Here is a 55,386-nt window from a genome sequence, read left to right on the forward strand (position 1 = left end):
TTGCAGCGAGAGATGTGGCAGAAGTCGGTCAAGCGACGGTGCTCGCATGACCGGCGACAGGCTTATTCGCCGTGGATACGTCCACTTTCGCCTGCGCGGTACAACGTGCCTGCAGGATCGACGGCAGCGCGATCCTGTTGCTGGGTCTTGGCCCTCATGGCGGAGAGTGCGTCCGCCACGCGCGGCATCAGCCGGGTCACAGCGATGTTTGCATTGGCCATCGCGCCCACCTTGACGTCGCGGCCGCCGTGTTCGGCCGCATGCAGGATGGCGTTGGCAACGCGCATCGGTTCGATCAGCGGCGGCGGCAATTGCGGTTCTGCTTGCATGTAGTTGCGCGCATGCTGCGGATAAGGCGTGTCCACCGCGGTGGGTTGAATCAGCACCACCGACACCGGCTGTTTGGCCAGGCCTTCGATCTCGATGCGCAGGCTGTCGGTGAAGCCTTTTACCGCATGCTTGGATGCCGAATACATGCCTTGCCAGGGGACCACGGCCTCCGAGGCTTCGCTGCCGATGTTGATCAATGCGCCGCCGCTTGTTGCCAGGTGCGGGAGCGCGATGCGCGACCCATAGACCACGCCCCAGAAATTGATATCGAACATGCGCCGGCTGTCGTCATCGTCTACGTCCTGTAACAGGCCGAAGATCGCCACGCCGGCATTGTTGACCCAGGTGTCGATGCGGCCGAAGCGCGCGATTGCCGTGTCTGCGGCGTGTTGCAGCTGCGCCGGTTCGGTGACGTCGGCGACCACGGCGATGGCCTGGTGTCCCTGCGTGGTGAGCAGGTCGGCCACTTCCTGCAGCACACCAGCACTGCGCGCAACCAGGACGACACTGGCGCCTGCTTCGGCGGCGGTCAGCGCGGTACACAGGCCGATGCCGCTGGAGGCACCGGTGATGACAATGACCTGCTGGTCGAGAGGGCGATGCTTGGCCATGGCGTAGCTCCGTGGAAAGTTCTAGACGCTAGGCACGCGTTGCTCACTAACCGGTGAAGCCAGTCTCGAGCATCTTCACGTGCGTGCCGCGAAAGCGGCAGGTGTGAAGTCTGCGCATGCGCCGGGGGCGCATGTGGAGTGCGATTCACGTGTTGCTGCGTGCACCGAGCTCAGCGTGCCAGGCATCACCGCAACAAGAGCAGACAGGCAATGACGATGCACTCGTCGACCACCGACCATGTTGGGCACGCAGCGCAGCGTCTACGCGATGACGTTGCAGACGCGACAGCGGAGACCGAAGGGCGGATTGCACAGGCACCGCAGCGCGATGTGCTCCCGGCCTTGCTGCGAGACGGCTATGCCTTTGTGTCCAGACACTGCGAGGCGCTGGGCAGCGATGCGTTTCAGGCACGTCTGGCGCTGCAACAGGTGGTGTTCGCGCGCGGGCCGGATGCACTCGCCACCTTCTATCACCCGGGCCGCTTCACCCGCGTTGGCGCGATGCCGCCGACCACGCTGCGCTTGTTGCAGGGACGCGGCAGCGTGCAGCAGCTCGATGGCGATGCGCACCTACAGCGCAAGCGCCTGTTCCTGTCGGTGCTGACACCTGGCGAAACCTCGCGGCTGGTGGCGTGCTTCGAGGAGGAGTGGAGCCGGCAGGCAGACACCTGGGCGCGTAGCGCACACATCATCTTGCAGCAGGAAGCCGAACACGTGCTCTGCCGCGCCGCGTGCCGATGGGCGGGGATGCCTCTGCGCGCGCAACAGAGCAGGCCACTTGCACGGGACCTGGCTGCGATGATCGATGGCGCGGGGGCGTTCGGGCCGCGTTGGGTGCGCGGATGGCGTGGCCGTCGCCGCGTGGAGCGTTGGGTGGCGCGTGCGGTTCGCAATGTGCGGCGTGCCGGGACAGCGCCCGAGGCCAGCATCGCAGCCACAGTCGCCTGGCATCGCGATGCGGACGGCGTGCTGTTGAGCGTGCCCACTGCGGTAACCGAACTGATCAACCTGTTGCGCCCGATCGTGGCCATGGCGCGCTGGATCAGCTTCTGCGCGCTCGCCCTGCATGAGCATCCGCCGCTGCGCTCGCGCCTGCGCGCCGGTGAGCCAGGTCTGTTGCAGAACACTGTGCAGGAAGTGCGCCGCTTCTATCCTTTTTTCCCGCTGATTGGCGGGCGGGTGCGCATGCCGTTCGTCTGGCGAGACCGGCATTTCAAGCAGGGCGACTGGATGATGGTGGATCTGTATGGCACCAATCATCATCCTGCGGTCTGGCGCGATCCCGAGCGCTTCGATCCCTCGCGCTTCGAGCAGTGGACAGGCAGCCGCTACGACTTCGTGGCGCAGGGCGGCGGCAGTGTCGAACGCGACCATCGCTGCCCCGGGGAAAATCCGAGCATCGCACTGCTGATGTCTGCGCTCAGCCTGCTTGCATCCAGCGATTACACGTTACCGCCGCAGGATCTGCGCTACCCATTGAATCGTTTTCCAACGCTGCCGCGCAGCGGCGTGGTGCTACGCGATTTCATTCCGCCGGTGTCGGTAGGCGGCGTTGTCCAGAGTGCGTGAGGGGGTGTTGCGCCGCAACAGCCTTTCTTCGCCATGTCTCGACATGCGCTCGACGAGCGAGTCACGCCGCGCGGGCCAGCATCCTTGCACCACATCCCTTTGGAGAACTGCCATGAAAACTGTATCCCCACTCCTGGTCGGCCTGGCATTGTCGCTTGGACTTGCGATGAGCGCGCAGGCGCAAACCGCAACCCAGCCCGGCAGTAACACGGCACCTAAAAGCGCAGCCAGCGCCGCGCCCAGCGAAGACGAGCAGGAAGCACTAGGGATGCTCAGCGCGATCAATACCAGTGAGATCAACGCGGCCAACCTTGCGCTGCAGAAGCAGGCCACCGGCGGGGTGCGTGATTACGCCGCGCGCATGATCAAGGAGCACACCGAGAACAACCAGAAGATCGCCAAGTGGTCGCCGGATACCTCCGCGATGAGTGCCAAGCTGCAGATGACCAAGGGCAAGGCGGAGCTGAGCAAACTGCAAAAGCTCGAGGGCGACCAATTCCAGGCCGCCTACATCAAGGCGATGGTCAAGGACCACACCGACGCACTGGAAGCACTGGATAAGAAACTGATCCCGGCAGCGCAAAACCCGCAGGTGGCCGAGCACCTGAAGACCACGCGTCATCACGTGGCCGACCATCTCGCCGCCGCCAAGGCCCTGCAGACCACCACCAAGAATGCCGGGGTGCAGTAAGCCATGAGCCTGACCCCGACCAACCCGGTGGCCGCCGATGCGCAGGGCACACACATCGTGCGGAGCATGACCATCCGCGCTGAGTCGCATCAGATCCTGGATGCGTGGTGCGATGCCACGGTGCAGCAGCGCTTGCTCGAGGGTGCCGCCGTGTTGGTCGGTGGGGACGGCCACGCGTCCGAATGGGAATTACGCGCGCCGCTGCAGCAACAGTTGCGCGTGCAGCTGCGCCGCGCCGAGGCGCGGTTGGGGGAATCGGTGCGCTACATCGCCGAGGGCGAGCATGGCCTACAAGTCGACGTCCTGCTGCAGGTGCGGCCCGCACGTGGGCGTGATGCCAGCGAGGTCACCGCCACGCTGCATTACGCGGTGGAGGGCGTGATCGCGCAGCTGTTTACCAAGCTGGTGAACCCAGCGCCCTACGTGCTGCTGGGCAAGACATTGCGGCGGCTGCGCGCATGGCTGGAAGCCGGGGAGATTCCGACCCTGGCGCACACGCCCGCGGCACGTGGCGACAAACATTCCCAGGCAACAGGAGAACAGGTGTGAGAGCACTGTGCTGGAACGGCGTCAACGACCTGCGTGTGGAAACGGTGCCCGACCCGGTGCTGGTCAATCCACGCGATGTCATCCTGAAAGTGGGCTTGAGCACTACCTGCGGTTCGGATCTGCATTTCATCGACGGCTATCTGCCCACCATGCGCGAGGGCGATGTCATCGGCCATGAGTTCATGGGCACGGTGGTGGAAGTGGGGCCGGCAGTGAAGAACGTGCGGGTGGGGCAACGCGTGGTAGTGCCCTCGTTTATTTCGTGCGGCGGCTGCTGGCATTGCGAGCGCAAGGAATATTCCCTGTGCGACAACACCAACCCGCACTGGGAAATGCAGGAGCCGCTGCTGGGTCACCCCACCGCCGGTATTTACGGCTATACGCACGCCTTCGGCGGCTACGCCGGTTCGCATGCCACCTATATCCGGGTGCCGCATGCCGACGTTGGTTGCTTCGAAGTGCCGGACGAGGTGTCCGATGAGGACGCCTTATTCCTGTCCGATGCCGGGCCCACCGGCTTCATGGGTGCAGACTTCTGCAACATCCAGCCGGGCGATACGGTGGCGGTGTGGGGCTGTGGCGGCGTCGGCCTGATGGCGCAGCAGAGTGCACGCATTCTCGGCGCAGAGCGGGTGATTGCGATCGATCGGCTGCCCGAGCGCCTGGCCATGGCGCGCGATGTGCTAGGTGTGGAGGTCATCGACTATTCGGCTGTCGACAGCGTGGTGGATGTGCTGCGCGAAATGACCGGCGGGCGCGGGCCAGACGCCTGCATCGATGCAGTGGGCATGGAGGCGCATGGCACCGGCATGGGGCATGCCTATGACCGCGTGAAGCAGGCGCTGCATCTGCATACCGACCGCGGCCAGGCGTTGCGCGAGGCGATCCTGGCCTGCCGCAAGGGCGGCATCCTGTCCGTGCTTGGCGTGTATGGGCTGATGGATAAATTCCCGCTCGGCGCGGTCATGAACAAGGGGCTGACCGTGCGCACCGCACAACAGCATGGGCAGTTGTATGTGCCCAGATTGCTCGACCTGGCCCGCGCAGGCCGGCTCAAATCGAGCTTCCTGATGACCCACAAGATGCCGCTGGAAGAGGCCGCACGCGGCTATGAGATGTTCAAGCACAAGCACGAAGGCTGCGTGCGCGCGGCGTTTGTTCCGTAAGTTGGTCAGTGATTGATGGCACTCCGTTGCCCCGCTGCAGATGCAGCGGGGCACTCGTGTTTACTGCGCAGTTGCCTCGGCATCCACCACGCCCGGGATCGGCGTCGCTTCCGGGAAGTGGCGGTGCAAGGCGTCCACGCCGTGCTGCGGTTTCGCCAGCTCGGTAAGGTCCCTGCGATCGGCGCGGCGCTCGGCCGTGGAAATGGTCGCCGCCTTGTCGCGTTCCTCGATCAACGGCTGCTGGATCTCGCCATCGCGACTGAACGACCACGCCAGCATCGGCTCGCCCAGCGGCAGCGTGTCGCCCGGTGCGGTGCCCTTGCGCGAATGCCAGGTGTGCCAGGTCTTGCCGTAGCTGTTCATCTTGCTGCGCATCAGTTCCTTTTCGGCAACCAGCGGCAGATTGGGTGCAGAGAGCTGGCCGGACAGGATCTCGCCATTGTGCGGATGCCAGAACGCGCGTTCCTGCGCGGGCAGTTGCGCAAACAGGCTTTCGGAGATGATGTACTCGATGCCGGTGAGATTGGCCTCGGCCGTATTGCCATCGTAGAGCGCACACTGCGCCAGATCCTGGTTGACCTGGTGGCAGTAGTGATGCGCTTCCATCTGTTGCTCCGGCGCATCCTTCATTGGATGAAAGCCAACCAGGTAGATATCGAGTTTTGCCCACCGGTTCATTGGATTGCAGCACCTTGGCGCCGGCTTCGAGGACATTGGTCTTGGTGGTTTCTTCCGCGCCCGGCGGTGTGACCGGCGGTGGAATGCGCGAGCACGCGGCGCAAAACGCCAGCGGCAGCAACAAGAGGGACGGTCGCATGCGGTCTCCTTCGATACAGGGGTTGCCAAGGCTAAGGATGCGAGGGGTTCGCTGCGCGTGAGTGCGCACCGATGCACACGCGCAGCTTCACCTCGCTTGAGCATCGGGTTAATGCGTTAGACGCGATGCTCTTGATCCACGCCAGCGGCCGCTCGCCCATGCCCACCACTCAACGTACGATTGCGACCTACAACGTCAATGGCATCGCCAGCCGCCTGCCGCACCTGCTGCAATGGCTGCAACGCGAGCAGCCGGATATCGTGGGGCTGCAGGAATTGAAATCCACGCAGGAGGCATTTCCGGAGCAGGCGATCCGCGATGCGGGCTACGGGGTGATCTGGCAGGGCCAGCGGTCGTGGAACGGCGTGGCACTGCTGGCGCGCGGCGCCGAGCCGGTAGAGATCCGGCGCGGCCTGCCGTGGGGTCCGGCGGACACGCAGAGCCGTTATCTGGAGGCCGCCATCCACGGGGTGATCGTGGGTTGCCTGTATCTACCGAATGGCAACCCGCAACCCGGGCCGAAGTTCGACTACAAATTGAAGTGGTTCCAGCGCCTACTTCGGCATGCGGCCACGCTGGTGGCGCTGCCACATCCGGTTGCGTTGATCGGCGACTTCAATGTGGTGCCCACCGATGCGCACATCTATGACCCCAAGGGCTGGCGCAAGGACGCATTGCTGCAGCCGGAGAGCCGCGCCGCGTACGCGCAGTTGCTGGCGCAGGGCTGGACCGACAGCCTGCAGGCCATCCACGGCGATGCACCGGTCTACACGTTCTGGGATTACTTTCGTCAGCACTTCGCGCGTGACCGCGGGCTGCGCATCGATCATCTCTTGCTCAATCGCACGTTGGCGGCGGGGCTACGCGATGCCGGGGTCGACAAGTGGGTGCGTGCGCTGGAGAAGGCCAGCGATCATGCGCCGACCTGGATCACCGTGGATGTGCCAGATACCGATGCAGTGCCAGCAGCTGCGGCCGGGCCTGCACGCAAGCGCAGCAAAGTGAAGGAGGCTGCGGCAAATGCGGGCGAGAAGAAGCCGTCTGCGACGAAGAAGGCAGTAAAGAACGCAGCCAAGACCACTGCGGTCACCAAAACAGCGGCAAGGAAGTCTGCCACCAAGAAACCAGTAGCCAAAAAGGCATCGGCAAACACCGCGTCAGCCGCACCTACAGGCAGGAAGGCAACACCCACGACGACGCGCAAGGCCAGCAAAAGCACCACGTCTTAAGCGCGATCACCCAGCCGCTTCAACTTGATCCGCTGCAACATATAGCCGGTGATGCCGGTCGCCAGAATCAATGCATTGCTCACGATAAACACCGCATTGCCAACCAGCGCGCTGTAGAGAATAAACAGCAGCGAGGCGGTGATCTGCCCGATGAAGAGCCAGCGCGATACGCCCTGGATCTGGTCCGACCGCCATTGTTTGTAGATCTGGCGGATGAGGGTGGCAATGAGGACAGCGCTGGCGAGCCAGCCGACGAGATCGACAAATTGCATGCGAGAAGCGAGTGAGGGGACGCGGCAACTGTGCCGGCGCGGATGTGGGCGGGGCGTTCGAGCAGGGTCAAGCACACATGGCATTGCGCGGCCCCCCATGGCCACGCGGTACCCGGCATGCGAGCGGCCGGGTATCCTAGCCAGGTCATCCATCGATCGGCCCTTCCTGCTCATGATCAGCTACGCCGAGGCCCTTGCGATTGTGCAGCAGCAGGTGGCACCGCTTGCGGGCGAATGGGTGAGCAGTACAGACGCCGAAGGCCGCATCCTGGCGCAGCACGTGTCGAGCCCGGATGCGTTGCCGCCATTCGACAACAGCGCGATGGACGGCGTGGCGCTGGCCACTGCCGGCAAGGGTGCGCGCGCCGGCAGCGACTATGTGATTGCCGGGACAGTCGCTGCCGGTGAAGTGTCTGCGACCGCTGACGGTGCTGCGTGGGAAATCATGACCGGCGCCGCGTTGCCGGCGGGCGCCGATGCCGTGGTGCCGATCGAGCAACTCGAGATCCTGGCACAACATGCCGATCGCCCCAGCCTGATCCGCCTGCGTGCCGACGTGCGTGCGGGGCAGCACATCCGGCGCCGTGGCGAGGACGTGGCGGTCCACGACCGCGTGATCGAAGCCGGCACGCTGTTGCGTGGCGCGCATGCGATGGTGCTGGCCGCGCTGGGCTGCGCGCGCGTGCCAGTGATGCGCCAGCCGCGCGTGGCGCTGATCGCCACCGGACGCGAGCTGGTGACCAACCCGGAGCAGCCCTTGTTGCCCGGGCAGATTCGCGATGGCACCAGCCACTATCTGCTCAGCCAGTTGCGTGCGGCCGGTGCGCGGGTGGTGTGGCAGGCCCAGGTGGGCGACGACGCGGTGGCCTTCGATGCGGCGCTGGCACAGGCGCGCCAGGCGGGCGCGGATGTGATCCTGAGCACCGGCGCGGTGTCGCGTGGGCGCTACGACTTTGTTCCCGATGCGCTAGCCCGGCACAACGCACAACGTCTGTTCCACAAGGTCGCGGTGCGGCCGGGCAAGCCGGTGCTGCTGGCACGCCTGCCGGATGGCGTGCTGTATGTGGGCCTGCCCGGTAACCCAATGGCGAGCGCGGCAGGACTACGCTTTTTTGTCGAGCCCGCATTGCGAGGCTTGCTTGGCATGCCGCACGAACACGGCCTGCCAGTTGCCTTGCACGCACCGCTGCCGGCGCGGCCGGTATGGCGCCAGCATCTGCGTGCGCAGCTGACTTGCTCGACCGCGGGCGTGCTCAGCGTGCACGTGTTGCCGCAGCAGGAATCCTTTCGCGTGGCGCCGTTGCTGCAGGCCAATGTCTGGGCAGTGGTGGAGCCGCAGCCGGACGGTGCTGCACCCAGCACGGTGGCGCAGGTGTACGGCCTGGGCCATCTGCAACCGGCTGCGCCGGTATTGGTGCCATGAAGGTCTTTGAGCAATCTGCGCAATGGCCTGCAACAGGCACGCCTGCATGACAACGACACCCGCAGTCATCGCATGGACCGGTGTGGTGCTGGCGGGCGGGCGTTCCTCGCGCATGGGCCAGGACAAGGCGCTGTTGCCGTGGCATGGCCGCCCCTTGCTTGCGCAGATGCAGGCGTTGCTGCTGCAAGCCGGCGCGCAGCAGGTGCTGGTCAGCGGCAACTACCCGCAGTTTGCCGGCATTGCCGATGCCCGGGCCGACCTCGGGCCGCTGGGCGGCCTGGCCAGCGTGATCGACCGCGTTGCCGATGGCACCACCTTGCTGGTGGTGCCGGTCGACATGCCGTTGCTGTCTAGTGCACTGCTGGCACGCCTGTTGGCACCGCCGGATGCACGCTGCGCCACCTTCGAAGACGAGATGCTGCCGATGCGCGTGCAGGTGGACGCACAGCTCCGCGCTGTCCTGGCGCAGTTGCTGGAGGCGCCGGCAGCGTCACGTTCGCTGCGCGCCCTGCAGCAATCACTGCAGTGCCATCGCGTGGCCGTCACCGCCACAGAACGTGCCGCGTTCGTCAATTGCAATACGCCCGCGCAGTGGACTCAGCTCATCCATGAAAATCCAGATTGAAGGTCAGCACCTGCGGTTCCGTATCGACGAGGCCGAACTGGCCGCGTTGCTGGATGGGCGCAGCATCGACAACCTGAGCCGGCTGCCAAGCGGGCAGGGCGCGCGATTGGTGCGCCATAGCGTCAGCCTCACCGGCGGGCACGCCAGCTGCAATTGCGCCACCGACCACTGGCAGCTGTCGCTCCCGCGCGATGCGCTGGAAGAGCATGCGCGGCGCTTGCCCAGCCGCGATGGGCTGACCTTCACCTTCGATGCGGGCGCCGGGCATGCCGAACACATGACCTTGCAGGTGACCTTCGATGTGGACGTGCGCGACAGTGCGCGCAAGCGCTTGCCCAAGAGCTGACGCGGTAACACCGCTGCCGCGCAGTCAGTCTCCGCTTGGCGGCTCCGCAGCCACGCCCGGCACCTGATCGCAGGCCAGCCCCTGCACCTGCAGCGCCGCGGCGATGCGCTGCGCCTGCGCCGCCTCGAAGCCCGCACCGCCGCGCAGCGCAACTACATGCAGGCCTTCGCCAGCCAGCTGGAGCAACAGGGCTTGCTGCTCGGCTACGTCGGCTGGCAATACGCGGCGTGATGCATCGCGCCGTGCCAGTTCCACCACCGCCTCCGGTACCTCGTGCGCCACCAGCAATACATCGGCCAGGTTCATCGCGCGAAGCGCCTTGAGCGTGAGCAGGCCGGGATCGCCCGGGCCGGTGCCGACCAATTGCACGCTGCCACGTGCAGGAACCGCGTCGGCATCCTCCAGCGCCTGGCGAAAGGCCGCATCGGCGGCGGCGGTGTCGCCGCCTTGCAGGAGCAGTGGCACCGGCCCATCGATCACGCGATCGAACCAGCGGCGGCGGCGATTCATGTCCGGGAATTGGCTGCGAATGCGCTCGCGGTAGTGCGCGAACAGGCCGGCAAAAGTGCCCACGGAGGCATCGAGCTCACGTTCCAGCCGCTCACGCAGCCGTCGTGCCAGCATCGGTGCGGCGCCTGCGGAGGAGATCGCAATCACCAACGGGTCGCGGTCGACGATGGCGGGCACTTGATACGTGGACAGCTCCGCATCGTCGACCACGTTGACCAGCCGCTGGCGCGCACCGGCGGCGGCGGCCACTTGCTGGTTCAACGCAGTGTCGTCGGTGGCGGCCACCACCAGCCACACGTCATCGATCCACGCCGCATCGAAGCTGCCGCGCAGCTGTTCAAAACGCCCGGCCTGCATCAACACCTCCAGTTCCGGCGACAGCGCGTGCGCGTACAGCCGGATATGGGCGCCGGCCTTGAGCAGGGCCAGCACCTTGCGGGTGGCGACCTCGCCACCGCCGATCACCAGCACTGCGCGTGCCTGCAGGTTTGCGAACAACGGGAACAACGGCATCAGGCTGGCTCCGGGAAAAGATGGCTCGCACCGGCAGCATGTTGCATGGCACCATCAGGCCACGTCCACGCCTCGCCGCCGCCAATGCGTGTTTTGCTGGTCAACGATACCGAAAAGCCCATTGGCGAACTGCGCCAGGCCTTGTCGCGCGCCGGGTATACGGTGCTCGACGATGTGGCATCGGTCAGCGCCTTGCTGCACGCGGTGCAGAGCCAGCAGCCGGATGTGGTGGTGATCGATGTGGATTCGCCCTCGCGCGACACGCTGGAACAGTTGTCGATGCTGCATGCGCATGCACCGCGGCCGGTGGTGATGTTTTCTGGCGATGGTGACGATGCCTTGATCCATGCCGCCGTCGGCGCGGGTGTTACCGCGTACGTGGTGGATGGGCTGGCGCCGGCGCGGCTGGCGCCGATCGTGCAGGTGGCGCTGGCCCGGTTCGCGCACGAAAACAGCATGCGCAAACGTCTGGACGAAGTGCAGCAAGCCTTGCAGGACCGCAAGCAGATCGACCGCGCCAAGGGCTTGCTGATGGAAAAACGCGGACTGAGCGAAGCCGATGCGTACGCCGCGCTGCGCCAGCAGGCGATGAAGCAGGGCGTCAAGCTGGCGGAGGTGGCGCGCCGCATCGTCGCCATGGCCGATCTGTTGGGATGACTACATGAGCCAAGCCGAACTTCCCGTGCTGCGTGTGGCCTATATGCCGCTGATCGACTGCGCGCCGCTGGTGGCGGCCAGCCGGCTGGGGTTGGACCACGCGTACGGCCTGCAGCTGCAGTTGCAGCGGCAGGCCTCGTGGGCCGGCGTGCGCGACCGCCTGCTGGCCGGCGAAGTGGACGCTGCCCACACGCTGGCCAGCCTGGTGTATGCAATCGACCTGGGCGTTGGTGGGCCGCAATGCCCGATGGCACTGTTGATGACGCTCAACCACAACGGCCAGGCGATCACCCTGGCCCCGGCGCTGGCACAGGCCGTGGCGGCGGGGCAACCGTTGCCGCAGGTGTTGGCTGAAGTGGGCCGCCGGGTGGTGTTCGCGCAGACCTTTCCCACCGGCACGCACGCGTTGTGGCTGTACTACTGGTTGGCTGCCTGCGGTGTGGACCCGATGCGCGATGTGGATGTAGTGAGCATCCCGCCACCGCAGATGCCCGAGGCGCTGGCCAGCGGGTTGGTGGACGGATACTGCTCCGGCGAGCCGTGGGCCGCCGTGGCCGAAGCGCAGGGCAGCGGGCAGCGGGTGATCCGCAGCGGCGAGCTCTGGCCCGAGCATCCAGAAAAAGTGCTGGCGTGCCGCCGCGAGTTCGCCGCGCTGCAGCCGGAACTGAGCGAACGCCTGACCGCCTGCATGCTGGAAGCGTGCCGCTGGCTGGATGCCGCGCCCGCCAATCGTGCGCAGTGCGCACAGTGGCTGGCCGCCCCTGACTACATCGGCGTGCCGGCCGCACATCTGGCCGCATGCCTGGATGCCGACGCGGCCACGGTGTCGGTGGACCCCAGTGCGCTGGCCTTCCATCGCGGTGGCGCGGTGAACATGCCGTGGCTGTCGGATGGCGAGTGGTTCCTGGAGCAATTCCGGCGTTGGGGCTGGCACACGCTGCAAGCGGCCGACCTCGCGCGCCTGCACGACATCCATCGCCTGGACAACTACCGCCGCGCTGCACAGCGTGCCGGCGTCACCGCGCCCGACGCGGACAGGCGCATCAACCGCCTGTTCGATACGCCGGCCGCCTGAGCGCGCAGCGGGACCGCGACGCACACAGTTGGTGCATCGCCGCACGAAAGCCGGGCATTGGCTCCGCTGTGGCTCGTGGTCGCGCTGGCATGGCCGTACTGCGTGGCCGCTGAAATACCTACTTTTCAAGTACTTGCACGCGGTGATCGCGAAGTGAAAAAGTTGGCACGTTGATTGCGTAGCACCACGTGTGGGTGCAACGGCGCACTCGCCACAACACGAACACGATGCAGCGGGTCAACGGCGATCCGCGCGCATCCAGGACAACGGCGTCCTTCCGGTTTACCGGAGGGGCGCCGTTTTTTTTTGGCCATCGCATTCGGAGATGCCTCTATGCAGCGTTCGTTCTGGCGATCTGGGCACACGCCCACCTTGTTCGCGTCCTTCCTGTATTTCGACCTGAGTTTCATGGTGTGGTACCTGCTCGGTCCGCTGCAGGTGCCGATCGCGCAGGCGCTGGGATTGGACACGCAACAGCGCGCCTTGATGGTGGCGGTGCCCATCCTGTGCGGCGCGGTGTTGCGCCTGGTGTTGGGCATGCTGGCCGACCGTATCGGCGCCAAGCGCGCTGGCGTGGTGGCGCAGTTGGCGGTGATCGCCTCGTTGTTTGGTGCCTGGCAACTCGGCGTGCACAGCATGGGCCAGGTGCTGCTGCTGGGCGTGCTGCTCGGCATTGCCGGCGCCTCGTTTGCTGTGGCGCTGCCGCTGGCATCGCGCTGGTACCCGCCGGAACACCAGGGCACCGCGATGGGCATTGCCGGCGCCGGCAACTCCGGCACGGTGCTGGCGGCCTTGTTCGCACCGATGCTGGCGTTGGCATTCGGCTACCAGAACGTGTTCGGGCTGGCGTGCATTCCGCTGGTGCTGACGCTGCTCGTGTTTGTGTTGATTGCCCGCGAAGCGCCCACACCGGTTGCGCGCAAGCGCTGGGCCGACTACGGCCGCGTGCTGGTTGGCAATCGCGACGCATGGCGCTTCATGTTCTTTTATTCGGTGACCTTTGGCGGCTTCTCCGGATTTGCCAGCGCGTTGCCGGGTTACTTCCACGACCAGTTCGGTTTCGATGCGCGCACCGCGGGCTGGGCCACGGCCGCCTGCGTGCTGGCCGGCTCGGTGATGCGTCCGCTCGGCGGTGTCATCGCCGACCGCGTTGGCGGCACGCGCGCCTTGCTGGCGGTGTATCTGCTGGTCGCCACGTTAGTGGGCATTGCCGGTTTTGGCGCAGGTGGCGCCACGATCACCTTGGGGCTGTTCGTGCTGACGCTGCTGTGCCTGGGGGCCGGCAATGGCGCGGTGTTCCAGCTGGTGCCGCAGCGCTTCGGCCAGGACATCGGGGTGATGACCGGCCTGATCGGCATGGCCGGCGGCATCGGCGGTTTTGCATTGGCCGCGGGGCTGGGCGTGCTCAAGCAGCACACCGGCAGCTATGCCATCGGCATGTGGTTGTTCGCAGCGTTCGCCCTGGGTGGCTGGGCGCTGCTGGCCGGCGTCAAGACCCAATGGCGCAGTGAATGGTCCACCGCCGGCGCGGCGCGCGTCTGACATGTCGACAGGAATCCAGGCAATGAAGCAACCCAGACTCGTCGTCATCGGCAACGGCATGGCCGGCATCCGCACCGTGGAGGAACTGCTCAAGCTGATGCCGGGCATGTACCACATCACCGTGTTCGGGGCCGAGCCGCATCCCAACTACAACCGCATCCTGCTCTCGCCGGTGCTGGCCGGCGAACAGGAGTTCGACGACATCGTGCTCAACCCGCTGCAGTGGTACCGCGACAACGGCATCCATTTGCACTTGAACAAGGAAGTCACCCGCATCGACCGCGTGCGTCGCCGCGTGATTGCGGCCGACGGCACCGAGGCCGAGTACGACCGCCTGCTGATCGCCACCGGCTCGGTGCCGTTCGTGCTGCCGATTCCCGGCAACGACCTGAAAGGGGTCATCGGCTACCGCGATATCCAGGACACGCGCACCATGATCGACACCGCGCGCACCCGCCAACACGCGGTGGTGATCGGTGGCGGCCTGCTGGGCCTGGAAGCGGCCAACGGGCTCAAAGTGCGCGGCATGGAGGTCACCGTGGTGCACCTGGCCGGCTGGTTGCTGGAACGCCAGCTCGACCCGGTGGCCGGCAACCTGCTGCAGCAGGCCTTGCGCGCACGCGGGCTGGAGTTCCGCTTGAACACCGCCACCAGCGCGCTGCTCGGCAACGCGCAGGGCGAGGTGATCGGGGTGCGGTTTGCCGATGGCAGCGAGATCCCGGCCGACCTGGTGGTGATGGCGGCCGGCATCCGCCCGAACACGCGGCTGGCCGAAGAAGCCGGCATCCATTGTTCGCGTGGCATCGTGGTCAACGACAGCCTGCAAAGCTTCGACCCGCGCGTGTATGCGGTGGGCGAGTGCGCCAACCATCGCGGCATTGCGTACGGCCTGGTGGCGCCGTTGTTCGAGCAGGCCAAGGTGTGCGCGAACCATCTGGCGCAGTTCGGCATCGGCATCTATCGTGGATCGGTGGCATCGACCAAGCTCAAGGTCACCGGCATCGACCTGTTTTCTGCGGGCGATTTCATGGGCGGCGATGGCTGCGAGGAAATCGTGCTGTCGGATCCGGCCGGTGGCGTCTACAAGAAATTGGTCATCCGCGACGACGTGCTGGTGGGGGCGTGCCTGTATGGCGACACCAGCGATGGTGGCTGGTACTTCAAGTTGCTCAAGGACGGGGCACCGATCCAGGCGCAGCGCGACCAGTTGATCTTCGGTGAAAGCGCACTGGGCGATGCGGGCACCGGTGGCCAGGACCGCGCCAGCGCAATGTCCGATAGCGACGAAGTCTGCGGTTGCAATGGCGTGTGCAAGGGCACCATCGTCAAGGCGATCAGCGAGCAGGGCCTGTTCACCGTGGACGAGGTGAAGAAGCACACCAAGGCGGCGAGTTCGTGTGGCTCGTGCACCGGGCTGGTGGAGCAGATCCTGATGAACTGCCTGGGCTCCAACTTCCAGGAAACCCCGAAAACCAAGGCGGTTTGCGCCTGCACCGATCTGAGCCATGGCGATGTGCGGCGCGCCATTGCCGAACACAAGCTGCTGACCCACGCGCAGGCCTATGCCTTCATGGAATGGCGCACGCCCAACGGCTGCGCCACCTGCCGGCCGGCGATCAACTACTACATGTTGTCGACCTGGCCGCATGAAGCCATCGACGACCCGCAGTCGCGTTTCATCAACGAACGTGCGCACGCCAACATCCAGAAAGACGGCACGTTCTCGGTGATCCCGCAGATGAAGGGCGGGGTGACCAATGCCAGCGAACTGCGCAGGATCGCCGATGTCGCCGACAAATACGCGGTGCCTATGGTCAAGGTGACCGGCGGCCAGCGCATCGATCTACTCGGGGTCAAGAAGGAAGACCTGGTGGATGTATGGCGCGACCTGGGCATGCAGTCCGGGCATGCGTACGGCAAGTCGATCCGCACCGTGAAGACCTGCGTGGGCAGCGAGTTCTGCCGCTTCGGCACGCAGAACAGCACGCAGATGGGCATCGATCTGGAAACCATGCTCGCCAACATGTGGAGCCCGCACAAGGTGAAGCTGGCGGTGTCTGGCTGCCCGCGTAATTGCGCCGAATCCGGCATCAAGGACGTGGGCATCATCGCGGTGGATTCGGGCTGGGAACTGCATGTTGGCGGTAACGGCGGCATCAAGACCGAGGTGGCGCGCTTCCTGGTCAAGGTCACCACTGCCGAAGAGGTGCGCGAATACACCGGCGCGTTCCTGCAGCTCTACCGCGAACAGGCCTATTACCTGGATCGCACCGTGCACTACATTGCGCGCGTGGGGCTGGACTACATCCGCGCGCAGGTGGTGGACGATGCCGCCAACCGGCGCGCGCTCTACGAGCGCCTGCTGTATTCGCTCGAAGGCCTGGTCGACCCGTGGAAGGCCCGCATCGCCGGCGAACGCCGCCAGGAATACCAACCGCTGCGCATTGCCGCGCCAGCCGCCACGGTGGAGGAATGAGCATGGCCGAGAACGCCTGGGTGCGTGTGTGTGCGCTGCAGGAGTTGCCCGAACTGGGTGCGCGCGTGCTCGACGTGGAGGGGCTGCCGCCGATTGCGATCTTCCGCACCGCCAGTGATCAGGTGTTCGCCTTGCGCGACCGCTGCCCGCACAAGGGCGGGCCGTTGTCGCAGGGCATCGTTGCCGGAGAGACCGTGACGTGCCCGCTGCATGGTTGGGCGATTGCCTTGCAGAGCGGCCAGGCCTGCGCACCGGATGTGGGTTGCGCACCGCGCTATCCGGTGAAGGTGGAGGCCGGTGCGGTGTGGATCGTGCTGCAGCCGGTGCTGCAAGCCGACGCCGTTGCCGAGCCGGCCGCATGAGCGATGGCCTGCTGACGGCGCTTGGCGGTGAGGCGCAGCCGCTTGCGTCCTCGCCGATGCATCGCACCACGCGCTCCACCTGCTGTTACTGCGGGGTTGGCTGTGGCGTGTTGATCCACAGCACGCACGATGACGCCGGCGAGCGCATCGTCGGCATCGAAGGCGACCCGCTGCATCCGGCCAATCACGGGCGCCTGTGCAGCAAGGGCCTGGCGTTGCCGCAGACCGCGGCCAGCCAGCAGGGCCGCGTGCTGGCGCCGGAGTTGCGACGCCACCGCGACGCACCGCGCACGGCGGTGAGCTGGGACCAGGCCTTGACTCACGTCACCGGCAAGCTGGCTGCAATCGTCGACCAGCACGGCCCGGATGCGGTGGCGTTCTATGTCTCCGGGCAGTTGCTCACCGAGGACTATTACGTCTTCAACAAGCTCGCCAAGGGGCTGTTGGGCACCAACAACATCGACACCAACTCGCGCCTGTGCATGTCCAGCGCGGTCACCGGCTACAAGCTCGCCCTCGGTGCCGATGGCCCGCCCACCTGCTACGAGGATCTGGAGCTGGCGCAGACCGTGCTGTTTGCCGGCAGCAACATGGCCTACGCGCATCCGGTGCTGTTCCGCCGGCTGGAAGACGCGCGCGCGCGCAACCCCGAGATTCGCTGGATCGTGATCGATCCCCGTCGTACCGACACCGCGGCCATGGCCGACCTGCACCTGGCCATCGAACCCGGCACTGACGTCGCATTGTTCAACGGCATGCTGCATCACCTGATCTGGGAGGGCCTGGTGGATGCGCGTTTCGTTGCGGCGCAGACCGAAGACTTCGATGCCCTCAAGCACATGCTGCGCGAATACACACCGCGCATGAGCGCCGAGATCTGCGGAATCTCGCACGAGGACCTGGTGCAGGCGGCCGAGTGGTTCGGGCGCAGCCCGGCTGCGTTGTCGCTGTATTGCATGGGCTTGAACCAGTCGGCGCATGGCACCGACAAGAACCTGGCGCTGATCAACCTGCACCTGGCCACCGGCCAGATCGGCAAGCCGGGCGCCGGGCCGTTTTCGTTGACCGGTCAGCCCAATGCGATGGGCGGGCGCGAAGTGGGCGGCATGGCAACGATGCTGGCCGCGCACCGCGAGATCGGCAATGCGCAGGAGCGCGCGGAAGTGGAGCGCGCCTGGGGCGTGCCGGCCGGACGCATCAGCGCCACACCGGGCGCACCGGCGGTGCAACTGTTCGAGCGCCTGCGCGCGGGCACGCTCAAGGCGGTGTGGATCGTGTGCACCAACCCCGTGCATTCGATGCCCGATATCGAGGGCGTGCGCGCGGCGCTGGAGCAGGCCCAACTGGTGATCGTGCAGGACGCGTTCTCGGGCACCGACACCGTGCCTTACGCCGACGTGCTGCTGCCGGCCGCCAGCTGGGGCGAGAAGGACGGCACCGTGACCAACTCCGAGCGCCGCATCACCCGCGTGCGCAAGGCAGTGGAACCGCCCGGCCAGGCGCGCGCGGACTGGTGGATCGCGCGCGAAGTGGCACGCCGGCTGGAAGCGCGCCTGGCCCCGCAGAAGGGCGCCGGCCTGTTCGCGTTCGACACGCCGGCGCAGATCTTCGATGAGCACCGCGCGTTGACGGTAGGGCGCGACCTGGATATCGGCGGCCTGGACCATGCCGCACTGGATGCACGCGGGCCGCAGCAGTGGCCATTCCCGGCGGGTGCCACGCAAGGCCAAGCGCGACGCTACACCGATGGCGTGTTTGCAACCCCCAACGGACGTGCGCGCTTCCATGCCACGCCGTACCGCAAGGTTGCCGAGCCCACCTCGGCACGCTTTCCGATGCGCTTGCTGACCGGCCGCTTGCGCGATCAGTGGCATGGCATGTCACGCAGTGGTCGCGTGCCCGGTGCGTTTGCGCATAGCCCCGAACCGGCATTGCGCATGCATCCGGACGATGCCGTGCGCCGTGGCCTGCAAGCGGGCGAACTGGTGCGTGTGGCCAGCAAGCGCGGCGCGCTGGTGCTGCCGTTGGAACTGTCCGACGAGCTGCGCTCGGGTACGGTGTTTGCGGCCATGCACTGGAGCGCGCAGACGCTGGCCAGCGGCGGCATCAACGAAGTCAGCACGCCGGCCGTGGACACACGCTCGCAGCAGCCCGAGCTCAAGCACGCGGCCGTGCGCGTGGAAAAGGCCGCATTCGGCTGGCATCTGCTGGCGGCACGCCGCGGCGATGCGCTGGCCCTGCAGCAAGCCTTGCAGCAGTTGCTGCGCGATTGCGGCTATGCCGGCCTGCGCCTGCATGCCGAGCCGGGCGGCGATGCCGGCGGGCAGTGGGCGGTGTTGCATGCGGCCTGCGAGCGCGCGCCGTCAGCAGAGTGGATCGACCGGTTGGTGGCCGCGTTGCAGTTACCGGCCGGTGCCGACATGCTCGAATACCGCGACCTGCGCCGCGGGCTGATGCGCCGTGTGGGCTGGCGGCTGCAGGACGGGCACAGCCATATCGATGGCGTGCTGCTCACTGCGGCGCAACCCAGCGCGGCCAATCAGTCGCTGCTGGACACGGCCTTGCGCGGGCAGCCGTGGCGCGGCGCGCGCCTGGCCGTGTTTGCGCAGACCCAGGGTGCGCCGGCCGATCCGATTGTGTGCACCTGCATGCACGTGTCCAGCGCCGCGATTCATGCCGCCATCGACGACGGCGCCGACCTTGCGCAGCTCAAGCAACGGCTGGGCTGCGGCACGGTGTGTGGCTCCTGCGTTCCACAACTCACCCGGCTGTGCCGGCCGTCCCAGCGTGCCTGAGCGCGCGTTCCCCTCCTGCCTTGCGAGACCGCTGCCATGATCAACTCATCCTCCCGCCGTCGTGATGTGGTGTTGCTCTCCGCTGGCCCCGGCGACCTGGAACTGCTCACCATCAAGGCGGTGAAGGCATTGGCCACTGCGCAGGTATTGCTGCTCGACGATCTGGCCAATCCGCAGATCGTGGAGCTGGCACCGCAGGCGCGCGTGATCCGGGTGGGCAAGCGCGGTGGCTGCCGCTCCACGCCGCAGGACTTCATCTGCCGGCTGATGCGCCGTTACGCACTGCAAGGCGTGCAGGTGGTGCGCGTCAAGGGCGGCGATGCCTTGTTGTTCGGGCGTGCCGGCGAAGAGATCGCCTTTCTGCGCGCCGCCGGTGTCGGCGTGCAGGTGATCAACGGGGTCAGCGCGGCGTTCGCAGCCGCGGCGGCGCTGGAGGTATCGCTGACCCATCGCGCGCATTGCCACGGCATCACCTTCGTCACCGCGCATACGCACGACCACGGCGGGCCGAACTGGGGCGCGCTGGCGGCCAGCGGCACCACGCTCGGCATCTACATGGGGCTGCGCCGGGCCGACGCAGTGGCCAGTGCCTTGCTGGCGCATCTGCCGGCCAGTACACCGGCGGCCATCGTGCAGGCGGCCACGCGCGCCGAGCAGCAGCGCCGGCTCACCACGCTGGGCGAGCTGGGCCGCACTGCTGCCACGCTGCCGCCGGACCTGCCCACCCTATTGCTGGTAGGTGGTGCGATGGCCGAAGCCAATGCTGCGTGCGATGACTCGCTTGGCCTGCTGCAGCAGCAGGCGGTGGGTTGAGGCAGTGCGCCGTGTTGGGCTGCTGCACTGCTGTTAGCGGCGTGACAGCAACCGCCGTGCGTGGCGCAACGCGGGGCGTTCGTAGTACAGGTGATACGCGACGCCGAGCGCAATCGCTGCAGCTGCACTGAGCAGCAGGTTCACTTGCCAGGTCGCGGCGGGCCCAAGCCGCCGCGTGGCACGTGCCACCAACGACATCAGCGGCATGTGCACCAGATAGATCGCATAGGACGCATTGCCGAGCAGCACCAGCGCCGGCCCAATCTGGATCCAGCCGCGCCATTCGGCACGCACCAGCCCCACCAGCGCTGCGGCAATCGCCAGCCCGAGCAGCGGCGAATGTGCACGCTGCAGGCCGCCCAGCACGAAGCACAGCAAGGCCAGTGGCGCCAGCAGCGCACACACCAGCAGCGGCCAGCGCGCTGTGCTCAACACTGCGCGTGCGGCCAGCATGCCGAACACGAATTCCAGCGTTATCGGGTGGAGCAGCAGCGCACGCCAGGAGAGATCGACGGGTTGTTCGAACGGGGCGGCCCATGCGCCAGCGCCGCGCGCGTCGACTGGCTGCAGTGCGGCGGCGTGCAGGAATGCGTTGTAGAGCAGGGTGAGCGCAGCCCAGGCCAGTGCGCAGCGCAATGGGTAGCCGCTGCGAAAGAACACCCACGCCAGCGCGTAGAACAGCAACTCGTAACTGAGCGTCCAGGCCACGCCGAGTGCTGACTGCCCGCCTACCGGCAGCAGCGTGAGCGTGGTGACCCATGACCAGTCCAGACCACCATCGTCCAGCGCCGGCAGCAGTGTGTAGATCAGCGCCAAAGCAATACCCAACGGCCAGTACGGCAGATAGATGCGGCTGAGCCGGCTGGTGGCGTAGTCATGGCTCCAGCCGGGCAGCGCCGCGCTGGCATGGTTGACGTAGTAGATGATGAAACCGGACAGCACAAAGAAGAAATCCACGCCCAGATAGCCGTGCGCCATGGCTGCGGCCAGCCACGCCGGCACGGGTTCCACCAAGTGCGTAGTGGGCAACAGCATGTGGCTGCCCACCACCATCAACGCGGCGAGCGCGCGCCCGGCCTGCAGCACGCGGATGGTGGAACGGGCGGGTACCGAGACCATGCGGGTGGCACTGCCACGCGCTCTGCGTGGCGGTGCTGCGGCTCAGCCAGCCGCGCTCATGCGGCCAGCCCCGCCGGTGCGAACACTGCGGCCTGCTCGGCGCGCAGTTGATCGATCAGGCGGTGTTGCGGCAGCTGGACGTCGTCGTAGGTGAGTACCTGGTCCTTGGTCACCGCATGCCGCAACACGCAGCCTTCGGCCACGCCCATCGGCAGCAAGCGCTCGCGCGCGGTGACATCGGCGCGCTCGCATTGGCCGTAGCTCATGTAGCCACCCAGGCCATCGATGGTTTCGCCCGCGGCCAGATCGCGCTTGGCAGTGGCGATCACCTCCACCAGCGGCGCGCCCAGCGGTTGCAGCACGGCATCGCCCAGCAGCACCACACGCGCCACCGACAGCGGCACTTCGAAATGGCACAGGTGATACGGCGTGTAGAAGCTGTACAGCGGGCCTTCGCCGAGTTTGTAGAGGTTGAGGTAATGCCGCTGCTTGGGGTCTTCGTGCGTGGCCAGCACAAACACGCCGGGCGAGGGCAGGGCGCCCACCACGTAATCCACCGCACCGCCCACCGCGCTCAGTGCATCGATGTCGTAGCGCTGGGTCAGCTGATCGACGTGGCCGTGGTGTTCGTAACCGGTCATGCCACGCTGCAGGAGCGACATGCCGGTGCCATTAGCCACGATCGCCTGCTCGAAGCTGATCTTGGTGCCATCGGCAAAGCTGGTGACCATGTGCGGGTCCTGGCCCCACTTGGCCGCAAATCCGGCCTGGGTGGTGGGCGTGCGGTAGGGATCCTGCAGGCCCTTGATATTTCCGCAAAGCAGCGGTGTGAGCCCGATCGAGCGCACGAAGCGGTACAGATTCATCTGCACGCCGGGCTGATCGCCATCGCAGGCGCTGAAGATCACGCCCGCTGCATCGGCCTTGCGTTTGAGCAGCGGGCCCACGGTGCCATCGAGCTCGGCATTCATGGTGACCATGTGGCGGCCGTTGGCGATGGCGCCCAGGCTGATCCGCGCGCCGTAGTCGATGGCGCCGGTGGCATCGATCAGGCAATCCAGCGCATCGCAGCCATACAGCAGCGCGGGGTCGTCGGTGACGGCCGGTGCGCCGGCGGCGATCTGTCGCGACAATGCGGCCGCATCGTCTACGCGGGTAGCCTGCTGGCCGGCCTGACGGTAGGCCTCGATCGCCTTATCGACACTGCGGTTGCAGATCACCGCCAGGCGCATGCCGGGCACGGCATGGGCGATCTGGTTGACGATGCCGCGCGCCATGAATCCTGCACCGTAAAGCCCAACGCGCAGCGGGCGGCCTTCGGCAGCACGCGCCTGCAACAATCGATCGACGCTCATGCGCGCTCCTGTTGAGTCAGCCCGGTCAGTTGGGTCACGCCATGCACCTGCTCATTGAACTCCGGCCAGGCGGCGTCCTTGTCGGACAGCAATGCGGGCGTGCACGGCCAGCGGATGCCAATGCGCGCATCGTCCCAGCGCAGGCCGCGTTCGGCAGCCGGCGTATACATCGCACTGGCGAAATACAGCGCTTCTGTCTGCGCCTGCAGCGTGATGAAGCCATGCGCAAACCCGCGCGGCACATACAGTGCCAGGCGGTTGTCGGCACTGAGTTCGACCCCGTACCACTGCAGGTAGGTGGGCGAATCCGGGCGCAGGTCGACGATGGCATCCCACAGCGCGCCGCGGATGCAGCGCACGATCTTGACCTCCGGCGCGGGCGGCAGCTGATAGTGCATGCCGCGCAAGGTGCCGGCCTCTGCGTTGAAGGAGTTGTTGACCTGTACGAACTGGTCTACCAGCCCGGCCTGCGCCATTTCCTGGATACAAAACACCCGCGCAAACCATCCACGCGCATCGCCACGCGGTTCGGGCTCAATGATGAAGGCGCCAGACAACGGCGTGGGGCGGAAGATCATGCCGCCGCCCTCAGATCGGCCGCGAGTGCGCCGCTGTCCACCAGCTGCTGCAGGATGCGCAGGCGGATGAAATCCGAGCTCTGGCGGAAGTTGCCATCGGCAAAGCCGGCGCGCAGCAGGTCATCACGCAATTCGGTAATGGTGGACTGCAGTGTCTGCTGCGGCTGGTGCTGTGGCGCCAGGCGCTGGAACAGCGAAAAATCCACGCGATACGAGCGGTTGTCAGCCGGTGCGGTGGTAGAGATGGACACCGTGGCCGATGGCATCGCCGCGCCCACTGCCTGCGCCAGATCGCGGATCTGCACATTCCACTGCTCGGCGCCGGCGTTGACGGCCAGAAAGCGCCCGCCCGCCAATGGGGTACGGCCCAGCGCCCAGTCGATCGCACGCGCCATGTCGCGCACATGGATCAACGGCCGCCAGGGCGAACCATCCGACAACACCTCCACCGTGCCATTGGCCACTGCGCTGGCAACAAAATCGTTGAGCACCAGATCCAGCCGCAAGCGTGGCGATGCACCACAGGCGGTGGCAAACCGCAGGCAGGTGATCACCATGTCGGTCTCCAGCTGGGCCAGGGCGCGCTCGGTATCGATCTTGGAATGCGCGTACGCGGTAAGCGGCGCCACCGCGCTGCTTTCCGAACGCGGTGTGCCGTCTGCGGCTGCGCCATACACGCTGCAGCTGGAGGCGAACACGAAGTGTTTGACGCCAGCCTGCGCGGCGGCCTGTGCTACTGCGACACTGGCGCGGCAATTGATGGCGTCGGTGACCTGCTCGAAGCGCTTGCCCATGGCGTCGTTGGAGATCGCCGCCAGATGCACCACGCCATCGAAGCCGCTCAGTTGCTGCGCGGTGAGATCACGCACGTCGCCGAACCACTGTTGATCGAGCACCACCTCGGGCAGCTGACGCGGGTCGGACAGGCAATGCGCAAACCAGCCGCGATCCAGGCCCACCAGCCACGCGTCCGGGTACTGCTGCCGCAGGTGTCGTGCTACCACCGGGCCGATATAGCCCATGTTGCCGGTGATCAAGATGCGCATGTGTTTACTCCCAGACGCGCCAGGGCGCCCGATTGGATGACCAGAGGGTTTCGAGATAATTGCGGTCGCGCAGGGTGTCCATCGGCTGCCAGAAACCCTCGTGCCGGTATACGCTCAGTTCGCCGCGGTCGACCAGGGTTTCCAGCGGGCTGTTCTCCCACACCGTGGCATCACCTTCGATCACGTCGATGACGCGCGGGTCGAGCACAAAGAAACCGCCGTTGATCAGGCCGTCGCCATCGAGCGGCTTTTCGCGGAAGCCGGTGACCTGTTCGCCTTCCACGCGCAGCGCACCGAACCGGCCCGGCGGTTGCACCGCGCTCACCGTCGCCAAACGGCCTTCGCGCCGATGCAGCGCAATGGCGGCGCCAATATCGATGTCGGCCACGCCATCGCCGTAGGTCATGCAAAAGGCGTCATCGCCGTGCAGGTGCTCGCGTACACGGCGCAGGCGGCCGCCGGTCATGGTCTGCGCACCGGTGTCCACCAGCGTCACCCGCCACGGTTCGGCGCGGGTGTTGTGCAAGGTGGTGGTGTTGCTGCCCAGATCGCAGGTCACATCCGATTCGCGCATGTGGTAATTCATGAAGAAATCCTTGATCACCTCACCGCGATACCCCAGGCACACCACGAACTCGTTGATGCCGTTATGCGCATAGATTTTCATGATGTGCCAGAGGATCGGCTTGCCGCCGATCTCCACCATGGGCTTGGGGCGAATGGCGGTCTCCTCGGAGATGCGCGTCCCCAGGCCGCCAGCCAGAATCACTGCCTTCATCTGCCTTTCCTTTGGGCTGTCGCGCCGGTGGTGCTGGCGCTGTAGTGGTGACTGTCAGGCGCTGACGCTGTGGGCGATGTACGGAGACACGGCGGTCTGCTCGGCCATGGTGGCCAGCGTGTCGAGCATCGCCATGCGCTCTGCCATCAATGTGGGCCGCGGCAGGTCCAGGGTCTGCAGGATCTGCGCCCAGCGGTGCGCCCAATCGTGCCGGCGCAGGCTGTGCACGGTGTTGTGCAGGCGCGCGCGTGCCAGCCGCTCCGGCTGCTGTTCGAGCGCGCGCAGGAACCCACCAATATCGTCCAGGTCTGCCGGCAGTTCGATCACCGCATCGTCCCAGTCAAAGCACTGTGCGAACTCGGGGCAACGCTGCGCGGAGCCAACAATGACCGCACCACCGGCGGCGCCTTCGAAATAGCGGGTGGCCAGGGCTTGCTTCTTGACGCCCTTGAAGAAGCCCTTGTTGTCCACCACGAAGTCGTGGGCCATGAAGAACTTGGCACGCTTGATCATCGCCGCCGACTGCAGGCGGTGGGCAGGCCAGTGCGTTACGGCACCGCCACGCACCACATCGTGCAGGTAGAAGAATTCCGGGTGCGCCTGCGCATGCGCCAACAACTTGTCGTGCACATCTGGCTTGCGGCGGCCGATGCTCACCACATCGATGCAGCGCTGTTGCGGATGCGGCATCGGTGTGGCCAGCAACACATCGCAGGCGCTGGGCAAAAACGACACCGGCGTGCGCGTGTACGCGCGCAACGGCTCCACGCAACTGGCATTGAGTACGAACACGTGATCGAACCCATCCAGCAGGCGCAACTCGGACCTTTGCGATTCCAGTTGCTCGGGCCAGGTTTCCAGCAGATACGCCACGCGCGTGCGGCAGCGTTCTTGCCAGTGCCCAATGCGGCTGAGTGTGCTCAACTCTCGGGGGAACTGGCACACGTAGAAAAACAGATCGTAGTCGCGCTCAACCTCGCGCCGTTGCGCATTGGATGCGGCCGGTTGGCCACGTAAGCGGCGCAGCGCGGAAATGCCGCGATAGCTGAGCTCGTTGAGCAGATAGGACACGCTCGGGTTGACGCCGCGCCCGCTGGCATACGCAGCCGCAGGCGGACACACTACGTCGGCATGTTCCAGGCTGCGGACCACATTGAGAAACGCATAGGCCTGCCCATTAAACGCTTCGGGCCATGCCTCATAGTTCGAGGACAGCAGGACTGACCGGGCCGCAGGCATTGCAACTCCTTGACGCCAACGCTTCTCCGGACCGATCCGCAGCGAACGCTACGGCCGGGTGGGGTGGAGCAACGCGCGTCGACAAAAGTTAGATAAAGGTTTGTTGGCCCTAGACAACCGTGAATCAATGGCTAACGGAGCCTAAATATAGAAATGTTCCGTAAGCAAACAGTGATACCGGTCGCGACAATGCGTGACGATCTAGTGTGCGTTTACACTTGCGCCGTCTCGAACTGGACGAACGCATGCACGACGTGGATTGCATCGTGGTGGGCGCCGGCGTTGTAGGCCTGGCCATTGCACGACAGCTTGCGATGCAGGGAAACGAGGTGTTGATACTCGAAGCCGCATCGGCCATTGGCACCGGCACCAGTGCGCGCAACAGCGAAGTCATACACGCCGGGTTGTATTACCCGCCCGGATCGTTGAAGGCGCAGCTGTGCGTTCGCGGCAACGCATTGCTGTATGCATATTGCCGCCAACGCAATGTGCCGCATCAACGCTGCGGCAAGTTGATCATTGCCTGCGATCAGGCGCAGACCGCGCAGCTGGAGGCGTTGCAACGCAATGCAACCGACAGCGCCGCACCGGGCGTGGTGCCATTGAGCAGCGCACAGGTGCAGGCGCGCGCACCTGCGCTGCGCTGCGCGGCTGCGCTGGAATCCACCACCACCGGCATCATCGATAGCCACGCATTGATGCTGGCCTTGCAGGGCGACGCCGAGCGACATGGCGCCACGCTGGCGTTGCGCGCGCCGGTGCAATCGATCGAGCCGCTGGTTGCCGGCTTCCGCGTCTGCACGGCGGGCGGCGACGCGATGGGGTTGACGTGCCGCTGGTTGATCAACGCTGCCGGTCACGGTGCGCCGGCGTTGGCCGCACGCACCGAAGGCCTGCCAGCCACTGCGCGCGTGCGCGCGCACTATGCGAAGGGCAGTTACTTCACTTTGGCCGGGCGGTCGCCGTTTCATCAATTGGTGTATCCGTTACCCGAGCCAGGTGGCCTGGGTGTGCACCTGACGCTCGATCTGCAAGGGCGTGCACGCTTCGGCCCCGATGTGGAGTGGGTGGCGCAGCCCGACTATCACTGCGAGCCGGCGCGCGCCGAGCATTTCTATGCGGCAATCCGCCGTTACTGGCCAGCGCTGCCCGATGGCGCACTGCAACCGGGCTACTGCGGAGTGCGCCCGAAGATCGGTGGCCCCGGCGAGCCGGCCGCCGACTTCCGGATCGATGGGCCCGCGCTGCACGGCATGGCGGGGCTGGTGAACCTGTTCGGCATCGAGTCGCCTGGCCTGACTGCCTGCCTGAGCATTGCCGAGCATGTGGCAGCGCTGCTGGGTGATGAGGTGCGGGCCGCCGCCCATGCAGGGGCTTCCAGTCAAGGTGGTTCTGCGCAGGGAAGTGCCGCATGTTCCTGATCCAGGTACTGCTGCCGCTCGCCGACAACAATGGCGTGCGGTTTGAGCAGGCAATGTTCGACGAGGTCCATCAGCACCTGGCCATGCGGTTTGGTGGCATCACTGCCTACACCCGGGCACCGGTGCATGGCGCCTGGCAAGAGCAGGGCGCGCAGCTGGTACACGACGACCTGGTGATCTACGAAGTCATGGCCGATGACCTGGATCGCGGCTGGTGGCGCAGCTACCGCGCGGAGTTGGAGCAGCGCTTCCGCCAGGAACAGCTGATCGTGCGCGCGCAGGAGATCACCCTGCTCTGAGCGGTGCGGATCGGCGCGTGCGTGGTAGCGCTATCCCTTTGGGGTCGGGCCGCGTGAAAGCGGGTGTGCAACTTTTGCACAGCGAGCGCAGCCGTTTTTGCCTGCATTGGTCGTCGCCACACCGAAATGCGTGGGTTTGAGGGTTGGCACGATAGTTGCGGTACCTCTTATACCCAGTGACGTAGTCATCGACGCATCGAGAGGAGGCACAGTGGAGGACGGACAGAACGCAACTCGCAGCCGGCGCGGTTTTGCCGCATTGGATCCGGAGAAGCGCCGTTTGTTGGCGAGCAGTGGTGGCAAGGCGGCGCATGCCAGTGGCAATGCGCACGAATTTACTAGCGACGAAGCGCGCGAAGCAGGCCGAAAGGGTGGCCAGGCCGTGAGTCGTGATCGTGACCATATGTCGCGTATCGGCAGCAAGGGCGGTCGTTCCAAGCAGGCCAAGCCCCAGGAAGAATCCGCATAAGTCACCCGGCACGCAGCAATGCGTGCCGGTTCTTGTGTCAGCAATGGAAACCGGCCCCGGTGCGCTTCGGACACGGGGCCGTTAGCGTTTGAAAAGACGCGTTTTGCCCGCACTTTCGCATTGCTGGTAGCTGCAATCGATTGCAGCGTCTGGATGAAGGCAAGGCCATGATGCGTGATGCAGTACGCTTGCGCTCGCCAACCTATTGATGCGCAAGGCATCCATGTCAGGTCGGCAAATTTTGCACACCGTCTCTTGCTGAGAGATCGATTGCAGGCGAATTTGTCGTAATCACTCAGGCCTCCGCAACCGACTGTGCAAAGCATGCACGCACCGCCGAACGCCTCGCATGTGCGCGTTTGTTACGCGCGACGAGCCCAGTGCGACGCATTACCCACGAAGGCAGTTGCGCTGGGGCGGATCGTTGTGACGCCATTGCCCGTAAGGGCGGAATAGGCCCGGGGGTGCTCCTGCGAATGCAGCGCAAGGCGCTTGGAGACGATCGCTTGCGTGGGAAGTACTGCGCCGGGCCGCCTTGTGCGCCTGTGTCGTCAGCGAAAAGCCAGTGAAGCGCGCCATCAAACGGGCATGTAGGCACGCACGATCTCGCACCGCACTTGCCGCGGGCGCGCATCGACGCCTGTGCATGTAAAGCCATTGTCGACGACGCACATGCCGTTCACTCGATGCAGCCGCGCCTTTCATCGCAGCGCGGGCAGCCTGGACCCATCGTAGACAACAGGAGACCCCGCATGGCCGAACCCCGTGAAAACCTGATGGACTGGTTGCGCGATGCGCATGCAATGGAGCAGCAGGCCGAGCAGATGCTCAAGGCCCAGGCCGCGCGGATCGAGCATTACCCAAAGCTCAAGGCGCGTATCGAGCAGCATCTGGAAGAAACGCTGGGGCAGCAGCGATTGGTTGAGGCAAGCATCGAGCGCCTGGGCGGCTCGCCATCGGTGGTGAAGGACGCGATGGGCAAGATGGCGGCCTTTGGCCAAGCCATGGGCGGCATGACCACCTCGGACGAAATCGTCAAAGGCGCGATGGCCAGTTACGTGTTCGAAAATCTGGAAATTGCTACCTACACCGCGCTGTTGGGTGCTGCAAAAACGGTGGGGGACGTCGAAACACAGCGCATGTGCGAGCAGATCCTTCCGCAGGAAGAAGCCATGGCCAAGTGGCTGCTGGAACACCTGTCTGAGCTGACCGAAGAATTCCTGGTGCGTGATGCAACGCCCGGAGTCACCGCGAAGAAGTAACTGCATCGCATGGGGCACCAACGTGTTGGTGCTGGGTGGGAGACAGGGCCCTGCATAGCGGGGCCCTGTGCGTTTTGGCCAACAACTTACGCATGCAGGGTCACGCGGCCAGAGGCAATGTGCGCGCAATACGCCTTCCAAAAACTTCGATTGCCAGCGCTACGAATCTCGATCCTTGTCGCGGAGACAGCGCAGTGCACCACACGCATGACGCCGTACACGCCACATCGCAAGACGGCAGCGTCATTGGTCATCAGCAGCAGTTCGCCATCCTCGCCGCACCGTAGACCCGAATCGATACACACCTAACTCGTGTCTGCTTCCACACCTTCTAGAAGAGAGCTCGGCAATAGTGATGTGCGACAGCATGGGAGTGACCAGTGACGATTGAAAACAACCGCAACATCGTGGCGATCGGCGGGTCGGCAGGCGCCAGCCAGGCGCTGCGCACGCTGCTGGCAAACCTGCCGCGCGATCTTCCCGCCGCGGTGCTGGTGGTGCTGCATCTGTCGCCGCAAGGCACGGGCATCGTGGAGATGGTGCGCAGCGCAGTGCGCGGCTTGCCGGTGCACGTGGCCAGTGATGGCATGCCCTTGATGCCGGGTGCGGTGTATGTGGCCGTGCCGGACTCCCACCTGATGGTCGATGGCATGCACGTCGTGCTGGGGCGCGGGCCACGCGAGAACATGTCGCGGCCGTCGATCGATGCGTTGTTCCGCTCCGTTGCGGTCTCACACGGCGCACGGGCGTTGGGGGTGCTGCTGTCGGGCATGCTCAACGATGGCTGCGCCGGCTTGGAAGCCATCCAGGCCTGCGGTGGTGCGGTGGCGGTGCAAGACCCGGACGATGCAATCGCCGACGACATGCCGCGTAATGCGCTGCGTGCGCTCACCCCGGACGTGGTGGCACCCAGCGCGGCCCTGGGGGCGGTCATCACCGATCTGGTGCGCGAACCGGCAGCCTGGCCGACTGCGCCGTCGGATGCGCTCAAGCTGGAGGTCGCGATCGCGCGCGGGCAGCCGTCCACCACCGAGGTGATGACGCAGCTGGGGGAGCCGGTGGCGCTCAGCTGCCCGGCGTGTGGCGGCGTGCTGACCAAGCTGCATACACCGGGGACGCTGCGTTTTCGTTGCCAGGTCGGTCATGGCTACACCGCGCCCGCACTGATGTCCGCGAAGGAAGGCTCGGTGGATGAGGCGTTGCGCGTGGCCTTGCGCGTGATCGAAGAACGCGCCGAATTGGTGAGCCGGATGGCCGGGGACGACCGCGCTCACCAGCCATCGGTTGCCTCGCTGTATGCCGCGCGTGCCAAGGAATACCGCGGATACGCGGATGTATTGCGCAGCGCCTTATTGACCTCACTGCAGCGCCCGGTCGAACACGGCGCGCTCGTCGAAGAGGGCGCGGTGCTGACGCAGGACGATCAGCATTAAGAGCAGCTATCAAAACTACTGCGCAGCCGCCAGACGGGCGCGGCCGGTGCTCGGAATCGGCATGTACCCACGTACACTCCGGTTCCTCCGCGCCGTCCGCACTCACCTGACGACTGCTCGCTACGTTTTGTTAGCCGCTCTAAGCAACGCGAGTATTTGCAAAGCGGCCAGCGGTCACCGTGGCCTCCGCCTCATTATTGGTCTACCCGCGCCGCGTGGGTTCCGCAGAGACATGCGAGCGCTTACGCTTGTCGGTCTTCCTGCACTGGATCCGGCAATGACAGCGCAAACGCAGTATCCCATCGGCAGCCCCGGCCAGGCCTGGGGCGAGACAGAACGTGCGCAATGGCGTGCGCGGCAAGTCCGCCGCCGCGTCTATGCAGAGGACGTGCTGCAGCCGGTCGCCGCACTCACCGGTGCATTCGAGTGCACGCAGTACGGCGTTATCGGGCAGGGCGCGGACACGTATCCGCTGATGGCGCTGCGCACCCCGCACTGGGATGCCACCTTGCCATGGGCGCTGGTCACCGGTGGCGTGCATGGCTATGAAACCAGCGGCGTACTTGGCGCACTGCAATTCCTGCAGGAGCGCGCAGCAGCGTACGCAGGGCGCATCAATCTGCTGGTCGCTCCCTGCGTCAACCCGTGGGGCTATGAGCGCATCCAGCGCTGGAATGCCGAGGCGATCGATCCCAATCGCGCCTTCCGCCGGATGAGGCTGCCCCTGGCACCGCATCCAGCCCCGATTGCAGCGCCATCCTTTCTTGACCGGACCCCGCCAATGACCGACACGCCCCTGTTCCAGCCGTACACCCTCGGCACCCTGACGCTCGCCAACCGGGTGGTGATGGCGCCGCTGACGCGCAACCGCGCGGTCGCCGGCGGTGTGCCCAGCCCGTTTGCGGCCAGCTATTACGCGCAGCGTGCTTCCGCCGGCCTGCTGATCTCCGAAGGCAGCCAGATCTCGCAGCAGGGGCAGGGCTACCAGGACACGCCTGGCATCTATTCGCAGGCACAGATCAATGGCTGGCGCGTGGTGACCGACGCCGTGCACGCCAAGGGCGGGCGCATCTTCCTGCAGCTCTGGCACGTGGGCCGGGTGTCGCACGTGGATTTGCAGCAGGACGGTGCCCCGCCGGTTGCGCCGTCGGCGCTACCGGCGCAGACCAAGGTGTTTGTCAATAACGGCTTCGCCGATACCTCGGTGCCGCGCGCACTCGCGCTCGACGAACTGCCCGGCATCACAGACAGCTTCCGCCAGGGCGCGGCAAATGCCATCGCGGCCGGCTTCGATGGCGTGGAGATTCATGCCGCCAACGGCTATCTGCTGGACCAGTTCCTGAAAGACGGCGCCAACGTGCGCACCGATGCGTACGGCGGCTCGGTCGAGAACCGGGCGCGTTTCGTGCTGGAGGTGACCCGGGCCGTGGTCGAGGAGATCGGCGCAGCACGCACCGGCATCCGCATTTCGCCGGTGTCGCCTGCCAGCGGCATTTCCGGCACTGACCCGCAGCCGCAGTTCGATTATCTCGTCGAGCAGCTCGACGCGCTCGGCATCGTCTATCTGCACGTCGTGGAAGGCGCCACCGGTGGCCCGCGCGATGTGGCGCCGTTCGACTACAGCGCCTTGCGCCGCCGTTTCAAAAACACCTACCTCGCCAACAACGGCTACGACCTGGAGTTTGCGAGCGCGCGCCTTGCCAGCCACGAGGCCGACCTGATCGCCTTCGGCCGCCCCTTCATCGGCAACCCGGACCTCGTGCAGCGCCTGCGCACCGGCGCGCCACTGGCCGCGTTCGACCCGGCCACCCTGTACGGCGGCGGCGCTGCCGGCTACAGCGATTACCCCACCCTGGACGGCAGCACCGCGTCCTGACCCGCAGGTGCTGCGTGCGCGTGCACGCGGTACACGCTCTCCGCACTCCACTTCTCCGAGACCCACATGACCACACTTTCGACTGTCCTCATCACCGGCGCATCGACCGGCATTGGCGCGACCTATGCCGAGCGTTTTGCGCAGCGCGGCCACAACCTGGTGCTGGTGGCACGCGACAAGACGCGTCTGCAAGCCCTTGCCGAGCGCCTGCAGCAGGCGCATGGCGTCAACGTCGACGTGCTGCCTGCAGACCTCACCGAGCGCGCCGATCTGGCCGCCGTGGAAGCGCGCCTGCGTACGGATACCAGCATCGGCATCCTCATCAACAATGCCGGCATCGCGCAGAGCGGTGGCTTCGTTGACCAGGACGTCGACACCATCGAGCGGCTGATCACCCTCAATATCACTGCACTGACCCGCCTGGCACACGCCATCGCGCCGCGGCTGGCGCAGGCAGGCGAGGGCGCCATCGTCAATATCGGTTCGGTCGTCGGTCTGGCACCGGAATTCAGCATGTCCGTGTATGGCGCGAGCAAGGCCTTCGTACTGTTCCTGTCGCAAGGCTTGCATGTGGAACTCGGCGCCAAGGGCGTGTACGTGCAGGCGGTGCTGCCGGCGACCACGCGTACCGAAATCTGGGAACGGATCGGCGTCAATGTCGACAGCCTGCCCGAAGTGATGGAAGTGGGCGAGCTGGTGGACGCGGCATTGGTCGGCTACGACCGCCGTGAACTGGTGACCATTCCGCCGCTGCATGTGGCCGCACGCTGGGATGCGCTGGACGGCGCGCGCCAGGGCCTGCTCTCGGATCTGCGCCAGGCACACGCTGCCGAGCGTTACCGCACCGCGTCCTGACGCGCATACCCGCCACTGCCATCGGAGCCGCCACCCATGACGTTCAACGCACTGCTGGCCACGCAGACCAGTGATCGCATCGCCACCGACGTCGTGCAACTGGAGGAAGGCCAGCTGATGGCAGGCAATGTCACCGTCGCCGTCGAGTACTCGACGGTGAATGAAAAGGATGCGCTCGCGGTCACTGGCCGCGGGCCGATCATCCGCCAGTTCCCGCTGATTCCGGGCATCGATTTTTCCGGCGTGGTGGTGGCGTCGTCGCATCCACGTTTTCATATCCGCACCGTCGTGGACGTCAACGCATGAACATTGCAGCCCACCGTGCCCAGCCCGGCGAACCCTCGGCAGCGCCGAGCCTGCGCTACCGCGACACACCCAACCGCGCGATCGTGGTCGACGGCACCGTCTTTGCCTATCGCGACCTCGGCCCCTGCGGCGGCGTGCCGGTGCTGGTGCTCAACTACTGGGGCGGCACGCTCGATGACATGGATCCTTCCATCGTCGATGGCCTGGCGCAGAGCCGCCGCGTCATCGTCGCCGACTACCGCGGCATCGGCGGCTCGGGCGGCACCGCGCCGCTGACGATCGCCGCCAGGGCGCACGACATGATCGCGCTGATCGGCAGCCTGGGCATCGCACAGGTGGATCTGCTCGGCATATCGTTCGGCGGTTTCGTGGCGCAGGACATCGTGCGGCAGGCGCCGCAGTGCGTGCGCAAGCTCATCCTGGCCAGCAGCGGCCCGGCCGGCGGCACGGGGATCGACAAGGTGGGCGCAATCAGTCTGCCGCAGATTCTCAAGGGTGCGTTGACGCGCCGCGACCCGAAGTACTTCCTGTTTTTCACCGCCAGCCAGCGCGGGCGGCACGCCGCAACTGCATTCCTGGGTCGCCTCGCCGAGCGCACCCAGCACCGCGACAAACCGCTCAGCCCCCGCGCGTTCTGGCGGCAACTGCAGGCGATCAAGGCATGGGCGCGGCAACCCGCGCAAGACCTCACCAGCTTCACCATGCCGGTGCTCATCACCGCCGGCGATCACGACCGCCTGGTGCCGCCCGTGCACAGCGATGCGCTGGCCAGGCGCATTCCCCACGCGCAGCTGATCGTCTACCAGGACGCCGGCCACGGCGCGGCATTCCAGTACCACGCCGCGTTCGTCGCGAGCGTGCTGGCGTTTTTGGATCGGTGATCGGCGCGCTGCGGTGGCTCGGCGCGGTCGCCACTGCAATCGCGCACGCGTTGACTGCGCGCCACGACAGGTAAAGCCGAACGGAAGGCCTTGGGCGTGCAGGTACCGATCAAGCAGCGGCACGGCGATCGCCCATCATGCGCAACACTGATGCAAGCACGATGGGCGCTGCCACCACCGCAGCGCATGCAACGCATGCAACGCACCAACTTGCGATTACTCCTGCGCAGTTGGCACGTACACCAAGCCAGGGGCGTCCTTGACGAAGCTGTCCAGCACGCCGTCTGCCACCTTTACCGGGCCGGCGAAACGGGTGGCGCCAGGGATGGACTGGATGGCGGCCGCCTGTTCGGCAAGTTGCTTGGCCGCATCGAACTGCTGGGTGGCTGCTTGAGGGTTGGCAGCGAGCGCGGCTGAGACGCCGTCGACACTGCGGCGCAATGACTGGCCCCACAACTGCGCTGCGGTGAGCCACGGGTCGGCCTCGCGGACGAAGGCCTGAGTGGTGCTGCCGGCGCGAATCTGCGCCGGCGCGGCCGCCAGTGCATCGGCGGCGCTGGCGAGTGCGTGCAGTGCCGGGGTGATCGCCGCCTGGTCGCCGCTGGCCAGCGCATCACGTGCGTCATCGACCAGTGCCTTGAGGCGCGGCGCCTGCGGTTGCCAGGGCAGGTGGCCGAAGGTCGGGGCGACGTGCTGGGTGTCGAAGAAGGTCAGCAAGGCCTGGGTCACCACCGGGTCGTTGCCGGCCAGATCGCGCGCCGCATAACGCCAGGTGCGCTGTGCGTCATAACCAACATCGTTCCAGGCGAAGGCCAGCAAGCCGGCCACCGCCGGCCGGCTGGCCACTTCTTGATTCATCGGGTTGGAGACGATGCCGCTCAGCTCCGCCGACAAGCCGGCCTGGCGGCGGTCGTACGGGGCCAGTAGCAGGCGCCCGGTGGTTTCGGCGAAATCGTTGACCGGGTAGTTGTCCCACAGCAGCGTTTTGCGGCCGAAGGCCTTGGTCGCGTTGCGCGCGTCGGTCACCGAGATGGAGGCGGGCACCACGTCGGTGCCGGTCCATTGAATCACCACGCGCGGATCCAGCGCCTTGTGCAGCGTGGTCTTGTACGGCGACACGGTGGCGTTGAAGTATTCGGTGGGCACCATGATCAGCGAGCCGTGGCCGGCCGCGGCGATATCTGCCTGCACGGCGTTGAGCAACGTGGCTTGCGCGGTGGCCGCGGCCTGTTCGCCAGACGGGCCGAAGGCGGCTTCGTCGGCCTTGCAGTTCCACTTGGTGTATTCGATATCGTCGAAGGCGACATAGAAACTGCGCACGCCGCGCTTGCGCAATGCGCTGAACTTGCGGCGGATGGCGTCCAGCTCGGCCGGATCGCTGTAGCAGACCGACGGGCCCGGCGAGAGCGCGTAGACGAAGTTGATGTGCTCGCGGTTAGCAACCTCCACCACCTTGCCCAGCGCCTTGAGCGTGGCCGCAGGGTAGGGCTCGCGCCAGCGCTCACGGGCGAACACGTCGTCCTTGGGGCTGTAGATATAGGTGTTGGCCTTGAAGCGGGCGAGGAAGGCGAGGTGGTCCTCACGCTCGGCCATGCTCCAGGGCTTGCCGTAGAAGCCTTCGATCGACCCGCGCACCGGCATGGCCGGCGCATCGGCGATGGCCACCGACGGTATCTGCCCGGCGGTCACCAATTGCCGAAAAGTCTGCGTCGCGTGGTACAGGCCATCGCTGTCCTTGCCGGCCAGCACGATGGTGACGCCGGTGCCGCTGGCGCGGCTGCCCAGTGCATAGGCTTCGTCACGCTCGGGCAGTGCCGCGCCGGTCTGTTCCAGCGCGCTGCGCACGCTGGCGGTATCGCTCAGGCCCAGCACCACCTGGACGGTGTTCGGCTCGCTGGCCGGTGTGGTGGCGACACGGATCTTGCGCACGCCGGCGGCGGTGAGCACCTTGCGTACCAAGGCTTCGGAGGCCGCGTCGGTGCCTTTGGGGCGCACCAGCACCACCGATGTGCCCAAGCTCAGCTCCGGCCCCAGCAAGCGCAGCGATGTAGGTGCCGGGAACACCGCCGGCGCAGTCGCCGGCGTGGCGGACTCGGCAGCAGCGGCGCCGGGGAGCACGGCAGCGGCCAGCGCTGCGGCGGTCAGCACGGCTTCAATACGAAACGATCGGCGGTGTCGCATCAAAGATCTCCATGCCAAATTGGTATTTGATTTATCTTGGATGGTATCTACCAATGCAGGGCAAGTCGAGGCATGGCTGTAGTGGGGCGGCAACGGTCGCCGGGGCGGCCGAATGGTCGTGGTAGAGGATGAGCGGAATGGGTGGGGTTGCCACTGCGCGGGCGTGGCTGCACCGCCGCGGCTAGGGCTCGCGCACTGCACGATCGCTGACCTCGCCGTGCTCGTAGGCGGCCAGCGCGACGATTGCGCCGGCTGCATCGGCTTCGAAGTCAAAGCGCAGGTCGCGTTCCATCGCGAAGAAGCGGGTGGTCGATTCCGGATACAAGGTGGCGACAAAACTGCCCGCGGTGAGCCGCAGATGGTCCCCATCGGCCACGACCACGATGCTGCCGATGCGTGCAGAACGATACTGGCCGGCGTAGCGCGCCAGCGTCGCAGCGGGCACGGTGAGGGTGCGTGCTGGCGGCGTGTACGGTGCCGGGCCATGTGCGTAGCTGAGCACGCGATGCATGCGCCATTGCGCGCCATCGGCGATCCACACGGTAGTGAAGGATGCCTGGCCATCCAGCGACTCTGGCGCGCCGGCCCGCTGCACGTAAAAGCGATGCTGGCCGGATAACAGTGCATAGCCGCCGCTGAGCGGGTGGAACGCCAAGCTGGTGTCGATCGCTTCGCGGCGCAACCGCATGTTGGAATCGGCGCAGGGGCCTTTGCGCAACGATTCGATCAACCCGTCGCGTGTCCGGGTCAGCCCGGTTTTGTCGTGATAGAACTCCACGTCCGCGCTCAACAGCTTGCCGGCGGCAGGCAGGTCGCACGCGTTATAGGCCTTCCAGAAAGCGGCATCGGCGGCGCGTACGGCCACCTCTTCATCCTGGGTGACGGCGGTGGTGACAGGTGCCAGGGCGACCAGCACGAAGGCCGCGAGTGTGGTCCGGACCGATATCAGCGGCATGCGTCACTCCTGATGCGGCTGCATCGGTCAGCGAGGCTAGGCCATGGCGCCTGCGCAACGCGTCGCCCGGAAGTCACCGTGCCGATCGGCGTGGGCGTGGGCGATGACGTTGCGCGTGTCGGTACAACGCAAGTGTTAGCCCTGCATCGCCCGCGGGCGTGCGTCGTCGCGGGCCATCGCGTCTTCGTCGCCGGCATGCATGCTGTGCTGCGGCTGCGCCGGTGCGACCGGCATCTCGAAGGTAAAGGTGGTGCCGGCCAACAGGTCCGAGCTCACCGACAAGCGGCCCGCGTGCGCCTTGGCGATTTCCGCCGCGATATACAGCCCAAGCCCCAGCCCTGGTTGCGGCGCGTCGTCGTCGTCGCGCGAGAACGGGCTGAACAACTTGGCGCGTTTTTCCGGCGCAATCACGCCGCCGTTGTGCACGCTCAGGTGCAGTATGCCGGCAGCCTGCCAGGCGCGCAGGGTGACCGGAATGCTGGGCGTGCCGTGCACGGCTGCATTGCTGAGCAGGTTGGCGAACAACTGTGACAATCGCGGCGCATCGCAGACGATCTCGCCGCCAATGTGGATGTCGGCATGCAGGTCGGTGCGGCCGGTGGCGGAGCGGACTTCCTGCACCACCTCCAGCACACGACGCTCCAGCGCGTCTTCCACCCGCAAGGTGACCGGAATGCCGCCACCCAGGCGGCCGCGCGCGAAGTCGAGCACGTCATTCACCAGGCCGCCGATGCGGGTGAGGCTGGTGCGGATATGCCCCAGCAACGACGCACCACGTGGCGATTGCGGCTCCAGCTGCAGCATTTCGGTGGCCATGCTGATCGACTGCAGCGGGCTGCGCAGATCGTGGCCCAGCACGGCGATGAACTGGTCGCGTAGCTCGCCTGCATCGTTGGCCGCAGACAGCTCGGTTGCCGCCTGATGCAGTTTTTCTTCGGTCTCCAGCGAGTTGCCGATGAGCAGGGCGAACAACTCCAGCGACTTCAGGATATGCGCCTCGTCGAAGTTGGCCGGTGCGGAATCGATCGCGCACAGCGTGCCAAAGAAGCCGCCATCGCGCCGGAAAATCGGCACCGACACATAGCTCTCCAGCCCGTACAACTTGGGCGTGTGGTGGTGCGCGTATACCGGATGCTGGCTGGCATGGCTGAAGATGACCGGCTTGGGCGACAGCCGGATCTCGTGGCAGATGGTCGATTCCAGCTCCAGCTGGCCGCCGGGCTTCAGGCCGAATCCGAGCGTGTCGTAGGTGGCGCAGGCCACCCAGCTGGTGTCGGTGACGCGGGCCACGGCGGTGAACCGCGAGCCGGTGATGTGGGCAACGGTTTCCAGGATCTGCGGCACGGCGGAGATTCTTTCGATCTCGGCGATGGCATTCAGCGCGGATGGAGCGGAGGAAGGGCGCATGGTGCGTCTCGCGGGCCGGAAGGGCGCACAAGCGGGCTGATCAGTCCGCGCGGCGCAAAGTGGCGCCAGTCTAGTGCCAATTGCCTGCAAGCTGAGCAGTGGCAGGCAAACGAACAGAGCTGCCAGATGGACGGAGCAGGCGGCAGGGCCCTGCGGCAGGGGCGTTGTGATGGCCTGGACTGCATTGATCGCATCAAGAGGACAGAGCGATCCAGACAGTGGGGTGCTGGATCACGATGCCCGGCATCGGCGGACCGCATTCGTCGCTGAGATGGGGAATCGGGAATCGGGAATCGAGAGTGGGGAATCGGTAAAGGCAAGAGCACAGCAGGCGACTTCGATCATCAAGTCGGTTCGGCAGCCCAGTCTGTTCAACAACGCATGGTGGTTGCGTGCGCTTGGTGCTTTCAGATGATGCCGATGCCGATGACGAACATGTCGAGCGCCGTCTTGTGCATCGGTGGCGTCGTTGTTCCTGTGGGCATGCACCAAGGACTATTGCCTGGCGCGTCGCGTGCGCGCACCGGCAACGCGCGTACATACATGACCAACCGCCTGACGCGTGCGATCACGCGACGATGCGCGCCCGTGCATCCGCAAACATCACAAGCCTTAGCACACCGCAGTGGCAGCATCGGCGCATTCCAAACACCGTTATAGAGGAGCCCGCCATGCAGTCGATTGCTGTCCCGCCACGAACATGGGCCATCCACCCGTTTCATGCAGCCGTGCTGGGGGGCGTGTTGCCGCTGTTCCTGGGCGCGTTGTTGAGCGACTACGCGTACTGGAGCAGCTACCAGATCCAGTGGAGCAACTTCGCCTCCTGGCTGCTGGTCGGCGCGATGGTGTTCACCAGCATCGCCTTGCTCTGCGGCATCGTCGGGCTCGTGCGCGGTAGCCGGCATGTGCTGTATGTCGCTGCGTTGGTGGCCACCTGGGTGATCGGTTTCTGGAACGCGTTGCATCATGCGCGCGACGCCTGGGCGATCATGCCGATGGCGCTGGTGTTGTCGGTCATCGTCACGCTACTGGCGCTGCTGGCCACCTGGGCGGGCTTCGCCAGTCTGCGTATGGGAGGTGCACGATGAGCCGCCGTCCATTTGCTGTGTTGGCCGTGTCCGCGCTGGCCGCTGCATTGGCCGCCTGCGGCCAGGCACCGGATGCCAAACAGCACGGCGCTGCGCCGGAGTTGCCGGCACCGCACCGTGGCTTGATGCCCGACATGTTGATTGCCAAACCCGCCGCATGGAACGACCGCCGCCCCACCGTACCGGCTGGCTACAGCGTGTCCGCGATTGCGACCGGCCTGGGCATTCCGCGCCAGACCCTGGTGCTGCCCAATGGCGACATCCTGGTAGCCGAAGGACGCGGCGGCGGTGCGCCCAATCTCAAGCCCAAGGACGTGATTGCCGGCAAGATCAAGGCCAAAGGCACCAGTTCGGTAAAGAGCGGCAACCGGCTGACGTTGTTGCGCGACGCCGACGGCGACGGCACCTACGAACTCAAAACCGTGTTTGCCGACAAGCTCAATGCGCCCTACGGGTTGGCGCTGATCGGCAACGCCTTGTACGTGGCAAACCAGGACGCGCTGGTGCGCTTCGATTACAGCGAAGGCCAGACCAAGGCCAGCGGCGCGCCAACGGTGGTGACCGAGCTGCCGTCTGCCATCAACCATCACTGGACCAAGGCGCTCACCGCCAGCGCCGACGGGCGCTATCTGTATGTCGCCATCGGCTCCAACAGCAACATCACCGAACGCGGCATGCCCGCCGAAGTCGATCGCGCACGCATCTGGCAGGTGGATGCCGCCACCGGAGCACATAAGGCCTATGCCACCGGCCTGCGCAACCCCACCGCGCTGGCGATCCAGCCGGGGAGCGGCGCGCTGTGGGCCGTGGTCAACGAGCGCGACGAGATCGGCCCGAATCTGGTGCCCGATTATCTGACCTCCGTGCGCGAAGGCGGCTTCTATGGCTGGCCTTACAGCTACTGGGGAAAGAACGTGGATACGCGTGTGATGCCGCAGGATCCGCAAAAAGTGGCCTCCGCCATTGCACCGGATTACGCACTGGGCTCGCATGTGGCTGCACTCGGCGTTGCGTTCTCGTCCGCGGCCATGGGCGAAAAATTCGCAGACGGTGTCTTCGTTGGCGAGCACGGCAGCTGGAACCGCGATCCGCCGGCGGGCTACAAGGTGGTGTTCGTGCCGTTCCGCGACGGCCGCCCGGCAGGCGACCCGATCGACTTCGTCTCCGGTTTCTACGGCGACGACGGGCTGACCCGTGGCCGCCCGGTCGGCGTCACCGTGGATCCGCGTGGCGCGCTGATCGTGGCCGACGATCTGGCCAACACCATCTGGCGTGTGACGCCAGCTGCGAAGCCGGCTGCTCCCTGATCGGCGTTCAACAGCGCTGAGTCGGTGTGCCCGCTTCGAAGGAGGCGGGCACACGGCCGATGCGCGTTGGCATGGTCGGTGTGTGAGTAGGCGTGCTGTTCGAAAAACGCGCTGGCATGGCGCGAGGTGTCGTGGCCAACGTTCGAACGAGGCACACGCACGATGATGGAACGGCGCTTTGTTACCATCGCGCCAGTCATAGAAAGGGCCATGCATGCCGTCGCTGACATTTCCCGAACCCGCGCTATTTGTTCCCAACCAGGGCGAGCCATCGCTGCGCTGGGGCATTCTGGGCCCCGGCGTCATCGCCACAGCTTTCGTCAAGGCCATGCGCGGCCATACCCGGCAACAGCCGTTAGCGGTGGCCTCGCGCTCGCGGGCACGTGCGGAGGCGTTTGCACAGGCCTGGTCCATCCCGCGAGCGTACGACAGTTACCAGGCACTGGTGGACGACCCGCAGGTCGACATCGTCTACATCGCGACGCCGCACAGTGAGCATCTGGCGCAGGGCTTGCTCGCGTTGCGCGCCGGCAAGCATGTGCTGATCGAAAAACCCATCGCTACCTGTGCGGCAGACGCACGCGTGCTGGTGCAGGAAGCCCGCGCACGTGGGTTGTTTCTGATGGAGGCGATGTGGAGCCGTTACCTGCCGCATGCGCTGGTGCTCAGGGCCCTGGCCGAGAACGGTGTGCTTGGCAGCGTGCGTCATGTCTTTGCGGACCTGAGTCAGTTGGGGCCCAGCGATCCTGCGCATCGGCAGCGCAATCCGGCGCTGGGTGGCGGCGCCTTGCTCGACCTGGGTGTGTACACCGTGCAGCTGTCGTCGATGCTGCTCGGCACACCGACTGCCATCACCGCAACCGGCGTACTCACTGACACCGGCGTGGATGCATTCTCCACACTGGTGCTCTCGCACGGCCAACACGCGCAGTCCACCTTGATCAGCTCGATCGTCGGGCGCAGCACGTCCACGGCTTACGTGAGCGGAACCGAGGCGCGCGTCGACCTGGGCGCCTCGTTCCACAATCCCACCACGCTGCAGCTGGCAGGCAACAGCGACGCCACCGCCGCAGCGCTGTGGCAGGACCCGACCGGCATCCGCGGCTATGACGGGCTCTGCTGGCAAGCGACCGCTGCCGCGCGCTTCATCGGCGAAGGGCGCACCGAATCGCCACTGCATCCACTCGACGAAGTGGTGCAGATCATGACCACGCTGGACACCGCACGCGCGCAGCTGGGCATGCGCAGTTAGGGGCGCAGCAGCGATGTGCGTGCACAGTGCCCGCGTTGCCGCCGGGTTGGGCGCGCCATTTAGAGCGGCTAACAAAACGTAGCGAGCAGTCGTCAGGTGGGTGCGGATGGCGCGGAGGAACCGGAATGTACGTGGGTACATGCCGATTCCGAGCACCGGCCGCGCCCGCCTGGCGGCTGCGCAGTAGTTTTGATAGCTGCTCTTAACACCGAACTGCCAATCCCTGCCCGTAACCGCTAAAGTGCCTGCCCCAAAGCAGGGCAGACGGTGGTGTCTGCCCTGGTGTCGAGCCCGATGGATTGCTCGACGTCACACGCAACGCAACGTTGCACCAAGGCCCGCGCGCACGGATGTCCTGCGCTGCCTGATGTAGAAGGATGTTGTTGTTGATGTGGTTCAGAGCTTGGTTGTGCGTTGTTGGTGCGCTCACCGTTTCACCCGCCTTGGCGGCAGACCTGATCGGTCGCGCCACCGTCACCGATGGCGATACCCTCACCGTGGCGCAGCAGCGCATTCGTCTGTGGGGGATCGACGCGCCGGAGAGCGCGCAGCAATGCACTGCCCGCAATGGCCAGGCATGGCCGTGCGGCCGGCGCGCCGCAGCTGCACTGGATGCATACGTGCAGGACAAGACGGTGCGCTGCCAGCCCAAGGATACAGATCGCTACGGGCGCATCGTGGCCGAGTGCTTCGTGCAAGGCCAGTCGATCAACGCGTGGATGGTGCGTTCGGGCTGGGCCGTGGCGTATCGGCAATACGCCACGGCATTTGTCGCTGACGAAGCGATTGCCCGTCAGCAGGCGAGCCAGCTGTGGAGCGGCAGCTTCCAGACCCCATCGGAGTACCGGCGCGCAAAACGCAATGCTTCTGCCAAGCCAGCGGCAGGCACGTCCGCACCGATCAATGCCCGTTGCACCATCAAGGGCAATGTCTCGGCGAAGGGCGCCAAGATCTTCCATTTGCCCGGACAGCGCGACTACGCAAAGACACGCATTGCCCCGGCCCATGGCGAGCGGATGTTCTGCAGCGTCAGGGAAGCACTGGATGCGGGCTGGCGCCCGGCGCAGCGTTGATCTGCAGCGCATTCGCCGATCAGAACCGGTAGGCGCGCATAGCGCTGCACGGGCCCGCCAATGCAGCGAACGCGTGTCTGCGTCCTCCCGCAGGTGTAGGCCTGGTTTACCAGATCACGACGCGGTCCTGTTCCGATCGGACCATCGCGTCGCCCGGCTTGCATCCAAACGCAGTGGCGAACTGCGGCATATTCGACGGCGATGCATTCGTGCGGACCGCGTAGGGCGCATGACCATCCGAGTTGAGCAAGCTGAGCTGCTTCTCCTCGCGCATGGTGCCGCGCCACAGTCTTGCCCAGCCGAGAAAGAAGCGCTGTTGCGGCGTAAATCCATCGATATCCGCACCACGCTCTGGATGCCGCTGTAGATTGGCCTGCAACGCATCGAACGCAATATTGATGCCACCGAGGTCGGCAATGTTCTCTCCCAGCGTCAGTTCGCCGTTGACGTGCACGTCCGGCTTGTTCGGCAGCGGGGTGTAGGCGTTGAACTGGGTGACCAGCTTGCTGGCGCGCGCAGTGAAGGCGGCCAGATCGGCCGGTGCCCACCAGTTGACGTTGGTGCCAACCGCATTGAACTTGCTGCCTTGATCGTCGAAGCCGTGGGTCGCCTCGTGGCCCATCACGGCACCAATGGCGCCGTAATTCAGCGCGTCGTCCGCGGTCACATCAAAGAGGGGAGGACGCAACACCGCCGCCGGGAAATTGATGCTGTTGTCCAGCGAAAAATAGAACGCGTTGACGGTTTGCGGCGTGGTGAACCACGCGTTCCGGTCCGCTGGCTTGCCGACCTTGGCAAGCTCATAGCGATAGTTGAACGCCGCGGCTGTTTCCACATTACGTAAATAGGCGTCGCGCTCGAAGTGCAGGCCCGACCAGCTGCGCCAGTGATCCGGGTAGCCAACCTTGACGACGAATCCTGCCCACTTCTTCAATGCGGCGGACTTGGTCTCCGCTGTCATCCAGTCTGCCTGCTGGATCCGTAGCTTGAGTGCCTGGCGGATGTTCTCGATCAGCTCTGTTGCGCGCTGCTTGGCTTCGGGGGTGAACATCTTTGCCACATACAGCTGGCCAAGACCCTCGCCGATGGCTTCATTGGTCGCAAACAGCACGCGCTTCCAGCGCGGCCGCTGCGCCTGCTGCCCGTCCATGGTCTTGTAGCGGAACGCGAAGCGGTTATCGACAAACGGCTTGCTCAGGGCGAACGCCGCATCGTCAATCGCACGGAAGCGTAAATAGGCCTGCCATTGCGAGACGGGCAAGGTCTTCAACAGGTGATCGAAGCCTGCAAAGAAGCGCGGCTGCGAGAGCGAGAAACGCTGATCCGTGCTCAACCCCTGCGCGGCTAGATACGCCTTCCACGAGAAATGCGGCGTCACTGCGTCGGCCTGTGCAACGCTGACCAGATGGTATTGGGTCTTTGGGTCGCGTGCTTCGACCGGACTCAGCGACGCTGCTGCGAGCGCCGTTTCAACCTGCAAGACCTGCTTGGCCTGCACTGTTGCAGCCTCGGGCGTCGCGCCGGCCAGGACGAAGGACTGAGTGATATAGGCCAGATACGCCTTGCGAATGTCGGCATAGCGCGGGTCGGTGTAATACTCCTTCGATGGCAGCGTCATGCCGTTCTCTTCGGCATAGGCGATCACCTTCGACGCGTCCTGGAAATCCGGGTAGGCGCCGAACTTGAAGACCAGCCCGGGACCTTGGGTATTGCGTGCAGCAATGAAATTGGCAACGTCCTGCGGCGTTTTCAACGCTTCAATCTGCGCGAGCCGCGGGCGAATGGGTGCATCGCCCAGGCGCTGAATCGTGGCTTCGTCCATACCGGACGCGTAGAACGTGCCCACCAGTTGCTCAACCGAACCCTCCACAGGTTTCGATCGGCCCAGCGCCTCCACGATCTCGCGCTGGGCAGCATCGCTTTCGTCCTGCAGCGTTGGGTAGCTGCCAACTTCCGTCTCATCGGGAGGAATGGCTGTCTTGGCAAGCCACTTGGAATTGACGAAGCCGTTGAGGTCCTGGCAGGCGCTGATGGTGGGCTGCAGTTCCTGCGGATCAAATGCTGCGCGCTGTGGAGCGTGCTGAGGTGCAGCTGCCGGTGCCGCAGTTGCGCCTGGCGCTGTTGCCGGCTCGCGCTTGCAGGCGCTCAAGGCCATCACGGTGGCAACGGCGAGCAATGTGTTCCTGGAAAGAGTCATGGCGCCATCGCAGGGGGGAGTAGGGAGCCGCAACGTACAGGCTTGCCTTGCACCCCGGGGGCTTGAGTGAAGAATGTTGAGCATTGCGTACGTTTCGGATTCACGTCTGGCTGCGTCACTGCGCAGACCGCTGTCGGCTACGCGGCATGCTGCCAACTGCGGTAACGCAGCCACGTACGGGCGCTGCGTCCGCATGCAGGCCGTTGTCAGCTGGGCGTTGCAGCCGATGCCGAAACATCACGCAGCCACTGCGCCACCGAGCGCGGGGTCAGCCCAAGCAAGTGCTGGGCACTGCTCGCCGGATCGATGGTGTTCGCCGGTGCCTGCCAGAGCGCCTGATACAGCCCGGTGACCGCAGCGGCAGCCGGCCCCAGCATCGGCTCGAGAAGTTTGCCGAAGTCAGCCGGTAATACGCCGCGGAAAGCCACAGTGCGCTGCAGCTGCTCCGCCATGCCGGCCGCGAGATCGCGGCCGAGCAGGCCGGGGAGGTGACCCACGCCAACCACACCGCGTAATTCCGGCATCTCGAACAACCGCACAACTACCTCGGCGACATCCAGATGCGAACTCCAGGAGACCGCGAAATCCTCGCGAATCGGGTAGCCGAGAACGCCCTCGGCACGCGCGCCGCCAATCACCATGGGCAGCAGCAGGTTCTCCAGGAACAGCCGCGGCGCCACTATCGCGGTGGAGACGCCAGTGGCCTGCACGCCTTCGATCAGCACGGTGATTGCCGCACTTGCCGGCGCCTGCAGCGCGTTGCCGGGGGCATCAACGATGCTGCCGCTGGTGGAGATCACCACCCGTGCCGGCCTGGCCGCAGCGATCGCTGCGACGATGGCATTCGCCTGTGCAAGGCGCGCCTCTTCCGGGGCGACCGGCAAATGGATAAAGACACCCTCAGCACCGCGATACGCCTCGGTAAGCGACTGCACGGAGGTGTTGTCGACACGGATGGCGGCCGTGCCTGCATGCGCATCGGGGTTACGCACTGCTGCAACGGCATGCTTTCCGGCAGCCAGCAGCTGTGTGAGGACGGGGGCGCCCTGAGCGCCGGTAGCACCGTGGATGATGTAGGTCATTGCATGCTCCTGTGTGAGCGGTTGGATGGATGGCGCCGGAGCATGGGAGGCGTCCATCGGTTACTTCAACTGCACTAATGGAAACTGGCTGAATGCTTCGCGCATCGTGCAGAGGCGCTGCATGTCGAAGCAATGCAGGCGGCTGTGCTGCCATCTGTCAACGCAGCACTGGTCCACGGCGCTTCATCATTGCCCCGCAACGCGCCGGCATGAGGTGGGCTGGCGCTGCGACAATGCGTCGCAGCCCGGCCGCAGTTTTTTCATTACACTTCGCCGGTGTCCACGCCACTTCCCCCTTTGCGCCGATTGATGCAGCACCTGGCCTGCCTGGCCGTGGTGTTGTTGGTGTGCGCGCCGTTGGTGAGCCGAACACTCAATGGCGCACAGCGTTTTCTGGATGCGCCGCTGTGCCAGAGCCAACCCGATCAGGCTGGCAATGCCATGCGCTCGGTGCTGTTGCGTGCCAAGATCGCTGGCGGCGAAAGCCCGGCGAGCATCGACAGTGCAGCACTGGATGCCTGGCCGGGCAGCATGCACCACGAAGATCATGGGGCTGCGCATGGAGCATTGGCCTGCGATTACTGCGTGCTATCGGCAAGGCTATTGCCGTGGTTATTGGTCGTCTTGCTGGTGTTCCCCTTACTGCGCGCGGTCGTTCCCGGCGAAGGAACCGTAGCGCCTGGGTCCATCAAGGCGCGACGGCGCGCGCATACGCCACGAGGGCCACCGCTGCAGGCTTGAATACGCTGGGTGAGTGAGTCAGCGCTGGGCATTGCCGGTGGCTGGCTGCGTTTTACGTGCTTTGGAGCGTTTCGTATGTCGTCTATTTCTCTGCCGCCACCTGCGGCGGCAACGCCCTGCGTTGTCTTGGTGACCTTGCTCCCAACCTTGGCGCTGGTCACCGATGCAGATATCAGGCGTGTGTCCCAGCGCAGCGTCAACCCGCGCCAATCACCGAGCGCGCGCGCCAACCAACCGCAGTGCCCAGGCCAAGCGTGCGAATCCGACAACGCGATCGAACCGGATGCCGCCTAGAGCGTGTTATGAACTTTGCCCTTGTCACGATAACGTATACGGATGAAGCCTCGTAAGCCATATCCAACCGATATCTCCGACGAAGAATGGGCCTTCGCTGCGCCATATCTCACACTGATGGATGCGCAAGCACCGCAGCGCAAATACGCGCTACGCGCGATGTTTAACGCACTGCGCTGGATCGCACGCGCCGGCGCACCGTGGCGATTGCTTCCCAACGATTTCCCGCCTTGGGAAGCGGTGTATCAGCAAACGCAGCGCTGGCTGCAGGCTGGCTGCTTTGAGGCCATGGTCAGCGATCTGCGCTCACTCTTGCGTGTGGCACAGGGGAAGAAAGGCCAGCCGAGCGCGGTGATTTTTGATGGCCGGACGCTGCAGTCCACCTGTGAAAGCGGGCCGCGTGCTGGATACGATGGCTATAAGCGCAAGAAAGGCAGCAAGGTGCATATGGCCGTCGATACGCTGGGACATCTGCTTGCCGTCCAGGTCACGCCGGCCAACGAGCAGGAACGCGCACAGGTCCGTTCGTTGGCCCAGGAGGTACAACACGTGACCGGTGAAACGGTCAAGATCGCTTTTGTGGATCAGGGCTATACCGGCCAAGAACCGGCGCAAGCGGCTAAGGAAGAGGGCATTGAGTTGCACGTCATCAAGCTGCAAGAAGCGAAGAAAGGCTTTGTCTTGCTGCCGCGCCGCTGGGTTGTCGAGCGCAGCTTCGGCTGGGTCAATCGCTTCAGACGACTGGCGCGCGACTATGAGCGATTGCCGGAAACGTTGGCCGGTTTGCACTTTGTCGTCTTCACGATCCTGATGCTTGGAAATGCAGCCGCTCTATTTCAAAGTTCATAACACGCTCTAGCGTGTCGCATTCGACAACCTATCCACGCGCTCACCGTGAGGGTCAGCGCATGCAGGCCGGCAGTGCCGTCTGCAGACAACGAAAGGAGTTACACATGCGGGGTGTTGTAAGCCAGCTAAAACGGCTGGGAATACAGTGCATCGTGCTGGGCATGGCGTGTGCCATCGCTGGGTGCGGACAATGGGGGAGCTCGTTCTCACCCACCGGCACGGACCTCAGCAGCATGGGGCGGGGCGTGGATTTCTATCTGAAAGATACTGAAGGCACTCCACGGCCATTGCGCAGCTTTCGCGGCAAGGTGCTGGTGCTGTTCTTCGGCTTCACCAATTGCCCGGATGTCTGCCCAACCACCCTGGCGCGTGCCGCGCAGGTGAAGCGCGCATTGGGGGCGGATGCGGCGCAGGTGCAATTCGCCTTCGCCACGCTGGATCCGCAACGCGATGTTCCCAACGTGCTGCGCACCTACGTCAAAGCCTTCGATCCTGACTTCATCGGCCTCACCGGCAGTGAAGGGGAGATTCGGGTGGCGGCAGATAATCTCAAAGTGGTGTATGCCAAGGTGCCGATGGGCAAGACCTATACCATCGACCATTCCACGCGCAGTTTTGTGTTCGATCGCGAAGGCAAATTACGCGTTGGCCTCACCCATGAGCAGACGGTTGAAACCGTTGCCGCTGATATTCGCCAGGTGCTGGCACTGCAGTAAGAGCAGCTATCAAAACTACTGCGCAGCCGCCAGGCGGGCGCGGCCGGTGCTCGGAATCCTCATGTACGCCAGTACACTCCGGTTCCTCCGCGCCGTCCGCACCCACCTGACGACTGCTCGCTACGTTTTGTTAGCCGCTCTAAGTGGCGCCATCGTGCGACACCGCTCCATCCCATCCCGTGCCGGCACACACGCCGCCACGCATCGCCACACGACGTAGACGGAGAACACCGATGAGCACACGTTTATTACTGCTGGTTGCGATCAGTGCATTGACGCTGGCCGCCTGCAAGGGCACGCAAGCACCGGATGCTGCACAGTCGCCGGCAACCCCAGCGGCTGCGGCCGATACGCCGGCAGCTGCGACACCCCCGGCAACGGCCCCTACCACCGCCGCTGCATCGGTGGTGGCAGAAAACGCCTGGTCGCGCGCAACGCCGCCTGGCGCGCCGGTGGCTGGCGGCTACGTCACCTTGCGCAATCAATCCAGCACGCCGGACCGGCTGGTCGCGGTGGAGTCGCCGGCCAGCGCGCAGGTGGAGTTGCATGACATGCGCATGGACGGTGGCGTCATGAAGATGCGGCGCCTCGATGAAGGACTGGCGCTGCCACCGGGCGAAACGGTCGTGCTGGGGCCGGGTGGCAGCCACCTGATGTTCATCGGGCCGCATGCGCCGTTCGAAGTCGGCAAGCCGGTCATGGCGACCCTCGTCTTCGAACATGCGCCACGGGTGGAGCTGCGCTTCGATGTGCGTGCGATGGGCGCTGCAGCGCCGGACGACGATCACCACCATGCCGGACACATGCAGTGATCGATGCCGGGCTGCTGCGTGTGCTGCGGCGCGATCTGCAGCACTGGCCGGCGGTGCTAGCCGGTGCCCGCGCGTGCTCTGCGCCACAGCGGCCACAGCCCGGCCAGGCCCAGCAATGGGCCTGGCAGCAGCACCCAGGCAATCCGCAGGCCCAGCGTCTCTACCAACTGAGTGGTGAGCCCGATGGCGACCACGGTGATCGCAAAGCCGATCGCGTTCTGCATGGAGAGTGCGCTGCCCACCAGCCCCGGCGGGCAGGCGCGCGCAGCCAGTGCGGAGAACTGCGGCGAATCGGCCACAACGCTGGCGCCCCAGAGCAGCATCAATGCTCCAGTGGCTGGAGCTGACCATGCGCCAACCAACGGAAATGCCGCACAGCACAGCGCCGAGAGCAGCAACGTAACCGCCGCAACACGCGCACTGCCGAGCCGGCTGCTGAGCTGCCCGCCCACCACGCAGCCGACTGCACCGGCGGCAATGACGCAGAACGCCAGTGCCGCCGGGTACATCCCGAGCGCCTGCGCAAGCCCCGCCTGTGCGATCAGCAAGGGCGTCAGCGTCCACATCGCATACAGCTCCCACATGTGGCCGAAGTACCCCAGCGCGGCCGCGCGGAAATCCTTGACCGCAAACGCCTGCCAGACCGCACCCACGGCCAGCCTGGTTGGCGCACCGCCTGGGCGTTGCGCGCCGGGTCCCAGCCGCAGGATCATCCATGCGGCAATGCAGGCCAGGCCGGAGGCCACCAGGATCGGCATCTGCCAGGGCAGCGCGGCGCCCAGCGCCTTGATGCCTTGCGGCAACGCGGTGCCCAGGGTCAGCATGCCGACCAGCCATGCCAGTGCCTTGCCAGCGTGCTGGGGCGCCCAGCGCACCACCAGCTTCATGCCGATGGGATAGATGCCTGCAAGGCTGAGCCCTACCAGGAAGCGCCACACCAGGCCACTCGCCACCCCATCGGCGAACACCGCAAAGCCCAGATTGCAGGCCGCGCCGGCGATCGCGCAGCTGGCAAAGATCCGGTGGGCCGCAAAGCGGTCGGCCAGTCCGCTCAACGCAAAGCTCAAGGTGCCGATAATGAAACCGAGCTGCGTGGCGATGGTGAGCACGCCGATGCTGGCCGGGCCACTGGCCCATTGCCGCATCAGATCCTCGGCCGCGCTATTGACCGAAAACCACAGCGAGGTGCCCAGCAATTGCGCCAGGATGATCACCAGCAGTGCGTGCTTCGATCCTGCGGGATGGTCCTGGGTTGCGCGCATCATGCAAGGCCTCGTGCGTGGGCGCGTGCTGCAGGCTGTCAGTGCAGCCGGCGCAATGCGCATGGATGTCCGGAACACCACCACACCGCCAGCCGTGCAGGTGCGTGGTGCAGCAGCATCCACACCGTGCACCTGTTGCAGCGTGCGCGCAACGCAGGAGCTGCGAGCGGGCAGGGCACACCTGCAGCCGCTGCACCATGGGCGAGCGCCCTTGCTCCAGTCAACTGCACCGATGGACGGCGCGCATGAGCACTGCAAAAGAACCCTGCTGCGGCGTTGCGCGGTTCCTGCTGTTGCTGGAGGGGCCGTGGGCGTCGTTGATCGTGCGCGAACTGCTCGCCGGGCCGCGCAGGTTCACCGAACTCAGGAGTGCCTTGTTCGGCATCAGCGCACACACGCTGACCCATCGCTTACGGCAATTCGAAACAGCCGGGCTGGTGGTCCGCACCGCTTATGCGGAAACGCCACCGCGTGTGGTCTACGCCCTGACGCCACGGGGCGAGGAGCTGCGTGCGGTGTTCGACGCCATGCGCGTCTGGGGCGAATCGCTGCCACCGCCCGAGACTCTGGTAGAACCACCGCAGGCCGGTGTTGCGCTTACCCTTCGAGAGATTGCCGGCGGTTGCCCGCTGAGCAAAGCCTCCGACCCGGAGCAGGACTAAGCGCAGCTATCAAGACGACTGCGCAGCCGCCAGGCGGGCGCGGCCGGTGCTCGGAATCGGCATGTACCCACGTACACTCCGGTTCCTCCGCGCCGTCCGTACCCACCTGACGACTGCTCGCTACGTTTTGTTAGCCACTCTAAGCGCCGTGTGCGTGCCGCGCACAGTTCCGGCCGACCGCACGGCGCCATAACGCATTCAAGCTCGGGGGCCGGCCGGTACATGCGTCATTCCACGTCAAGGCGTTATTGCGACGTATCGCGCCGCACACGCGTGCGATACGCGGCCACATTGTCGCCATCGATCTGCTTGCGCTGCGTTCCGGTGATGGTGTCGATCTTGATGTCCGAACACGTCACCGGTTTGGCCTCGACCAGCGTCTCTCGCTCGAAGGCATGTGATTGCCCGCTGTTGCGGTAGTACTGATACAAGACCCAGTACAGCGTACTTGCACCGATCGGCCCGGCCAGCAACACCAGCAGCCCTACATTGTCGCTCATGCGATCACCGCCAGAAACCACAGTGCGGCCGCTTCGATCACCGTGCCTGTGACCAGCGCGGCGAGCAGCAGTTTCCACTGCTGCACCGGCACGCTGCCCATGGTTTCACCGGTGCGGCCATTCACTGCGATGTAGTGCAGCAGGCCGCCGTTGCGGCCAGGCTGATGATAGGAATACAGCCAGACCGGCAGGTACATCGACACCCAGCGTGTGCCGTGCACTTAGAGCTGTTCCCGCTCCCAACGCACACCACGGTCGTAGCGGCTGACCGAGCGTTCCACCTGTGCGCGCGCGATCGACAGCAACTGGTCTTCCAGCCGTGGCCGTAGCTGCTCGATATTGCTGTCGCGCCGCTCCGAACTGAAGCCTGACAGATACGAGGCGTTCCACTGCACCGCATTCTTGGTGTCGAACGGCAGGATGGTGTTGATGATGTTGTTGGTCGTGACCCGGCTATCGAGATTGCCGCGCTCGGAAGACGATTCCAGTGGCAGATCGTCCACGGTGAATTCCACCTGCCGTTTCACCGCATAGATGTCGGCGTCGTAATAGGTCTTCTTGTTCTTCTCGGTACCCTGCGTGTACGTGCGCGTGGTGATTTCTCCGACGCCGGCCACGCTGGCGCTCACGTTGCCATCGACGATCATGTAAGGCAGATAGACGCCCACCACGTTCTCCGGGGTGAACTGTTGCTTGAAGGCCTTCAGTGCAAACAGGCGGCGCTTGCCGACGAACTGGCGGATGCGCGCCACCGCGTCCTGCTTGTCGATATGAAAGGGCAGTACGGCATCGGGCACCGCGCCATTGGCCACCTGTTCGTTGACGCCGAATACGTGTCGGCACCAGTGGCATCGCGCGGTCATCGCGCTATCGGTATTGATGGTGACTTCCGCGCCGCAGCCGCTGCATTTGAAGCTCATCAGGTTGTCGGCATCGGCTTGGATGTTGCGCGCACCCGAGGCGATGACCGTCCCGCGCAACTCGGCTAGGCCGGCGCCGAATCCATACGCTTCCTCGACCCGCGCACCATCCCAGGTGTGGCGGCAGTACTGGCACACCAGCAGGTCAGTGCCGAGCTTGGGGCGGATATCGGTGGCGCCGCATTTGGGGCACCGGTTGAGGCCATCCTTTAATTCGGCCGCGGCGGTGTCGATGCCGAGCGGGTCGGGCGCCTGCAGTTCGGCGCGGATCGGCGCGGGCAGGGTGGCCGGGTCGATGGCCATCTGTCCCGGTAAGGGCGGCACGTCCTGCGACGACCCTGGGCCGTGCGCTGCAGGCGGCAGCGGCGGTGGCTGCAACGGTGGCAGCGGCGGTGGCAGCGGCGGCGGAATGCTGGAGCTGGACATGGGCGGGCCTGCGACTTACAAGCCCAACGCCTTGGCCTTGGCGGCGTCGTAATCGCTCTGTGTGATCAGCCCGAGGTCCAGCATTTCCTTGGCCTTCTTCAGCGTCGCCACCGGGTCTTGCGCTGGGGGTGCGGCCGGTTGCTGCAGATTACCGACACCGCCAAGCATGCCGGTCGCCATACCAACGCCAACCAGCCCGGCCGCGCCGCCGTGTTCGCCGGCCGATTGCAGGCCCTGCGCCGCGCTCGCCTGCAGGTTGGCATTGCCGCGCGCGCCGCTGAGCGCATCGGCACGCTGCACGGTCTTGAGCAGTTCGCGCGTGTTGGCGTCGTATTCGATCGACACGATGGCCGTCTTGACGATGGCCAGGCCGC

General features: G+C 65.4%; 51 protein-coding genes, 4 other RNA genes and 3 pseudogenes (1 of these 58 running past the window's edge). 37 read left to right on the forward strand and 21 right to left on the reverse strand.

Features of this window, described 5'->3' with window-relative positions; all coding sequences use genetic code 11:
• Nucleotides 1-62: 62 nt before the first annotated feature.
• A complete protein-coding gene (locus tag ACCQ01_RS10670) occupies nucleotides 63-941 on the reverse strand; it encodes an SDR family oxidoreductase (RefSeq protein ID WP_228432953.1) in 879 nt (292 codons plus the stop codon).
• Nucleotides 942-1,151: 210 nt separating this feature from the next.
• Here ACCQ01_RS10670 and ACCQ01_RS10675 point away from each other — a divergent pair, with 210 nt between their 5' ends.
• The 4 genes from ACCQ01_RS10675 (at nucleotide 1,152) to ACCQ01_RS10690 (ending at nucleotide 4,916) form a co-directional block, all read left to right on the forward strand.
• Nucleotides 1,152-2,510, forward strand: a complete 1,359-nt coding sequence (locus tag ACCQ01_RS10675; protein WP_228432954.1) for a cytochrome P450 — start codon at nucleotides 1,152-1,154, stop codon at nucleotides 2,508-2,510.
• A gap of 112 nt (nucleotides 2,511-2,622) precedes the next feature.
• Nucleotides 2,623-3,201, forward strand: coding sequence for a DUF4142 domain-containing protein (locus tag ACCQ01_RS10680; protein WP_228432955.1), 579 nt, complete (start codon nucleotides 2,623-2,625; stop codon nucleotides 3,199-3,201).
• A gap of 3 nt (nucleotides 3,202-3,204) precedes the next feature.
• On the forward strand, nucleotides 3,205-3,750 hold the full coding sequence (locus tag ACCQ01_RS10685; protein ID WP_228432956.1) for a hypothetical protein: 546 nt from the start codon (nucleotides 3,205-3,207) through the stop codon (nucleotides 3,748-3,750).
• Nucleotides 3,747-4,916: a zinc-dependent alcohol dehydrogenase gene (locus ACCQ01_RS10690; RefSeq protein ID WP_012438383.1), complete on the forward strand. Its 1,170-nt coding sequence runs from the start codon at nucleotides 3,747-3,749 to the stop codon at nucleotides 4,914-4,916. The genes ACCQ01_RS10685 and ACCQ01_RS10690 overlap by 4 nt, the downstream gene beginning before the upstream one ends.
• Nucleotides 4,917-4,976: 60 nt before the next feature.
• Here ACCQ01_RS10690 and ACCQ01_RS10695 read toward each other — a convergent pair.
• A pseudogene (locus ACCQ01_RS10695) lies at nucleotides 4,977-5,748 on the reverse strand (OBAP family protein).
• Between the two features lie 143 nt (nucleotides 5,749-5,891).
• On the opposite strand from ACCQ01_RS10695, the gene xth reads away from it, so the two are divergent.
• Nucleotides 5,892-6,962, forward strand: a complete 1,071-nt coding sequence (xth, locus tag ACCQ01_RS10700) for an exodeoxyribonuclease III (RefSeq protein ID WP_228432957.1) — start codon at nucleotides 5,892-5,894, stop codon at nucleotides 6,960-6,962.
• Here the strand turns inward: xth and ACCQ01_RS10705 are convergent.
• Nucleotides 6,959-7,234, reverse strand: a complete 276-nt coding sequence (locus ACCQ01_RS10705) for a hypothetical protein (RefSeq protein WP_228432958.1) — start codon at nucleotides 7,232-7,234, stop codon at nucleotides 6,959-6,961. The genes xth and ACCQ01_RS10705 overlap by 4 nt on opposite strands.
• A gap of 172 nt (nucleotides 7,235-7,406) precedes the next feature.
• On the opposite strand from ACCQ01_RS10705, the gene ACCQ01_RS10710 reads away from it, so the two are divergent.
• From ACCQ01_RS10710 to ACCQ01_RS10720, 3 genes are read left to right on the forward strand one after another with little or no spacing between them, the layout of a single operon-like run.
• A complete protein-coding gene (locus ACCQ01_RS10710) occupies nucleotides 7,407-8,657 on the forward strand; it encodes a molybdopterin molybdotransferase MoeA (protein WP_228432959.1) in 1,251 nt (416 codons plus the stop codon).
• Nucleotides 8,658-8,703: 46 nt separating this feature from the next.
• Nucleotides 8,704-9,282, forward strand: a complete 579-nt coding sequence (locus ACCQ01_RS10715; protein ID WP_114998506.1) for a molybdenum cofactor guanylyltransferase — start codon at nucleotides 8,704-8,706, stop codon at nucleotides 9,280-9,282.
• Complete coding sequence (locus ACCQ01_RS10720; protein WP_011269778.1) at nucleotides 9,266-9,628, forward strand: hypothetical protein; 363 nt, start codon at nucleotides 9,266-9,268, stop codon at nucleotides 9,626-9,628. The genes ACCQ01_RS10715 and ACCQ01_RS10720 overlap by 17 nt, the downstream gene beginning before the upstream one ends.
• A gap of 24 nt (nucleotides 9,629-9,652) precedes the next feature.
• On the opposite strand, the gene ACCQ01_RS10725 is transcribed toward ACCQ01_RS10720, so the two are convergent.
• On the reverse strand, nucleotides 9,653-10,651 hold the full coding sequence (locus ACCQ01_RS10725; RefSeq protein ID WP_228432960.1) for an NAD(P)-dependent oxidoreductase: 999 nt from the start codon (nucleotides 10,649-10,651) through the stop codon (nucleotides 9,653-9,655).
• 84 nt (nucleotides 10,652-10,735) lie between these two features.
• Between ACCQ01_RS10725 and ACCQ01_RS10730 the strand changes: the two genes are divergently transcribed.
• The 7 genes from ACCQ01_RS10730 to cobA all read left to right on the forward strand — a co-directional run bounded on the left by ACCQ01_RS10730 (nucleotide 10,736) and on the right by cobA (nucleotide 20,371).
• Complete coding sequence (locus ACCQ01_RS10730) at nucleotides 10,736-11,308, forward strand: ANTAR domain-containing response regulator (RefSeq protein WP_011037167.1); 573 nt, start codon at nucleotides 10,736-10,738, stop codon at nucleotides 11,306-11,308.
• A gap of 4 nt (nucleotides 11,309-11,312) precedes the next feature.
• Nucleotides 11,313-12,383, forward strand: a complete 1,071-nt coding sequence (locus tag ACCQ01_RS10735; RefSeq protein WP_228432961.1) for a CmpA/NrtA family ABC transporter substrate-binding protein — start codon at nucleotides 11,313-11,315, stop codon at nucleotides 12,381-12,383.
• Nucleotides 12,384-12,755: 372 nt separating this feature from the next.
• The gene (locus ACCQ01_RS10740; RefSeq protein WP_172666357.1) at nucleotides 12,756-13,925 is read left to right on the forward strand and encodes a nitrate/nitrite transporter; all 1,170 of its coding nucleotides are present in this window, start codon (nucleotides 12,756-12,758) and stop codon (nucleotides 13,923-13,925) included.
• A gap of 58 nt (nucleotides 13,926-13,983) precedes the next feature.
• A complete protein-coding gene (gene nirB / locus ACCQ01_RS10745) occupies nucleotides 13,984-16,401 on the forward strand; it encodes a nitrite reductase large subunit NirB (RefSeq protein ID WP_267132102.1) in 2,418 nt (805 codons plus the stop codon).
• Entirely contained in the window at nucleotides 16,398-16,763 is a 366-nt protein-coding gene (gene nirD, locus ACCQ01_RS10750; RefSeq protein WP_019237667.1) for a nitrite reductase small subunit NirD, read from the forward strand. Before nirB ends, nirD begins: the two co-directional genes overlap by 4 nt.
• Before the next feature lie 56 nt (nucleotides 16,764-16,819).
• Nucleotides 16,820-19,558, forward strand: coding sequence for a nitrate reductase (locus ACCQ01_RS10755; RefSeq protein WP_503258193.1), 2,739 nt, complete (start codon nucleotides 16,820-16,822; stop codon nucleotides 19,556-19,558).
• A gap of 66 nt (nucleotides 19,559-19,624) precedes the next feature.
• Nucleotides 19,625-20,371, forward strand: coding sequence for a uroporphyrinogen-III C-methyltransferase (cobA, locus tag ACCQ01_RS10760; protein ID WP_228432983.1), 747 nt, complete (start codon nucleotides 19,625-19,627; stop codon nucleotides 20,369-20,371).
• Between the two features lie 33 nt (nucleotides 20,372-20,404).
• Here the strand turns inward: cobA and ACCQ01_RS10765 are convergent, their stop codons facing one another.
• Genes ACCQ01_RS10765 through ACCQ01_RS10790 form a run of 6 tightly spaced genes read right to left on the reverse strand, consistent with a single transcriptional unit; the run spans nucleotide 20,405 to nucleotide 26,486 of the window.
• Nucleotides 20,405-21,490 (reverse strand): acyltransferase family protein, encoded by a 1,086-nt coding sequence (locus ACCQ01_RS10765; protein WP_012438394.1) that lies wholly within the window; start codon nucleotides 21,488-21,490, stop codon nucleotides 20,405-20,407.
• 56 nt (nucleotides 21,491-21,546) lie between these two features.
• The gene (locus ACCQ01_RS10770; protein ID WP_228432964.1) at nucleotides 21,547-22,845 is read right to left on the reverse strand and encodes an NAD(P)H-dependent oxidoreductase; all 1,299 of its coding nucleotides are present in this window, start codon (nucleotides 22,843-22,845) and stop codon (nucleotides 21,547-21,549) included.
• Nucleotides 22,842-23,423: a dTDP-4-dehydrorhamnose 3,5-epimerase gene (gene rfbC, locus ACCQ01_RS10775; protein WP_228432965.1), complete on the reverse strand. Its 582-nt coding sequence runs from the start codon at nucleotides 23,421-23,423 to the stop codon at nucleotides 22,842-22,844. Before rfbC ends, ACCQ01_RS10770 begins: the two co-directional genes overlap by 4 nt.
• Complete coding sequence (locus tag ACCQ01_RS10780) at nucleotides 23,420-24,469, reverse strand: NAD-dependent epimerase/dehydratase family protein (protein WP_228432966.1); 1,050 nt, start codon at nucleotides 24,467-24,469, stop codon at nucleotides 23,420-23,422. The genes rfbC and ACCQ01_RS10780 overlap by 4 nt, the downstream gene beginning before the upstream one ends.
• 4 nt (nucleotides 24,470-24,473) lie before the next feature.
• Nucleotides 24,474-25,247 carry a glucose-1-phosphate cytidylyltransferase gene (gene rfbF / locus ACCQ01_RS10785; RefSeq protein ID WP_228432967.1) on the reverse strand — a complete coding sequence of 258 codons (774 nt, stop codon included), beginning with the start codon at nucleotides 25,245-25,247 and terminating at the stop codon, nucleotides 24,474-24,476.
• A gap of 54 nt (nucleotides 25,248-25,301) precedes the next feature.
• Nucleotides 25,302-26,486, reverse strand: a complete 1,185-nt coding sequence (locus ACCQ01_RS10790) for a glycosyltransferase family protein (protein ID WP_228432968.1) — start codon at nucleotides 26,484-26,486, stop codon at nucleotides 25,302-25,304.
• Nucleotides 26,487-26,731: 245 nt separating this feature from the next.
• On the opposite strand from ACCQ01_RS10790, the gene ACCQ01_RS10795 reads away from it, so the two are divergent.
• The 11 genes and pseudogenes from ACCQ01_RS10795 to ACCQ01_RS10845 all read left to right on the forward strand — a co-directional run bounded on the left by ACCQ01_RS10795 (nucleotide 26,732) and on the right by ACCQ01_RS10845 (nucleotide 35,288).
• Nucleotides 26,732-27,907, forward strand: a complete 1,176-nt coding sequence (locus ACCQ01_RS10795; RefSeq protein ID WP_228432984.1) for an NAD(P)/FAD-dependent oxidoreductase — start codon at nucleotides 26,732-26,734, stop codon at nucleotides 27,905-27,907.
• On the forward strand, nucleotides 27,898-28,206 hold the full coding sequence (locus ACCQ01_RS10800; RefSeq protein ID WP_076055310.1) for a hypothetical protein: 309 nt from the start codon (nucleotides 27,898-27,900) through the stop codon (nucleotides 28,204-28,206). Before ACCQ01_RS10795 ends, ACCQ01_RS10800 begins: the two co-directional genes overlap by 10 nt.
• Nucleotides 28,207-28,417: 211 nt before the next feature.
• Nucleotides 28,418-28,675 (forward strand): KGG domain-containing protein, encoded by a 258-nt coding sequence (locus ACCQ01_RS10805; RefSeq protein ID WP_012438401.1) that lies wholly within the window; start codon nucleotides 28,418-28,420, stop codon nucleotides 28,673-28,675.
• Between the two features lie 752 nt (nucleotides 28,676-29,427).
• The gene (locus ACCQ01_RS10810) at nucleotides 29,428-29,937 is read left to right on the forward strand and encodes a ferritin-like domain-containing protein (protein WP_228432969.1); all 510 of its coding nucleotides are present in this window, start codon (nucleotides 29,428-29,430) and stop codon (nucleotides 29,935-29,937) included.
• Nucleotides 29,938-30,317: 380 nt separating this feature from the next.
• Nucleotides 30,318-31,370: a chemotaxis protein CheB gene (locus tag ACCQ01_RS10815; protein ID WP_228432970.1), complete on the forward strand. Its 1,053-nt coding sequence runs from the start codon at nucleotides 30,318-30,320 to the stop codon at nucleotides 31,368-31,370.
• Between the two features lie 61 nt (nucleotides 31,371-31,431).
• Nucleotides 31,432-31,506, forward strand: a non-coding RNA gene (locus ACCQ01_RS10820) — sX9 sRNA.
• Between the two features lie 339 nt (nucleotides 31,507-31,845).
• Nucleotides 31,846-32,046: pseudogene (locus ACCQ01_RS10825) on the forward strand (peptidase); the annotation flags it as partial.
• A gap of 105 nt (nucleotides 32,047-32,151) precedes the next feature.
• A complete protein-coding gene (locus ACCQ01_RS10830) occupies nucleotides 32,152-33,246 on the forward strand; it encodes an alkene reductase (RefSeq protein ID WP_228432985.1) in 1,095 nt (364 codons plus the stop codon).
• Nucleotides 33,247-33,312: 66 nt separating this feature from the next.
• The gene (locus tag ACCQ01_RS10835; RefSeq protein WP_103701594.1) at nucleotides 33,313-34,101 is read left to right on the forward strand and encodes an SDR family NAD(P)-dependent oxidoreductase; all 789 of its coding nucleotides are present in this window, start codon (nucleotides 33,313-33,315) and stop codon (nucleotides 34,099-34,101) included.
• A 36-nt stretch (nucleotides 34,102-34,137) separates the two neighbouring features.
• Nucleotides 34,138-34,407, forward strand: a complete 270-nt coding sequence (locus tag ACCQ01_RS10840) for an alcohol dehydrogenase catalytic domain-containing protein (RefSeq protein WP_228432971.1) — start codon at nucleotides 34,138-34,140, stop codon at nucleotides 34,405-34,407.
• Complete coding sequence (locus ACCQ01_RS10845; protein WP_228432972.1) at nucleotides 34,404-35,288, forward strand: alpha/beta fold hydrolase; 885 nt, start codon at nucleotides 34,404-34,406, stop codon at nucleotides 35,286-35,288. The genes ACCQ01_RS10840 and ACCQ01_RS10845 overlap by 4 nt, the downstream gene beginning before the upstream one ends.
• A gap of 216 nt (nucleotides 35,289-35,504) precedes the next feature.
• On the opposite strand, the gene ACCQ01_RS10850 is transcribed toward ACCQ01_RS10845, so the two are convergent.
• The 4 genes from ACCQ01_RS10850 to ACCQ01_RS10865 all read right to left on the reverse strand — a co-directional run bounded on the left by ACCQ01_RS10850 (nucleotide 35,505) and on the right by ACCQ01_RS10865 (nucleotide 40,403).
• Nucleotides 35,505-37,469 carry a glycoside hydrolase family 84 protein gene (locus ACCQ01_RS10850; protein WP_228432973.1) on the reverse strand — a complete coding sequence of 655 codons (1,965 nt, stop codon included), beginning with the start codon at nucleotides 37,467-37,469 and terminating at the stop codon, nucleotides 35,505-35,507.
• 181 nt (nucleotides 37,470-37,650) lie between these two features.
• Entirely contained in the window at nucleotides 37,651-38,424 is a 774-nt protein-coding gene (locus tag ACCQ01_RS10855; protein ID WP_228432974.1) for a nuclear transport factor 2 family protein, read from the reverse strand.
• 135 nt (nucleotides 38,425-38,559) lie between these two features.
• The gene (locus tag ACCQ01_RS10860; RefSeq protein ID WP_228432975.1) at nucleotides 38,560-39,831 is read right to left on the reverse strand and encodes a GAF domain-containing sensor histidine kinase; all 1,272 of its coding nucleotides are present in this window, start codon (nucleotides 39,829-39,831) and stop codon (nucleotides 38,560-38,562) included.
• Between the two features lie 407 nt (nucleotides 39,832-40,238).
• Nucleotides 40,239-40,403: a hypothetical protein gene (locus ACCQ01_RS10865; protein ID WP_228432976.1), complete on the reverse strand. Its 165-nt coding sequence runs from the start codon at nucleotides 40,401-40,403 to the stop codon at nucleotides 40,239-40,241.
• 99 nt (nucleotides 40,404-40,502) lie between these two features.
• Here ACCQ01_RS10865 and ACCQ01_RS10870 point away from each other — a divergent pair, with 99 nt between their 5' ends.
• The 3 genes from ACCQ01_RS10870 to ACCQ01_RS10880 all read left to right on the forward strand — a co-directional run bounded on the left by ACCQ01_RS10870 (nucleotide 40,503) and on the right by ACCQ01_RS10880 (nucleotide 43,478).
• On the forward strand, nucleotides 40,503-40,919 hold the full coding sequence (locus tag ACCQ01_RS10870; RefSeq protein ID WP_042596106.1) for a DUF2231 domain-containing protein: 417 nt from the start codon (nucleotides 40,503-40,505) through the stop codon (nucleotides 40,917-40,919).
• Nucleotides 40,916-42,226: a PQQ-dependent sugar dehydrogenase gene (locus ACCQ01_RS10875; RefSeq protein WP_116903026.1), complete on the forward strand. Its 1,311-nt coding sequence runs from the start codon at nucleotides 40,916-40,918 to the stop codon at nucleotides 42,224-42,226. The genes ACCQ01_RS10870 and ACCQ01_RS10875 overlap by 4 nt, the downstream gene beginning before the upstream one ends.
• Nucleotides 42,227-42,440: 214 nt before the next feature.
• On the forward strand, nucleotides 42,441-43,478 hold the full coding sequence (locus ACCQ01_RS10880; RefSeq protein WP_228432977.1) for a Gfo/Idh/MocA family protein: 1,038 nt from the start codon (nucleotides 42,441-42,443) through the stop codon (nucleotides 43,476-43,478).
• A gap of 66 nt (nucleotides 43,479-43,544) precedes the next feature.
• On the opposite strand, the gene ACCQ01_RS10885 is transcribed toward ACCQ01_RS10880, so the two are convergent.
• Nucleotides 43,545-43,619: non-coding RNA, sX9 sRNA (locus ACCQ01_RS10885), on the reverse strand.
• A 236-nt stretch (nucleotides 43,620-43,855) separates the two neighbouring features.
• Between ACCQ01_RS10885 and ACCQ01_RS10890 the strand changes: the two genes are divergently transcribed.
• Nucleotides 43,856-44,551 carry a thermonuclease family protein gene (locus ACCQ01_RS10890; RefSeq protein WP_372358871.1) on the forward strand — a complete coding sequence of 232 codons (696 nt, stop codon included), beginning with the start codon at nucleotides 43,856-43,858 and terminating at the stop codon, nucleotides 44,549-44,551.
• A 106-nt stretch (nucleotides 44,552-44,657) separates the two neighbouring features.
• Here the strand turns inward: ACCQ01_RS10890 and ACCQ01_RS10895 are convergent, their stop codons facing one another.
• Both ACCQ01_RS10895 and ACCQ01_RS10900 read right to left on the reverse strand, forming a co-directional pair.
• Nucleotides 44,658-46,748: a M13 family metallopeptidase gene (locus ACCQ01_RS10895; RefSeq protein WP_228432986.1), complete on the reverse strand. Its 2,091-nt coding sequence runs from the start codon at nucleotides 46,746-46,748 to the stop codon at nucleotides 44,658-44,660.
• A 206-nt stretch (nucleotides 46,749-46,954) separates the two neighbouring features.
• Entirely contained in the window at nucleotides 46,955-47,830 is an 876-nt protein-coding gene (locus ACCQ01_RS10900) for an SDR family oxidoreductase (protein ID WP_228432979.1), read from the reverse strand.
• Between the two features lie 309 nt (nucleotides 47,831-48,139).
• On the opposite strand from ACCQ01_RS10900, the gene ACCQ01_RS10905 reads away from it, so the two are divergent.
• The 5 genes from ACCQ01_RS10905 (at nucleotide 48,140) to ACCQ01_RS10925 (ending at nucleotide 51,242) form a co-directional block, all read left to right on the forward strand.
• Nucleotides 48,140-48,571: a DUF2946 family protein gene (locus ACCQ01_RS10905; RefSeq protein WP_372358872.1), complete on the forward strand. Its 432-nt coding sequence runs from the start codon at nucleotides 48,140-48,142 to the stop codon at nucleotides 48,569-48,571.
• Nucleotides 48,572-48,907: 336 nt separating this feature from the next.
• Nucleotides 48,908-49,714 carry an IS5 family transposase gene (locus tag ACCQ01_RS10910; protein ID WP_006449292.1) on the forward strand — a complete coding sequence of 269 codons (807 nt, stop codon included), beginning with the start codon at nucleotides 48,908-48,910 and terminating at the stop codon, nucleotides 49,712-49,714.
• Nucleotides 49,715-49,773: 59 nt separating this feature from the next.
• Entirely contained in the window at nucleotides 49,774-50,430 is a 657-nt protein-coding gene (locus tag ACCQ01_RS10915; RefSeq protein WP_274298227.1) for an SCO family protein, read from the forward strand.
• Between the two features lie 61 nt (nucleotides 50,431-50,491).
• Nucleotides 50,492-50,566, forward strand: a non-coding RNA gene (locus ACCQ01_RS10920) — sX9 sRNA.
• Between the two features lie 97 nt (nucleotides 50,567-50,663).
• Complete coding sequence (locus ACCQ01_RS10925) at nucleotides 50,664-51,242, forward strand: copper chaperone PCu(A)C (RefSeq protein WP_228434093.1); 579 nt, start codon at nucleotides 50,664-50,666, stop codon at nucleotides 51,240-51,242.
• Nucleotides 51,243-51,298: 56 nt separating this feature from the next.
• Here the strand turns inward: ACCQ01_RS10925 and ACCQ01_RS10930 are convergent, their stop codons facing one another.
• A complete protein-coding gene (locus ACCQ01_RS10930; protein ID WP_228434094.1) occupies nucleotides 51,299-52,507 on the reverse strand; it encodes an MFS transporter in 1,209 nt (402 codons plus the stop codon).
• 242 nt (nucleotides 52,508-52,749) lie between these two features.
• Between ACCQ01_RS10930 and ACCQ01_RS10935 the strand changes: the two genes are divergently transcribed.
• Entirely contained in the window at nucleotides 52,750-53,166 is a 417-nt protein-coding gene (locus ACCQ01_RS10935) for a winged helix-turn-helix transcriptional regulator (RefSeq protein ID WP_228434095.1), read from the forward strand.
• A 61-nt stretch (nucleotides 53,167-53,227) separates the two neighbouring features.
• Nucleotides 53,228-53,302: non-coding RNA, sX9 sRNA (locus ACCQ01_RS10940), on the forward strand.
• 109 nt (nucleotides 53,303-53,411) lie between these two features.
• Here ACCQ01_RS10940 and ACCQ01_RS10945 read toward each other — a convergent pair.
• From ACCQ01_RS10945 to ACCQ01_RS10955, 3 genes and pseudogenes are all read right to left on the reverse strand, one after another.
• On the reverse strand, nucleotides 53,412-53,666 hold the full coding sequence (locus ACCQ01_RS10945) for a hypothetical protein (RefSeq protein ID WP_228434096.1): 255 nt from the start codon (nucleotides 53,664-53,666) through the stop codon (nucleotides 53,412-53,414).
• A pseudogene (locus tag ACCQ01_RS10950) lies at nucleotides 53,663-55,012 on the reverse strand (TFIIB-type zinc ribbon-containing protein). The gene ACCQ01_RS10945 and the pseudogene ACCQ01_RS10950 overlap by 4 nt, the downstream one beginning before the upstream one ends.
• Nucleotides 55,013-55,027: 15 nt before the next feature.
• Nucleotides 55,028-55,386, reverse strand: partial view of an SPFH domain-containing protein gene (locus tag ACCQ01_RS10955; RefSeq protein WP_115004792.1) — the final stretch only. Its footprint extends 784 nt past the window's final position; the window shows 359 of its 1,143 coding nt (coding positions 785-1,143); its start codon lies beyond the right edge, outside the window; it ends in the stop codon at nucleotides 55,028-55,030.

Source organism: Xanthomonas sp. NCPPB 4037 (assembly GCF_041475695.2).
In the GTDB taxonomy this organism is placed as follows: domain Bacteria; phylum Pseudomonadota; class Gammaproteobacteria; order Xanthomonadales; family Xanthomonadaceae; genus Xanthomonas; species Xanthomonas campestris.

Bases quoted from the DNA above. Each gene is read 5' to 3' on its own strand.
- ACCQ01_RS10675 (WP_228432954.1), top strand. From the start codon at position 1,152: ATGACGATGCACTCGTCGACCACCGACCATGTTGGGCACGCAGCGCAG.
- ACCQ01_RS10895 (WP_228432986.1), bottom strand. From the start codon at position 46,748: ATGACTCTTTCCAGGAACACATTGCTCGCCGTTGCCACCGTGATGGCC.
- ACCQ01_RS10870 (WP_042596106.1), top strand. From the start codon at position 40,503: ATGCAGTCGATTGCTGTCCCGCCACGAACATGGGCCATCCACCCGTTT.
- rfbF (WP_228432967.1), bottom strand. From the start codon at position 25,247: ATGAAGGCAGTGATTCTGGCTGGCGGCCTGGGGACGCGCATCTCCGAG.
- ACCQ01_RS10900 (WP_228432979.1), bottom strand. From the start codon at position 47,830: ATGACCTACATCATCCACGGTGCTACCGGCGCTCAGGGCGCCCCCGTC.
- ACCQ01_RS10810 (WP_228432969.1), top strand. From the start codon at position 29,428: ATGGCCGAACCCCGTGAAAACCTGATGGACTGGTTGCGCGATGCGCAT.
- ACCQ01_RS10905 (WP_372358872.1), top strand. From the start codon at position 48,140: ATGCAGCACCTGGCCTGCCTGGCCGTGGTGTTGTTGGTGTGCGCGCCG.
- ACCQ01_RS10855 (WP_228432974.1), bottom strand. From the start codon at position 38,424: ATGCCGCTGATATCGGTCCGGACCACACTCGCGGCCTTCGTGCTGGTC.
- ACCQ01_RS10670 (WP_228432953.1), bottom strand. From the start codon at position 941: ATGGCCAAGCATCGCCCTCTCGACCAGCAGGTCATTGTCATCACCGGT.
- ACCQ01_RS10780 (WP_228432966.1), bottom strand. From the start codon at position 24,469: ATGCGCATCTTGATCACCGGCAACATGGGCTATATCGGCCCGGTGGTA.
- ACCQ01_RS10705 (WP_228432958.1), bottom strand. From the start codon at position 7,234: ATGCAATTTGTCGATCTCGTCGGCTGGCTCGCCAGCGCTGTCCTCATT.
- ACCQ01_RS10850 (WP_228432973.1), bottom strand. From the start codon at position 37,469: ATGCGACACCGCCGATCGTTTCGTATTGAAGCCGTGCTGACCGCCGCA.
- ACCQ01_RS10755 (WP_503258193.1), top strand. From the start codon at position 16,820: ATGCATCGCACCACGCGCTCCACCTGCTGTTACTGCGGGGTTGGCTGT.
- ACCQ01_RS10860 (WP_228432975.1), bottom strand. From the start codon at position 39,831: ATGCGCCCTTCCTCCGCTCCATCCGCGCTGAATGCCATCGCCGAGATC.
- ACCQ01_RS10795 (WP_228432984.1), top strand. From the start codon at position 26,732: ATGCACGACGTGGATTGCATCGTGGTGGGCGCCGGCGTTGTAGGCCTG.
- ACCQ01_RS10720 (WP_011269778.1), top strand. From the start codon at position 9,266: ATGAAAATCCAGATTGAAGGTCAGCACCTGCGGTTCCGTATCGACGAG.
- ACCQ01_RS10770 (WP_228432964.1), bottom strand. From the start codon at position 22,845: ATGAGCGTCGATCGATTGTTGCAGGCGCGTGCTGCCGAAGGCCGCCCG.
- ACCQ01_RS10725 (WP_228432960.1), bottom strand. From the start codon at position 10,651: ATGCCGTTGTTCCCGTTGTTCGCAAACCTGCAGGCACGCGCAGTGCTG.
- ACCQ01_RS10685 (WP_228432956.1), top strand. From the start codon at position 3,205: ATGAGCCTGACCCCGACCAACCCGGTGGCCGCCGATGCGCAGGGCACA.
- ACCQ01_RS10945 (WP_228434096.1), bottom strand. From the start codon at position 53,666: ATGAGCGACAATGTAGGGCTGCTGGTGTTGCTGGCCGGGCCGATCGGT.
- ACCQ01_RS10830 (WP_228432985.1), top strand. From the start codon at position 32,152: ATGACCGACACGCCCCTGTTCCAGCCGTACACCCTCGGCACCCTGACG.
- ACCQ01_RS10915 (WP_274298227.1), top strand. From the start codon at position 49,774: ATGCAGGCCGGCAGTGCCGTCTGCAGACAACGAAAGGAGTTACACATG.
- ACCQ01_RS10735 (WP_228432961.1), top strand. From the start codon at position 11,313: ATGAGCCAAGCCGAACTTCCCGTGCTGCGTGTGGCCTATATGCCGCTG.
- ACCQ01_RS10935 (WP_228434095.1), top strand. From the start codon at position 52,750: ATGAGCACTGCAAAAGAACCCTGCTGCGGCGTTGCGCGGTTCCTGCTG.
- ACCQ01_RS10790 (WP_228432968.1), bottom strand. From the start codon at position 26,486: ATGCCTGCGGCCCGGTCAGTCCTGCTGTCCTCGAACTATGAGGCATGG.
- ACCQ01_RS10845 (WP_228432972.1), top strand. From the start codon at position 34,404: ATGAACATTGCAGCCCACCGTGCCCAGCCCGGCGAACCCTCGGCAGCG.
- ACCQ01_RS10890 (WP_372358871.1), top strand. From the start codon at position 43,856: ATGTTGTTGTTGATGTGGTTCAGAGCTTGGTTGTGCGTTGTTGGTGCG.
- ACCQ01_RS10880 (WP_228432977.1), top strand. From the start codon at position 42,441: ATGCCGTCGCTGACATTTCCCGAACCCGCGCTATTTGTTCCCAACCAG.
- ACCQ01_RS10715 (WP_114998506.1), top strand. From the start codon at position 8,704: ATGACAACGACACCCGCAGTCATCGCATGGACCGGTGTGGTGCTGGCG.
- nirB (WP_267132102.1), top strand. From the start codon at position 13,984: ATGGCCGGCATCCGCACCGTGGAGGAACTGCTCAAGCTGATGCCGGGC.
- xth (WP_228432957.1), top strand. From the start codon at position 5,892: ATGCCCACCACTCAACGTACGATTGCGACCTACAACGTCAATGGCATC.
- ACCQ01_RS10835 (WP_103701594.1), top strand. From the start codon at position 33,313: ATGACCACACTTTCGACTGTCCTCATCACCGGCGCATCGACCGGCATT.
- rfbC (WP_228432965.1), bottom strand. From the start codon at position 23,423: ATGATCTTCCGCCCCACGCCGTTGTCTGGCGCCTTCATCATTGAGCCC.
- ACCQ01_RS10930 (WP_228434094.1), bottom strand. From the start codon at position 52,507: ATGATGCGCGCAACCCAGGACCATCCCGCAGGATCGAAGCACGCACTG.
- ACCQ01_RS10730 (WP_011037167.1), top strand. From the start codon at position 10,736: ATGCGTGTTTTGCTGGTCAACGATACCGAAAAGCCCATTGGCGAACTG.
- ACCQ01_RS10840 (WP_228432971.1), top strand. From the start codon at position 34,138: ATGACGTTCAACGCACTGCTGGCCACGCAGACCAGTGATCGCATCGCC.
- ACCQ01_RS10800 (WP_076055310.1), top strand. From the start codon at position 27,898: ATGTTCCTGATCCAGGTACTGCTGCCGCTCGCCGACAACAATGGCGTG.
- ACCQ01_RS10765 (WP_012438394.1), bottom strand. From the start codon at position 21,490: ATGGTCTCGGTACCCGCCCGTTCCACCATCCGCGTGCTGCAGGCCGGG.
- ACCQ01_RS10910 (WP_006449292.1), top strand. From the start codon at position 48,908: ATGAAGCCTCGTAAGCCATATCCAACCGATATCTCCGACGAAGAATGG.
- ACCQ01_RS10875 (WP_116903026.1), top strand. From the start codon at position 40,916: ATGAGCCGCCGTCCATTTGCTGTGTTGGCCGTGTCCGCGCTGGCCGCT.
- nirD (WP_019237667.1), top strand. From the start codon at position 16,398: ATGAGCATGGCCGAGAACGCCTGGGTGCGTGTGTGTGCGCTGCAGGAG.
- ACCQ01_RS10710 (WP_228432959.1), top strand. From the start codon at position 7,407: ATGATCAGCTACGCCGAGGCCCTTGCGATTGTGCAGCAGCAGGTGGCA.
- ACCQ01_RS10680 (WP_228432955.1), top strand. From the start codon at position 2,623: ATGAAAACTGTATCCCCACTCCTGGTCGGCCTGGCATTGTCGCTTGGA.
- ACCQ01_RS10925 (WP_228434093.1), top strand. From the start codon at position 50,664: ATGAGCACACGTTTATTACTGCTGGTTGCGATCAGTGCATTGACGCTG.